This window comes from Sphingomonas sp. FG14 (assembly GCF_057809675.1).
Map to the genome: position 1 here is coordinate 1 of NZ_JBMDKK010000004.1, position 57671 is coordinate 57671.

Genomic DNA, 57671 nt, shown 5'->3' on the forward strand with positions numbered 1-57671 from the left:
CGTCGCGAGCGAAGCTTGCGATCGCTGTATTGCTGCTCGGACGGCGTGCGTGGTCGTGGCGCTCCCGTGACGAACCTGTCCCATATGGCTTCCTTCCATTCCAATGAAAGGATCGCACCATCAAACCGTGGGATCAAACACCTAGCCTCTTCCGCGGGCACTGGCGCTAGTCGGTGCCCAAGCCGTTCAACGGCCGACTTTGGGACTAACCCGCCGTTGTCATGCCGCAGGGGTAGCGTCAGCTCTTGTCAGAAGCCGACGGTCAGCACTTATCGGCGCGGCGTGGCTTTCCCACAAAAGTTGGGCTGGGACGGGAACAACCGTTTGCGGCTTGCGGTACGGGACAAGCCAATCCTCCGACCTGATTGTGAGCCGCCAGCCGCTTAACGCGGCTGTCCCACCTTCAGCGTTAGCGACTCGTCACGACCCCGTCGTTGAGCCTCTAAGGTTCTGTCAAACCAATGAGGCAGCGTTAACCCGCCACTGCTAACTGCCCAAAATGGCCAGAAAATCCCGGGCAAAGCCGCCCAGCCCATTTCGTCGGTTCAACTCGTCGGCGGAGATCATCCGGCTGGTGGTGCTCATGTATGTGCGCTTCCCGCTGTCCCTGCGGAACGTGGAGGACCTGCTCTTCGAGCGCGGGATCGATGTCTGCCATGAGACGGTGCGATTCTGGTGGAACAGGTTCGGCCCGTTGTTCGCCGGCGACATCCGACGCCAGCGGGTGAGCCGAATGCGCGGGTTCAGGCACTGGCGCTGGCACCTCGACGAAATGTACGTCAAAATTAACGGAGAGCAGATCTATCTCTGGCGCGCTATCGATCACGAGGGTGAGGTGCTGGAAAGCTTCGTCACGAAAACCCGCGATAAAGCTGCTGCTCTGACGTTCATGAAGAAGACGCTGAAGCGCCACGGTCGCCCTGAGGCGATTACGACCGACGGCAACCGCTCATACGGCGCAGCGATGAACGAGTTGGGAAATCGCCAGAAGCAGGAGGTCGGACGCTGGGCCAACAACAGGGTTGAGAACAGTCACCTTCCCCTGCGCAGGAGGGAACGAGCTATGGCCAGGTTCCGAAGAATGAAGTCCTTGCAGAAGTTCGCATCGGTCCACGCCAACGTGCACAACCACTTCCAGCTGGAGCGCCATCTCGTCGACCGGAAGACCTACAAGGAACGCCGCTCAGCCGCCTTGGCTGAGTGGCAAATTCTCGTGTCCTAGGCCGCCAGCTTCATAGCCCGGATACCACAAAGTGGAGACCGGTTCGCGTTAGACTGACAGCACCCGCGCGGCTGCCACCCCGGCAGGACGCCTGTCAGAAGCTATAGCCGAGGCTCATGCCGATCGTACGCGGTCTGGCGATCGTGACCCACGGGAAGCCCTGTCGCGTATAGGCGGAGAGCTCCGCGCGCCGATCGGTCAGGTTCCGCACGAACAGGCCGAGCTCGACGTCGCCTTTGCGCACACCGATCCGCGCATCCAGCATCGTGTAGCCGTCGAGCAGGAAGTCCGCCGTGGAGGTCGACCCCGCCAGCGCGCCGTGGCGATCGCCGACAAAACGGGCGACGCCGTTCACAAGGCCTTCCCAGTCGCCCGCCAATGGCTGCGTGTAGGTGACCGACAGGCTGCCGCTCCAGCTTGGCGTGTAGGGCAGCCTGTCGCCGCGCGCCGCAACGCCCGCGCGGGCCTCGCGGATCGTGGCGTCCGCATAGGCGAGCGTCGTCGCGATATCGAGCCCGGCCGCTGGTTTCAGGATGAGCGAGCCTTCGAAACCCATGTTCCGGGCCCGCCCGCCATTCGCATATCCCGACAGGCCCTGTGCGGAAGCCGTCACCTGGATGTTGCGCCAGTCCAGATAATAGCCGATCAGCTCGGCCGATCCCCATCCGCCCGGAAAATTCGACTTGAACCCGATTTCGTAATTGCGCGTCTCATCGGCTTCGAAGGACCGGGGCAGTCCGTTCACGACCAGATTGGGGCCGCCCGGCCGGAATCCCGTCGCATAACGCGCGTACATCGTCGCGAAGGGCGAGAATTCATAGGTCAGCGTGGCCAGATAGGTCTCGAAGCTCTCCTTCGACGCGACACGGCCCGTATCCGCCGGCGTCGGAAGCGCCTGGAGCACCGACGTCAGCAGGAGATTATAGGCAGCCGCCGCGCTGCCGCCGAACCGCTGCCGGAAGCCCTGCTTGATCGTGCCGACACGGACGCCAAGCGTGAGATCGAGCTTGTCCGTCAGCGAATATGTGCCGTTCGCGAAGGCCGAATATTCCTTCAGGTCCGTCGGCAGGTCGAAGAACAGCGTCGGCGCGAGGCTCGGGATCGGCGAGAGATCGGGCGTCACGCCGTTCACATTGGTGAGCAGCCTGTTCTTTTCATCATTGTGGAAAACGCCGACCATCCACTCGAACCGCCCGCCGTTCGGCGAGGTCAGGCGGAATTCCTGCGTGGTCCGCTGGTTCGTCGCGGGAAAATCGAGCGACAATATCACCGGCGTCGGAAAAGCCGGCCCGCCGAAGAGCGGCAGCGTTTGGGAGACGGTGCGTGCCAGCGAACCCCGCGTGCCGTTGAGCACCTGGAAGCTCTTGACGCGCTGATAGGAGGTCAGCGACGTGAAGGTCGCCCAGTCGAATTCGTAATCGACCGTCAGCAATCCGGCGGATGTCCTTCGCTTGTAGCTCGGCACGACATATTCATTGTAGCGGAATTGCCCGTTTCGCGGCGCTGGATCGAGCCCGACATTATAGGCGACGACATCCCGGCCATCGATGTTCACATGTTGCTGGAAGGCGGCCGCCAGGATGGTCAGGCGATCGCTGGGCTTGAGCAGGAGCGACGCGCTCACGCCATAGCGCTTGCTGCTGTTGACGTTGCTCTCGCCGGTCAGGTCGTTGTCGATATAGCCGCCCTGCCTTTCCCAATATCCCGAGACGCGCAGGCCCGCCTGGCCGGGCGCCAGAGCGCCGCTGACGGATGCGCGGATGGAACCGCCCATTTCCCCGAATTTCGTATCGGAAATCTCCGCGCGCGCGCTGCCTTCAAGTCCATCGAGGCTTGGCTTGCGCAGGGTGTAGGAAATGAGCCCGCCAAGCGTGTTCGCGCCGAAGATCGTGCCCTGAGGCCCGCGAAGGACCTCGACGCGTTCAAGATCGATGGGATCGAGATCGAGCGAATCCTGTGCGCCGTTCGAATAGGCCGAACTGATTCCGAAGGGCGCGCCATCGACGACGATGCCCGTCGTCGGACCGCCGATATCCGCCCCCTGGGTAAGCCCCCGGATGACCGGCACGCCGCCGCCGAGATTGTTGTTGATCTGGAGGCCCGGAACCAGCGCCGCGAAATCCTTGAAGCTGGTGAAACCGGCGGCCATGAGCTTGTCTGCGTTCAGGCTGGTGACCGCGGCGGGAACGTCGATGAGCGCTTCGCTGCGCTTGGTCGCCGTCACGACGATGTCCTCGGGCGCGTCCGCGCTGTCGCCTTCGGATTGACTGGTTTGAGCGACCGCCGATCCCATCCAGGACCCGGCGAGTAACAAACCTAGAACGAACCTTGCCCGCTGCTGATGGCCGCGCATCTTTCCCCCCTTTTTCGAAATCAGATTGCCTGCTCGCAGCCATAGGGGTAGATGTCCAACTTATTGGGGTCATTATCTGTATGAATTTATCTCATATAACTTTGGCTCAGCTCCGCGCCCTGGTGACGCTTGAAGAGACGCAGAGCTTTACGGTTGCGGCGCAACGGCTTGGCCGCACCCAGTCCGCGATCAGCCACGCGGTGCGACAGATCGAGGAAGCGTTCGGCGAAGTCCTTTTCGATCGCCTGAAAGAGGGAACGGTCCCGAACTCGACCGGAAAGCTCGCCATAGCCGAAGCCCGGCTGGCATTTGCCCATCTCGAGCGCCTGGAGTTCGCGATCCGCGGGGAAAGCGCGCTTGAGACCGGCCGCCTGAGGCTCGCCTGCTTCCCCAGCGCGACGCGCTGGATCCTTCCTGACGTGATCGGCGCATATTCGCAGCGCCACCCCGGCATCGAACTGGAGATTTTCGAGCGGGCCGACGAAGCATGCGTGACGGCGGTCCGCGAACGACGCGTCGACCTCGGGATGATCAATGCGCCCTATGGGGATCTGATGACCATTCCCCTGTTCGACGATGAACTTTGCCTCGTGGCGACACATGCCTCTCTGCCGGACAACCCCGAAGCGGGCCTGAGATCCTTCGCCGGGACTCCCTTCATCTACCCTCGCGGCGCATGCGAACCGCTGATCGATGCGGCGTTTCAGGCGGCGGGCATCACACCCTCGATCGCCGCATCGATGACGACCAACGGCCCCACCCTGATTCTTTCGCTGCTGCGCGCGCGGCGCAGCTTCACGATCCTGCCGGCGCTGGCACTCCACGACGAATCGACCAACGACCTTTATATCGACCCCATAAGACCGCGCCTCTTGCGCCGCGTGGCGCTTGCGGCCGGATCCGAGCACACGCTTTCTCCGGCGGCGCGCGCTTTCGCGGACCTGCTGCGCGACCACCAACGCCAGGCGGGCGGCCCCACGACCTTCACGGCGCCCTCCGTTGCCGGCGCAGACGGGATACGACATGGTTGATGAAATCCTTGCCGGCGTAACGCGCTCCACGCTCGAACCCGAGGCGCTCTGCAGGTTCGCTTATGCCTGCCCGAGCATCGAGATCCAGGGCGCGGGGGCAGGCCCCCGGCTTTGCATCATGGCCGGTGTGCACATCAACGAGGCGTCGAGCATCGCCGCAGCGATGCGACTGCCCGATCTGATCGATCCGCAGTTGTTGCACGGTCGGATCTCGATCATTCCGGTCGTCAGCACCCATCACCTCTATACCAAGGCGATGGTCACCCCGCCCTCGAGCGGCGTCGATCTGCATTGGTCATATCCTGGCGCGCCGGACGGCGAGTTCAACGATGCCCTCGCGCACTGGCTGGTCTGCGAATGGGCGCAGGGCGCCGACGTGTTCCTGGACCTGCACGGGGGCGATCTCGATGAGAGGATGGCGCGCTATGTCGTCACCCAAAGGACGGGCGCCGATGCCTTTGACGACTCCGTCTCACAACTGGCCCGATGCTTCGATGCGGATCTGAACGTCGCATTGGCCCCGCCCGAAACCTGGTCCGCGGGACGGATCTGCACCGCGCTTGCGCGCAACGGGCGCCGCGGCATGGTGGTCGAAGCCGGCGATCATGGGCATCTCGACCGCGACAGCGTCGACTGGATCACCAATGGCGTGATGAAGGTCATGCGCCATTTGAACATGCTGCCGGGCAATGCGGATCTGCGTGGGAAACAAACGGTTCTCGGGCGTTACGAATGGGTGGTCGCGCCCGTGGCGGGGGGCGTGCGGCTCGAGATCGAGCCGGCGGACCGCGTGACACGGGGCGATCGGATCGGGATCATCACGGACCTGTTCGGCGGAACCGTCGCGGAGGTGCGCGCGGCGGCCTCGGGCCATATCATGATGCTCAAGACGCCGCTGTTCGCACAGGCTGGAGAATGGATCGGCGCGATCGCAAGCGAGGTGTGAGCTTCCCCATCACGCGAACACCTGCTGGGACCGTTTCGCCCAACGTTCGACGCGGCCGACCACCGGGCCGAGCAAGCCGGAGTCGAGGTTTCCGCCGCTCAGGACGATCGCGACCCTTTTTCCGCGCAAACGATCGCGATCGTTGAAGACCGCCGCGAGCGCGGCGGCCCCGGCGCCTTCGACAAGATTATGCGTCGCGACCAGATACAGGGCGCAGGCGTCGAGAATCTCTTCATCGGTCACGCGGACGACGCGCGCCGCGCGCTTCACGAGCAGATCGACGACCCCTTCATCGGGTGTCCGGCACGCAAGGCCATCGGCAACGGTGTCGGCCGTATCGGTGGAAACGCGCGCGCCTTGCTCGAAGGACAACGCATAGGCAGGGGCGCCATCGGCCACCACGCCGATCACCTCCGTCGTCAGGCCGAGCAGGTCGCGCACCAGCAATGTGGCGCTGATGCCGGAGCCCATGCCGATCGGGACATAGACGGCATCCACCTCCGCAATCGCCTCGAACATTTCCAGGGGATAGGTCGCAATGCCGCGCAGCAATTGCGGGGTGAACGAGCGGATCATGTGAACGCCCGTCGATTGCTCCAGCGAGATCGCGTGCTCGCGCGCCTGCTGATAGTCCTGCCCCTTCACCACGACGCGCGCGCCCCAGGCGGCCATCGCAACATTCTTGTCGGGCGAATTTCCTTCCGGAACGACGATGGTCGAAGCGCGCCCGTACTTGCCCGCCGCACGTGCAACGCTTTGCCCGTGATTGCCGCGGGTCGGCGCGATGACGCCGATATCGTCCCCGAAATTCCTGACGAACCAGTCCATATAGGCCAGACCGCCGCGCAGCTTGAAGCAGCCGATGGGGCTGTGATTCTCATGCTTCACCCAGAGCTCGCAGCCGCAAATGGCTTCGAGGATCGGCCAGCGATATTGGGGCGTCGCCGGCATGTCCGCATAAACGATGGCGCTGGCGTCGCGAATGTCGTCAAGGCCGATCACAGCGCGGCCTCCACCGCGGCGATCGCGTGCAGGCTGGTCGTATCGAACACGGGCACGGGCGACATGCCCTCCTTGATCAGCAAGCCCAGTTCGGTGCAGCCAAGAATCACGCCTTCCGCCCCGTCGGCCGCAAGCGACGCCACCAGATCCCGCGCATAAGCCACGGCCGCGTCCGAAACGACGCCCCGGCAGAGTTCTTCATAGATTATCCCGTGCAGCCTCGCCTGATCCTCTTCACCGGGCACCAGCACGTCGACGCCATGACGATCGGCAAGTCGCGACCGATAAAAAGGCTCGGACATCGTGAAAGCGGTTCCAAGCAAGGCGACCCGCCTGAGGCCCTGGCGTTCGATCTCGGCGGCGGTCGCGTCCGCGATATGCAGGACAGGCGGCGACACACCCTGCGAGATTTCGTCGAAGACGATGTGCATCGTGTTCGTGCAGATCAGGATCAGATCGGCGCCCGCGCCTTCCAGCGCCAATGCCGCGGTGTTGAGCTGGCGGCCGGCCTCCTCCCATCGGCCGGAACGCTGCAAGGGTTCGATCTCGGCGAAGTTCACGGAGCAGATCAGAAGTTTCGCGGAGTTGAGGCCGCCCAGCCTTCGCTTCACCTCCTCATTGATGAATTTGTAATAGAGCGCGGTGGACTCCCAGCTCATTCCACCGATCAATCCTATTGTCTTCATGATCATCCTCGAATTTTCCGGTTCGCATGAATTGTCGGATCCATGGCGATCCGATGGTCTCGAACAGGAGGCGTCACGCACGCGTCGATCAGGAACAGGCCCTCGCAGAACAGTCCGATGAGGTCGAATTAATAGCTTTCATTGGCTGAATGAGGCGCTTTGCTCATTGGCGTCACCGCAGCGATGCACGGCGTGATGCGATCCTGATGGCTGCGAAATAGATGATGTAGGTCGCCGCGATCCCCATGCCGGCGACCGCGATCTCGAAGGGGGCGGCCTGCAGGATCAGCCATCCCATCGCGCCCATGCCCAGCAAGGCCGCGATCGGCAGGGCCCGAAAACAGATGCTGCCCTCCACGGAGATCCCCCTGCGATGGAGCCGCCAGGCCGCGGCGCAGGCGACGGCGTACAGGCAGGCATTTGCGAGTGCCGACAATGTCGCGAGTTGTTCGAACGTTCCCGATATCGCCAGCGCGAACGCGCACCCGCCATGCAGGATGATGGCGCGACGCGGCGCATGATGCTTCGGATCGAGTTTTCCGAGACTGCCCGGCAGCAGGCCGTCGCGTGCGAAGGCGAACAGGATGCGGGGGCCGCCGAGCAGGTTGCTGCCGACCCAGAACAGCATGGAGAGAATTGCCGCGACCAGGATGAATTGCCGCAGAAACGGATGGATGGTGCCGACCGCATCGGCCAGCGGCGCCGCCGATTCCGGAAGCGCAGGCCCCAGCAGCCCTTGGGCGACGATCTGCAGCGATATGTAAAGCAGCAGGACCGACGCCATGGCCAGCATCAATGCCTTTGGAATGGACCGTTGCGGATTGGCGACCTCTCCGCTCGCCGAAAGGGGCGTCTCCATGCCGCTGAACGCGAAGAGCGCCAGGATGACCGCGCCGCCGAAGTCGGTACGGCCCGAGCCGGAGGGCGCGAACAGCAGATCCGGATCGACATAGGCGGCGCCGACCACCACGACCACGAGAAGCGCCGAGATCTTTATGATCGTCGCCGCGACGATGAACCGCCCCGCAGCTGCCACTCCCTGGATATTCAACAAGCCCAGTCCGATGATCACCGCGCCGATGATCACTGGGCGCAGTGCCGGGCCGAGAGCGGCCGGGGCCATGGCGAGCACGCTTTCCGAAAGGGCGGCGGCGATGCCGCCACAGGCCAGCACCGACGCGATCCAGACGCCGTAGAAGCCCGCGACGAAGCCGGTCGACGGACCGAAGGCGGTATCGACGAAACCGGCGATGCCCCCGGACGTGGGCACGCGGCTTCCAGCCTCTGCGCAGCAGATCACGACCGCACCCATGGCGAACGCGCACGCCAGATACGCGATCGGCGCCAGATTCCCCGTGGCGAACGCCATCGCCGCCGGCGCCTTGAAAATACCGGCGCCGACGACGCAATTCACGATGATGGCGGCGAATGCGAAAGTACCGATACTGCGATCGAGGCCGTGATCGCGCTGCACGACTTTCCCGACACCGCCCTGACCGCTCATACCGCCCCCGCCCCTTTTTGTGACCCGTTGTTTTCAGCGGAACATTCGGCCGTGCCTCCTGTGCGCGACCAAGGCTTTCCCGAGAAAAAGCGCCATCTGTGACAGCGGCATTTCACGCCGGGACTGGCCGAGTCACGCAAACTCTCGTCATGCTGATATGAAATTTATCAATGCAGTTGCGGATTATTGGCAGATTCCCTCATACATCTTTCCCTTGCCGAACACCGGCTTCTCTTGGCCGAATATTTCAGGGTGGACTGATATGAAGGATCGCACGAAGCTCTTGTGGCTGCCCGCAACGGCCTGGATGCTGATGCAGGCGGGAATGGCGCACGCCCATGACGCTACGCCCCCGGTGGTCGCCGGTAACGCCGAGACGCTCGCGACCCCGCCGAAGACGGCGAAAGTCTGGGGCATCACCTCGGCGAGTGGACGCCATGGCACCATGTCGCGCTGGACCACGGAGGACGGCACCCAATGGTCCCGCAAGAGCTTCCTGGTGCGCGGTCTGAAGACCGAGATGGCGCAGGAGACGCGGTTCGCCGCCGACGGATCGATCCGGATGCTGCGCATCCGGGGTATGACCCCCTATGGCACGGCCGACGAAGACTTCACCATGTCCGCGACGGGTTATGCGTTCAAGACGGCCGTGGACCACGGATCCGGAAAAGCGGAGGGCAATTTCCACTATCATCCGCTGAACGAAACGATCGACAGCTATGTCGCATTGACCGATGCGTTGATGAAGGCGCCTGGAAACCGCCTCCGGATCGTGCCGTCGGGCGAGGCCAGGCTATCCCGGCTGACGACGCTTCAGATCTCCCGGGGCGGCGAGACCAGGCAATTGACGGCCCATGCCGTTGACGGCCTCGGCGTATCTCCGCTGGTCATATGGACGGAGGGCGAGAGCTTTTTCGGAACGATCGGCCTGTACCAGATATTGCCGGACGGCTGGGAAGGTGTTGGCCAGCAGCTCGGCATCGCGCAGGCCGAAGCGCTGGCGTCGCGGAACGCAGCGCTGGTCGACCGCCTCGCCCCTCGCGCGGACCAGCCGCTCGCCTTCACCAATATACGCATTTTCGATGCCGATGGCGGCGTGTTTCGCGACGGCATGACCGTAACGGTCGAGAAGGGCAAGATCGTCCGGGTCGGTCCCGCAGGGGAGATCACGCCCCCAGGCGCCGCTCTCGTGATCGACGGCCGCGGCAAGACGTTGATGCCGGGCTTGTGGGACGTCCATCAGCATCTGTTCAACGACGAAGCCGGCCTCCTCCTCCTCTCCCAGGGCATCGTGAACGTGCGCGATGCCGGCAACCAGATCGACGAACTGCTGGAACGCCGGCAACGCATCCGGGACGGCAAGCTGCTGGGGCCGCGCATCGTGGCGTCGATGCTGATCGACGGCAAGAATCCTCTTGCCGCGCAGGTCGGCAAGACCGTCGCGACCGTGGCCGAGGCCCAGGAAGCGGTGCGATATGCCAAGGCCCGCGGGTTCGAAGGCATCAAACTCTATGGCAGCCTGGACAAATCGCTCGTCAAGCCGATGGTGGAGGAAGCCCATAAGCTGGGGATCCGGGTGCATGGCCATATCCCGCACGGCATGCGTCCGAGCGAAGCGGTGGCGGCAGGCTATGACGAGCTGAACCATATCAATTTCGTGATGATGGAAGCGATGCCCGACAGCGTCGTCGACCGCTCGAACACCAATGCGCGCTTTTACGGCCCCGCGCGCTACGGCCCCGATGTGCGTTTTGACGCGCCGCCGATGAAGGCGTTCCTCGATACGCTCAGCCAGCGGCGGATCGCCGTCGATCCGGATATTTCGCTCTACGAAACCAGCTTCGTGCCTGATCAGGGGGAGCTGGCAATATCCTACGCGCCTTTCCGGCAAATGATGCCGACGGCAATGCGGCGAACGCTCAGCAGCATCAGTTTCGCGCCGACCGCGGAAGTCGATCGCAAGGCCATGCGCAAGGGCTATCAGAGCCTGTTCGCGCTGACGGCGGAACTGTTCCGCCGCAACATTCCCGTCATGGCGGGAACCGACGGCAACGGCCTGGAGCTCGTCCGCGAGATCGAGCTTTACCACGCCGCCGGCGTATCGCCGGAACGCGCGATCCAGGCCGCCACCATCGTGCCCGCGAAAGCGTTCGGGCTCGGCGAGACGACAGGATCGATCAAGCCGGGCAAGGATGCCGATCTCTTCCTGATCTCGGGCGATCCGCGCGCCGATCTGGGGGCGCTCCGCAATGTCGAATATGTGCTCCGCGATGGCCGCCTCATGCGCGCGGACGCGCTTCGCCAGGCCGCCGGCTTCCATGACGCCGGCCAGCGCTGAGCAAGAGTCCGATGAAAACAGGCAGGATCATCGCGGCGCCATTATTTCTCGCCGCGATCTGGGGGCAGCCGGTTCTCGGCCAGGCCGGTTCCGAACGCATGTCCCCGGTTCCGCCGCGCGCGGGCGAAGGAGAGGGCCCTTATGAAAGGCTGGTGATCAGGGGGGCGACGCTGATCGACGGCAGCGGGGCGCCGCCGCGCGGGCCGGTCGACATCACGGTCGCAGGGAACCGCATCACGAGCGTGGCCGGCGCGGCGGCGCCTGGATCCGCGATCGACGGTGGTGCCTCCGGCAAGCTGCGCGAGATCGATGCGCGGGGCATGTATGTCATGCCCGGTTTCGTCGATACGCATGGCCATAATGGCGACGCGGTGAAGGCCCCGGACCCGTCCTATGGGTACAAGCTCTGGCTCGCGCACGGCGTGACGAGCGTCAGAGGCGTGCCATTCTATTTCGGTGGCGAAAATGCCTCGCTCGGCGACAAGCGGCGCAGCGCGGAAAACACAATCGTCGCTCCCCGGCTTTTCGCCTATGCCGCCTTTGGCGACATATGGACCGAAGGCGTCGTGGATACGCCGGACCGGGCGCGCGCATGGGTCAGATGGGCGGCTAGGCAAGGCTATGACGGCGTAAAATTCTACAATGATGCGCCCCCCGCCGCGATCGCTGCGGCCGTCGACGAGGCTCGAACACACAAGCTGGGAACGGTCGCGCACCTTGGTCAGATCGGCAATGCCGAAGTCAATGCCGGCGTCGCCGGGCGGATCGGCATAGGGACGATCACGCATTTCTATGGGCATTTCGAGTCGCTGCTCAAGGAAACGAGCCTGCCCGATTATCCCGCCGACTATAATCTGTCCGACGAGCAAAGCCGATTCAGCGAAGTCGCGAACCTGACCCGGCAAATCGTGGAACCGGAGAGCCAGCGATGGCAGGATTATCTCGCGCGCCAGCGCGATCTGGGTGTCACGTTCGAGCCCACGCTGAACATATATTCGGCGTCGCGGGATCTGATGAGGGCGCGCAATGCCGATTGGCACCAGAAATACACGCTTCCGTCACTCTATCGATTCTTTCAGCCGAGCCGGACGAACCACGGATCCTATTGGCATAACTGGACGACGGCGCGCGAGATCGCATGGCGCCGGTTCTACACGCCCTATATGCGGCTCATGAACGACTATAAGAATAGCGGTGGGCGCATCACGGTCGGATCCGACCCGGGGTTCATCTACCAGACCTGGGGCTTCTCCTATGTCCAGGAGTTCGAGATGCTCCAGGAGGCGGGGTTCACGCCCCTGGAGGTGATCAAAGCCGCCACCATCAATGGCGCGAAGACGATCTACGATCCGAAAGGCGCGGAGCCGCCCTTCGGCCTCGTCAGGGCCGGCATGCTTGCCGACCTGGTCATCGCGCCGGAGAATCCGCTCGAAAACTTCAAGACGCTGTTGGGCACCGGGTTCGTCAGGCTCAATGACGACGGGGAGCAAGTCACAACCGGCGGCGTGCGCTGGACCGTGAAGGACGGGATTGTCTATGATGCGCGAGCGCTCCTCGCCGATGTGGCGAAGATGGTCGCGGAAGACCCGAGCCAGCTCAAATAGGGTCTACGCGCGGGGCCACGCCGACATGTCGGACCGCCAGTCCCATCCGCTGGAGAATATTGCCTTTATACCCTAGGATGCTCGCCTCATCGGCTGGGGGGCCTCGATATCCATGAGCGGTGCCGGGACAAGCGATCTCAACAACGCGGATCTCGCTCCGACAGACACATCCCAGCGCACATGGCGCTGGTATCATTTCGCGGCGCTGTGGATCGGCATGGTCGTGTCGATCCCCGCCTATATGCTGAGCGCGGGGCTGATCGATCAGGGCATGACGCCGCTTCAGGCGATCGCCACCATCCTGCTGGGCAATATGATCGTGCTGGTGCCGATGTTGCTGATCGGCCACGCCGGCACGCGCTATGGCATCCCCTATGCCGTCTTGGTCCGCAGCGCTTTCGGCACGACCGGAGCGCGCGTACCGGCCATCGCCCGCGCGCTCGTCGCGTGCGGCTGGTACGGCATCCAGACCTGGGTGGGCGGCACGACATTGCTGGCGCTGGTCACGGTGCTTACGGGCTGGCGCGACCATGGGCCGCCATTGCCGGTGCTGGGCATCTCCCTTCCCCATCTGCTGGGCTTCGCGGCCTTCTGGCTCATCCAACTGACATTCGTCTCGAAAGGTATCGAGATGGTCCGCAAGCTGGAAACCTGGACCGCGCCGTTCAAGATCGCGATCTGTTTCGCGCTGCTGATATGGGCAATGCAGAATGGCGGTGGATTGACAGCGCTGATCGAGTCCCCCGCACAGGAGAACGCCCCCGCCTTTTCCACCATCTTCTGGCCGGGCCTGACCGCGATGGTCGGCTTCTGGGCTACGCTGGCGCTCAACATTCCCGATTTCACGCGGTTCGCGCACAGCCAGAAAGATCAGATCCTCGGCCAGTCGATCGGCCTGCCGATCCCGATGGCGCTGCTCGCCTTCATCGCGATTCTCGCCACTGCGGCGACGCGCATCGCGTTCGGGCGGGCGATCTGGGATCCGGTTGAACTCGCGAGCAACATGCCGAATCTCGGCGTGCTGATCGGCCTTCTCATCATCTCCGTGGACACGATTTCCTGCAACATCGCGGCGAATCTGGTCGGTCCCGCCTATGATTTCGCGGCCCTTTCTCCACGCCGGATCAGCTATCGCAAGGGCGCGCTGATCACCGCCGTGATCGCCGCCATCATCTTGCCCTGGAAACTCATCGAGAGCAGCGACGGCTATATCTTCACCTGGCTCGTCGGCTATTCGGCACTACTGGGGCCGATCGCGGGCATCATGATCACAGACTATTGGCTGATACGGCGCGCGAAGCTGTCCGTGGACGATCTGTTCGATGCGAACGGCATCTACAGCTATCGCGGCGGATGGAATCCCGTCGCCCTGGTTGCGCTTCTGATCGCGATGGCACCGACGCTACCGGGCTTTCTCGCCGTCGCCTTCCCACACAACTTCGGCGGCATGCCAAGCGTCCTCACCATGCTTTACCCCTATGCATGGTTCGTCGGAGCCACAGTGGCGGCGATCATCTATTATGCCGGCATGCACAGAACGCACAGGGACGGCAGGCGAGAGGATCGCTGAAAGCCTTACCGGCCCTTGCCCTCCCGCCGCGTTCACCATGGGTGCAGGGGAAATCGAAGCGCTGATCGAACAATATGTGTCGCATCGGCGCTCAAGCGAAGCGGACAGAACCGTTCGGCCGCCCCTGCCCATCGACGAAAAGCCTCGACGAAGAGCGGCTAGCATCGAACGACGGCACTTTTCGAGAAAGCACGCGCGCCGACAGGCTGTTGACCTCCCTCCAAATATAATCATACTATATGACAGAAAAAACGTTGTTAAAGCGGACAAGGTTAGGCGACCCATCCGCTCGGCAGGAGAGACTGCGTATGTCGGTGAAGAGTCTGGAGCAGCGTCTGAGCGAATTTCGGGAGCTTGGCTACACGATTTTCGAAGGCGCTTACGATGCCGGGCAGATGCAGGCCTGGAAAGATTGCTACGACGATATGGTCCGCCGCAACACACCGCTGGATGCGCCGGAACCGCGCCTTCGCGTCACCAGCGCGCTGGAGCAGGAACCCTGGCTGATGCTGCCGGCGGTCAACAACCAGGCGATCCTCGATTTCGCCGAGCGGGTGATGGGCCCCTTCATCCAGCTCGACAACCTGACCTTCATGGCGTTTCCGTCCGAACCCAAGGAACAGGCCGAAGGCACGGTCAGCTTCTGGCACCGGGACCGTTGGGGCTGGATGCCCGAAGGTCCGCAATATATCCGGCCGACCGCCTGCAACGCGATCTGCTACCTGCAGGACCTGACCGACGAATATGGCCCTCTGCGGGTGGTGGAAGGGTCGCATCGGCGCGCGGTGACGATCGAGTCCGAAGCGCATCGCACCCTGCCACATCCGGAGGAAACGGTGCTGCGTGTGAAAGCGGGCGACGTGGTGTTCACCCATTGCTCGCTGCTGCACAGCGGCACCCCGAACACATCGGGCAAACCGCGCTATTTCTTCAGCACCTATTATAATCGGGTGGGGCTGCCGACGCGCGACAATCACAAGGGGCCGAGCGTGCAGCGGATCGTCGAGATGGCGCGCGCGCGCAACGATCGGCGGCTGATGCGGCTGTTCGGCGTGGACGACGCGATAGAGCCCCGCGCGAACGCGCTGTTCCTGCGGCTCGACGAGGAAATGTGGGGCAAATGGATCGCGGAGGACCGGGCCGCGCTGCGATGAGTGCCAGTCTCCACACGGCCGATCTCGAGGATATTCCGCTCCTCTGGTCCCAACCTGCGGGCGAGGGGCCGTGGCCGCTGGTGCTCTGGCTCCACGCCTTCAGTTGGTCGAAGGAAGATGTCGCGCCGCAACTGATCGACCTCGCCTTGCGCGGTTTCGCCGCGCTGAGCTGGGATCTGCCTGAGCATGGCAAGCGCGGCACGGAGACGCGCGAAGACCTCAAGCTTCGCGTACGTGCCGATCTACGCCGCCATTTCTGGCCGATCCTGGCGCGAGGCGCCAACGAAACGCCCCGGATCATCGACTGGGCGCTGGCACATCTCGACATCCAGCCGCGGATCAGCATCGGCGGCATCTCGATGGGTGGCGACATGGCGGCCGCTGCTGCGGGGATCGATTCTCGGATCGACCGCGTCGGCGTGGCGCTGGCGACGGCAGACTGGCTGCGGCCAGGTTCCGACGAACCACAGGGGACGGCGAGCGAGGCGGGATGGGAATGCTATCGCCGGCTCGATCCGCTGAGCAACGCACGGCGTTATGCGCACCGCCCCGCGTTCCTGTTCGCCTGCGGGGCGGACGACCGGCAGGTTCCGCCCGAAGGCGCCGACGCGTTCGTTCGGTCGCTGGGCGAACTCTACGCCGATTGCCCGGAACGGCTGGCGATAATGCGAGAACCGGGAACCGGACATCGGTTCACACCCGATATGTGGAGCCATATCCAACAATGGTTCGAACGCGGCAGCGTCCGCTGACGATCTTTCGGGGAATGCCGACCGTGCTCGCGCTTCGGTGTGCGTCACAATCGGCGGCTTGACGGAAAAATCCATTGGGCATATTAAATGTTTTATGTGAGGCGAAACAATATGGCATAATCACCCCTCACAGTGCGAGCTACGCAGTCTTAGACAACGACAAGTCGGCCGAAACAGTCGGCCGAATCGGGGGAGGAGGAAAGATGTCGCGCAAAGCATTGTTCGTTTCCGTGTCCGCTATCGCCATGACCACGCTGGCCAGTGCGGCGAGCGCCCAGGCGCAGACGCCCGCGCAGCAAGGTGCTTCCAGCGAAGCATCGGCAGATGCCCAGGAAAATCAGGACATCATCGTCACGGGCGTCTTCAACGCGACCTCGATCGAACGCGCGCCGATTTCGATCACCGCCGTCACCGAAGATGTGCTCAAGCGCCAGGCCCCGATCAGTTCGGCCGATGCGCTGAAAAGCGTGCCCGGTGTCTTCGTCAATTCGTCGCTCGGCGAAATCCGCAACATCGTCTTCTCGCGCGGCGTCTCCGCCCGATCGCTGGAAGCAGCAGGCGGCTATTTCTACGTTTCGCTGCAGGAAGACGGCCTTCCCGTCGAGCCGATGACGACGACCAATTTCGGCCCCGACTATTTCAGCCGCCTCGATATCATGACGAGCCGGGTCGAGGCGCTGCGCGGCGGCACCGCTGTCGTCACCGGCGCCAATGCACCGGGCGGCATCTTCAACTATATCTCCAAGACCGGAAAGTCGGCGCCCGGCACCCAGTTCCAGCTCAAGCTCGGCCTCGAAGGCGACGGCAAGTCGCCGCTTTACCGCATCGACGCCTATACCGGCGGCCGGATCGGCGAAAGCGACCTTTATTACACGCTCGCCGGCTTCTACCGCGAAAGCGACGGTGCCCGATATCCGGGCTACAAGCTCAACAAGGGCGGCCAACTGCGCGGCAGCCTGTTGTGGGATTATGACGGCGGCTCGCTCACGGTACGCGCCAAATATCTCAACGACCATAATGGCTGGTTCGAAACGCTGCCGGCGCGCGATTTCAAGGATCCCAAGATCCTGGCGCCCTATACCAATTTGTCGTCGGTCCTGCCGCCGCCCTCTCCGCACGCCTATACCGAGTTCGGGACGGGCAAACAGCGGACCTGGGATGGATCGAACCTTGTGAACGAGAAGGCTCTCGCCTTCGACGTCGATTGGCGCCACGAGCTGAGCGATAATATCACGATCCAGAACAAGTTCCGTTTCTCGCGCAACAAGGCGCATTGGAACACCGTGGCCGTCAATTTCGCCACGCCGTTGACCGACGCCGATAGCGGCATCCGCACGATCCAGAGCACCGCTGGCATCGACGGCACCTACACATATCGCATGCCGGACGGATCGGTGGCCGCGGTGGTCTCTCAGGTCGGCGGAACGCGGACCATCGTCACCAACAACCTGCCGAGCCAGAATATCCTGACCGGGGGCGTCATGGCCGGCCTGGCCTATCAACCCGATATGCGGTCCGAGAGCTTCCAGGATCAGCTGACCCTGACTGGCGATTTCGGGCGGCATCACCTGGCGATCGGCGCCTATTTCAACAAGTCGAAACTGGATGTGCGCTTCTCGGGCGCCGGCGGCGGCGTGATGACGCTCACGCCGCGCCCGGTGATGCTCAGCACGACGCTGACGCGGCCCGACGGCACCATCTACCAGGTGACCGACAGCTCGGGCTGGGCCGGCATCGGCCAGGGCCTCGCCATCCGCGAAAACGGCACCGACGTGACCGACATCTCGATCTATGGCGGTGACACCTGGGAAGTGACCGACCGGCTCACCATCGACGCCGGTGTCCGCTACGAGAACCTGAACTATGATTCCTATTTCTATCTGCCGGTGGCCTTTACCGGCAACAAGCTGACCACGGGCGGTCGCGACGGCAATCCGCTGACCCTGTACGACAACGCCACCACCGGCCGTGGCGCGCGGATGCCGTTCACGCGCAAATATGATTATTTCGCCTATTCCGGCTCGGTCGCTTATCAGTTCAGCGACAGCTTCCAGGCCTATATCCGCTACACAAGCGGCCAGAAGGCCCCCGATTTCGGCATCCTGTCCGGCATCACCACCGCTGCCGCGATCCAGACGATCTTCCCGTCGGCTGAGAAGATCCAGCAAATCGAGATGGGGCTGAAATATCGCAATGACGGCATCTTCATCCAGGCCTTCCCCTTCTGGAGCAAGAATTCGGACATCGCCGACAACCAGACCTTCACCTACAAGGCGGGAACGCCCAATGCGGGCGTGAACTATTCACCGCCGCCGGTGTTCGGGCAGGTCGAAACCTATGGCATAGAGATTTCGGGCGCCTTCGACGTCACGCGCCAGTTGAATCTCCATGCGGACCTGACACTCCAAAATCCCAAATCGAGCGGCTTCAGCACCTATACGCAGGGCCCTAAGGGCGACGGGACGGACGATATCGTCAGCACGGTGCCCAAGGGCACGGCGGACAACAATCCGAAAATCATCGCACGCGCGACGGCAACATATCGCCCCGTCGAGACGCTCTCGCTGTTCGCGACCTATTCCTATCTGGGCAAGCGCGCCGCCAATCGTCGCGACGCCTGGTACCTGCCCGGCTTCAGCACCGTCGATGCCGGGCTCGCCTGGGACGTCACCGACAATTTCAGCCTGCAAGCCAATGTCACCAACGTGTTCAACACAGTCGGCATCATGGGCTGGGCGAAGAGCGGCAGCCTGCTGACCGCGCTTGACCGGCAGACGCTGACGCCGCAGCAGGTGGCGGCCGATCCGAACCAGCTCTTCTCGGTCCTGCCCAATCAGCCCCGGGCCTTTTACATGACGGTTTCGTTGAAGCTCTGATAGGTCTTCGCGAACGGGCAATGAATGACGGCGACGGGAAGGCGGGCGACGAATGGATGATGTGAGCCCGCCCGTACCGCAGACGCGGGGCCTGTTTTCGGGCTGGGCCCTCGTCGCCATCCTGATGCTCTTCTATTTCCTGTCGTTCGTCGATCGCGCGCTCATCTCGTTGATGGTCGAGCCGATCCAGCACGACCTGAAATTCACCGACATGCAGATGGGCCTGCTGCTGGGGCCGGCCTTCGGCATCTTCTACGCGGCGGCTGGCATTCCCCTGGGCCGGTTGATGGACCGCTATTCCAAGCGCTGGCTCTGCATGGCGGTCGTGTCCTTCTGGGGATTGTCGACCGCCATTTCAGGCATGGCAAGCAGCTTCGCACTGTTCTTCGCCAGCCGCCTCGGCCTCGGCGCGGGCGAGGCGGGACTGTCGCCCGCCGCCTATTCGCTGATCGCTGAACAGGTGCCGCGCAAAAGGCTGGCGACCGCCTATTCCTTCTACACGGTCGGCGCCTTCGCGGGCGGCGGGCTGGCGATCGTCGGAGGAGGATGGGTCGTCCACGCGCTCGCGGCATCGGGCAGCGTCACCATCCCCCTGCTCGGCCAGTTTCGTCCCTGGCAGCTCACGTTCCTGCTGGTCGGCGGACTGACCATATTGGCCGCGCCCCTGGCATTGCTGCTGCGCGAGAATGTGCGCACAAACGTGACGGAGGCCCGCCCGGACGGCGAGCCTCAGGGTTCGTCGGGCCTTTGGGTGCTGATCCGGACCGATCCCCTCTTCTATCTCGGCTACCCCTTCGCGTTCGGATCGGTGAACGTGATCGTGACCGCGTTCCACGTCTGGACGCCTGCCTATATGGGGCGCACCTATGGCTGGCCGATCGAGACGGTGGGCCTTGCCTATGGCACCACGCAGGGGATCGCCGGCGTGATCGGCCTGCTCGGCATGGGCTGGCTGGTGGAGCGGCTGTACAATCGCGGCATGGTGGATGCGCATGCGAAGGTCCCGGCGATCGCCCTCTGCCTTTCGATCCCGGCGATGATCGCCGGCATCCTCTCGCACAGTCCAACGGCATTCCTGCTCGCCTCGATCGTCTTCTGGGGCGCGACCTATACCTATGCGGGCTATGCGCCGGCCGCGCTGCAACTGGGGACACCGGCATCGTTCCGCGCCAGTGTCGGCGCGGTCTATGTCACCTTCCTGTCGGTGATGGGGCTGTTCATCGGGCCGACCATGGTGAGCTGGTTCACCGAGGTCGTGCTTCAGGACAAGGCGAAGATCGGCCTGTCATTGGTGTTCGTGATGGTCGTGTGGACACCGATCGCGCTCACCGCGCTGATGGTGGTCGCCAGGAAGCTGCGCGCACGACATGCGATGTCGCCAAGCGCTGACCATGCTGCGGTTTAGGAAGAACAGGGCTTCGACAAGCTCAGCCCGAACGGCGTGTTGAGTGCCGATCAGGACTTCGATTGGCGGCGCGGCCCGGTGGGCTTCTCCCCGGTAACGCGCGCGACCGTGCCTTTCGAATAGTCGATCAGCTTACGCATCGCGTTGCGGGCTTCCGTCGCGTTGCGGTCGACGATCGCGTCCAGGATGGCCTTGTGCATCGCCAGCGAATGCTCGACGCCGTCGGGATTGTCGGCTCCGATCCGAAAGCTGATGATCAGCGCGGATTCCACCACCCTGCCGAGCGATGCGAACATGTCGTTGCCGCACGCTTCGATGATCGCGCGGTGAAAGGCCAGATCGGATTCGATGCTGTCATGGCTGCGCCCGGCGGCGGCCATGGCGTCGAACGCCTCGCCCATCTTGCGGAAATCATGCAGCTTCGCGCGCGACGCCGCGAGAAAGGCGGCGGTCGGCTCGACCATGTGCCTGAGTTCGTACAACTGATCGAGCACAGCCTCGCGATCGTCGGAACGCAGCCGCCATTCGAGGATGTCAGGGTCAAGAAAGTTCCAGTTCTCGCGCGGCAGCACGAACGTGCCCGCCTTGGGCCTGGCATCGACCAGTCCCTTCGCCGCCAGCACCCGCAGCGCTTCCCGCAGCACCGTGCGGCTGACCCCGAGCCGGGCGCAGCATTCCTCCTGCCCGGGCAGCGTCGATCCGGGCGCGAACTCGCCGGATACGATGGCGGCGCCGAGGTCCTGGATCACCCGACCGTGCAGTCCTTTGCCCTCGACGGCTTTCATTGGCTCTTCGCTCGCATGTTGACATATGAATCGACGGTTTCGCGGCACACTAATATGCGCGCCGGGAAACGTCCATGTCGGCCCGGAAGCGAACCGTCACCCGACCAGGGCATCATGGCCCAGTCCGGTGATCCGGGTTACGCCTGTCAGGCTGAGCGCGACCCGCAACTCGGCTTCGAACAGCGACAGCATGTGTCGCACCGCAGCCCCGCCGCCGGCGCCGAGCGCATAGGCCCAGGCGCGGCCGAGCAGGACGCAGTCGGCGCCCAGGCACAGCATCCGCGCGACATCCAGCCCGGAGCGAACACCGCCATCGGCGAAGATTCGTAGCCTTCCCTCCACCGCACGGGCGATCGCGGGAAGCGCTTCGGCGGTCGACGGGACGCCGTCGAGCTGACGGCCACCATGATTTGAGACCACGATGCCATCGGCGCCGATCGCGGCAGCGGCCAGCGCGTCCTCCGCGTCGAGGATGCCCTTGACCACAAGCGGACCGGTCCAGGCGCCGCGAATATATTCGAGATCGCGCCAGGTGATGCCGGGATCGAAATTGCTTCGCATCCAGGCCATGAAATCGTCGAGGCCGCTTTTCCTGCCCAGCAATGGCGCGACATTGCCCAGGCTGTGCGGCCGCCCCATCAGCCCGACATCGATCGCCCAATCGGGCCGCAGCATCGCCTGGCCGAAGCGCCGCGCCGCGCCGCGCAGGCCCGGCGTGCCCGCCAGCCCCGAGCGATAGTCGCGATAACGCGATCCCGGCAGCGGCATGTCGACCGTGAAAACCAGCGCCGAGCAACCACGCTCCCGTGCTTCCGCCAGCAAGGCGTCCACGAAACCGCGATCGCGCATCATGTAGAGCTGGAACCAGAACGGCGTGCTTGCCGCGTTCGCGACTTCGCCCAGCGAACAGGCGGAGACGGTGGACAGGCAAAAGGGGATTTCGGCACTCTCGGCAGCCGCCAGGGCCTGACGCTCGCCGCGCCGAGCAAGCAGCCCAGCCAGCCCGATAGGGCCGAGCGCGATCGGCATCGCCTGTCGCCGGCCGAAGATCTCCACGCCAAGATCCACGTCGGACACGTCACGCAATACGCGTTGCCGCAGCGCGATCCGGCGAAGATCCGCACGATTCCGCCGCATCGTGACCTCGTCATACGACCCGCCATCGACATATTCGAACAGGAAACGCGGCAACCTGCGTTGCGCCAGATCGCGATAATCAGACGCTGATGCCGCTATTTTCATGCCCTTGATCCGCCCTTAAATCTTCAATTACGCGCTTGACATGCGCTATGTAATCATACTTATTGTCCGAAACAACGATGAATTAGTAGAATGAGAAGCGGATGCTGACCCCACCTTCCATCTATCCCGACGTCGGCGCGCGCGCCGCGTCCAATCATTATGATTTCAAAGGGCGGGTCGCGGTCGTCACCGGCGGCGCGCAGGGCATCGGTTTCGGCGTCGCGGAGCGTATCGTCGCGGGGGGTGGCCTGGTCGCGCTTTGGGATTGGGATGAAGAGGTGCTCGGCAGCGCCGGTGAACGCATCGGCGGCGATGCCGTCGCAATGCGCCAGCGTATCGACGTGAGCGATCTCGCCGCCGTCGAAGCCGCCACGCGCGACGTGATCGATCGCTTCGGCCGGCTCGACATCCTTATCAACAACGCGGCACTGGTCGGGCCCAACGTCCCGACCTGGGAATACCCGCCCGAGGCGTTTCGCGACGTCGTCAATGTCGGGCTGACCGGGGCATTTTATTGCTGCCGCGCGGTCGTGCCGCACATGATCGAAAAGGGTTATGGACGGATCGTCAATGTCAGCTCGATCGCCGGCAAGGAAGGCAATCCGAACGCGGTGGCCTATAGCTCTGCGAAGGCAGGCCTGCTGGCGCTCACCAAGTCGCTCGGCAAGGAACTGGCCGGGCACGACATCTCGGTGAACGCGGTCACTCCGGCCTTTGCCAAGACCGCGCTTTCGATGACGCAATCGCCGCAGCATATCGAATATATCCTCTCGAAGATTCCGCGCGGGCGCATGCTCGAGATCGCGGAGGCGACGTCGATGATCTGCTGGCTGGCGACCGAGGAGAATTCCTTCACCACGGCGGCGGTGTTCGATCTTTCGGGCGGCCGCGCGACATATTGAGCCATCGGCGACATCATCAAAGGGGTAGCCATGCGTATTGTCAGGTTCGGTCTCGCCGGGTCGGAGCGCTTTGGATTGGTGGACGATGCGGACATCCTCCACGACGCTTCGTCGATCGTCGGAGATGAAACCGATTTCGAACGCGTGCTCGATCGGCTCGGCCGGGCGAACATTGCAGATCTGCCCAAGGTGCCGGACGGAGAGCGGTTCGGCTGCCCGGTCGCGCGGGTCGGCAAGGTCGTCTGCGCGGGGCTCAACTATTCGGATCATGCGGCCGAAACCAACATGCCGGTTCCGTCCGAGCCGGTTCTCTTCATGAAGGCGAACACGTCAGTCTGCGGCCCCAATGACGATATCCGCATCCCGCCCGATGCCGACAAGGTCGATTGGGAAGTCGAACTCGGCGTCGTCATCGGCAAGCGGACGACACGCGTGAGCGAGGCGGACGCGCTCGACCATGTCGCGGGCTATGTGGTCGTTCACGACGTATCCGAGCGTGCATTCCAGCTCGAAGGCACGGGTCAATGGCTGAAGGGCAAAAGCCTGGACAGTTTCTGTCCGGTCGGACCGTGGCTCGTCACCCGTGACGAAGTCGGCGATCCGCAGGATCTTGCCATGTATCTGGAGGTCAACGGCAAGCGGATGCAGGACGGCTCAACCCGGACGATGGTGTTCGGCGTCGCCTTCCTGGTTTCCTATATCAGCCGTTTCATGACGCTGGAGCCGGGCGACATCATCGCGACGGGCACGCCGCCGGGCGTGGGCATGGGTCAGCGCCCGCCGGTCTATTTGAAGCCGGGCGATCGTGTTTCGCTGGGGATCCAGGGGCTCGGCGTGCAGCGACAGACGGTGCGCCTGATCGACTGAAATCACGGCTCGGGACACGAGTGCCCGTCGGCCCATGTTCAAATCCAAAGGCGCGCTGCCCGGGCAGGCGCCGCCCGACGCTCACAAGGAACGACGATGAAGATCACCGTAACCGATGCGACCTTTCCGGCGCTGGCGCATGAACGCGCGATCGCCCAGGAATTCGGCGCCGAGTTCGTGGAAGCGAAATGCCGCAGCGCCGACGACGTCACCGCCGCCGCGGACGGCACCGACATATTGATCGTCCAGTTCGCGCAGGTGACGGCGGAGGCGATCGCGAAACTGGCGCCGGGTTCGCTCATCGTCCGCTACGGCATCGGGCTCGACAATATCGATCTGGCGGCGGCGCAGGCGCGTGGGGTGAAGGTCGCCTACGTGCCCGATTATGCGACCGGAGAGGTCGCGGATCATACCGCGTCACTCATCCTGGCCACGCTCAGATGCCTGTTGCCGCTCGATCGATCCGTGCGCGACGGCAAATGGGATGCGGTCGGCGTCGCCGGCGCACTGCAAAGCTTCACCGATACGACGATCGGCTTCATCGGCTTCGGCCGGATCGGCCAGGGCGTGCTGGCGCGGCTGAAGCCCTTCGGCTTCCGGAGCATCGTCGCCGACCCCTATGCCGATCCTTCAACGCTTGCGGACCTGGGCGCGGAGGCCGTCAACCTCGATACGCTCTTCGCCCGTGCCGACGCGATCACGCTGCATTGTCCGCTCACGCCCGAAACGCGGCATGTCGTGAATGCTGAAAGGCTGGCGGCCAAGCCGGGCCGCGCCACGCTGGTCAACACCGCACGCGGCGGCCTTGTCGATCCCGATGCACTTGTCGGCGCCTTGGAATCAGGGCTGCTGCGCGGCGCCGCGCTCGACGTGTTCGAGGCCGAACCACTGCCGCTCGATTCACCGCTGCGCACGTGCCCCAACCTCATCCTCACACCGCACGCCGCCTGGTATTCGACCAGTGCGATCGAGCGGCTGCAGGCGCTCGCCGCAGATGAGGTCAGGCGGCACCTGACGGGCGCACCGATGCGTCGCCCCGCCATCACCGGCTGATCGCCGATGGGCGCGGCGGCGCATCGTCACGCACCTCAACTTTCGCGCAAATGCGTGGCCAAGGTGTCGATATCGGTGTTGGTGCCGCAAACGAGGATACCGACGCGCTTGCCCTCCAGTTCGGCACGCAGCGGCCCGAGCAATGCCGCCGTCGCGGCGGCGGCGGCGGGCTCGACCGCGAGCTTCATCTCCTCGAACAACAGCCGCATCGCCGCCCGCATCTCACCATCGCTCACCTTCACCAGTGCATCGACATTGTCGCGGCAGAGACCGAGGGTGAAGGTGGCCGAATAAGGCGCGTTGAGGCTGTCCGCGATGGTGCTCGGCGACACCGTCGACGCGACGGCGCCCGCCGCGAAGCTGCGATGCATCGCGTCCGATCCTTCCGGTTCGACCCCATAGACGCGCGTGCCGGGCGAGAAGATCTTGGTCGCGGCGGACATGCCGCCGCACAGCCCGCCCCCACCGATCGCGATGATCACCGCGTCGAGCCCGGGCGCCTGGCGGCAGAATTCCAGGCCGAGCGTGGCGGATCCCAGTGCCGTCCGGCGCCCTTCGAAGGGATGGACGAAATAGCGCCCTTCCTTGTCCTGGATCTCGTTCGCGATCTCGAAGGCCTGGATCACATTGTCCGCGACGATCAGTTCCGCGCCATGCTTGCGGCATTGCGCCATCCGGAACGGATTGGCGCCGCGCATCATCACCACCTTGGCGGGCGTGCCCGCCAGCCGGGCGGCATAGGAGGTCGCGACCGCGTGATTGCCCGAACTGACCGCCGTCACGCCGCGCGCCAGCTCCTCGAGCGAAAGCTGCATGATGTTGTTGAGCGCGCCGCGCAGCTTGAACGATCCGGCGAGCTGGAACAGTTCCAGCTTCAGTATCACCTGGGTGCGGTCACCCAGGATCGCCTCGAGATCGGGGCCGCGCCAGCGATGCACCGGGGTTTCCGCGATATGCCCGTCGAGCCGCGCCCGCGTCTCTTCTATCTCCGATGCAGTCAACCCCGGCTCGGCAATGGCGGTCTCGGTCATCGAAATCCTCTCCTGATCATCATGCACCGGGGCTGATCCCGGCGAAGCAAATGGGCGGGCGTGTTCGAAGATCATCGATCGTGGCCGCGCCGCACAACTGCATCGTGCGGGCGAGTTCGTCGAGCAGAAGCGTGATGCAGCGCGAAACGCCCGCCTCTCCTCCCGCCGCCAGGCCGTAAAGATAGGGCCGGCCGATCGAGCAGGCATCGGCGCCCAGCGCCAGTGCGCGGACGATATCTCCGCCCCGGCGAATGCCGCCATCGACCACCAGCGTCAGATCCCCGCCCACCGCCTGACGGATCGGACGCACGCTGTCGACCGGCGCGATCGTATTATCGAGCTGCCGTCCGCCATGGTTGGACAGGATCAGGCCCTGAACACCGTGCCTGGACGCCTCCATCGCGTCCTCCACCGCCAGCACGCCTTTCAGCAGGATCGGGCCATCCCAGAGCGACCGCAGCCAATCGACGTCTTTCCAGCCGATGGCGGGGTCCAGCTCGCGATTGGCATAGGCCAGGAACGCCTCGGTGCTGCCCGCCGGCACGCGCGATCCGACATTGACCAGCCGGAAATCGCGATCCCTGGCGAGACCCGAAACCCAATGTGGTCGCATCGCGAAATCGAGAACCGAGCGCGCGCGCAGCCGTGGCGGCACCGTGAAGCCGTTGCGCCTGTCGCGCAGCCGGTTGCCCGATGTCGTGGTGTCGACGGTCAGGCACAATGCGTGATAGCCGGCCGCCCGGCAGCGCGCCAACAGCTCCTCGCTCAGCCCGCGATCGCGGAACATGTAGAGCTGGAACAGTTTCGGCGCATCGGGCACCGCCGCGTCCTCGATCGACGTCGTCGCGAAGGTGGAGAGGCCGTAGAAGAGCCCGGCCCGCGCCGCCGCGCGCGCGACCGCGATCTCCTTGCCCGCATGGAACAGCCGCGTCATGCCCGTCGGCGACAGCATCAGCGGCGCCGATACGCGCCGCCCCAAAAGGCTGGCCGACATATCGGGCCGCGCCACGCCCATCAGCGTGCGGGGGACGAGCGGACAGGCGTCGAAGGCGGCGGAATTGCGCGCGATCGAAATCTCGCTGTCGGCGCCGCCCTCCAGATAATCCCAGATCGGCCTTGGCAGCCGTGCACTCGCGGCCTGCCGCAGGTCCGCGACCGACCAGAGGCGATCAAGCCGCGTCATGATGGCGGCTTACATGTTTGCGCAGGATCGTCAGCGAAATCGCCAGCATCGTCATCAGCAATGCGATGACGACGAAAAAGCCGCCGCCCTCGACGCCGATCAGCGCGCCCCCGGCGATGGCGCTGATCATCGCGCCCGTTCGCCCGAAGCCCACGGCGACACCGATCGCCATCGCCCTGGTCTCGACCGCATAAAGCTGCGCCGCGACCGCGAAAAGGATGGACTGGATGCCCGCGCTGAACACGCCGAGCAAGGCGAGCAGCGCCAGGGTCGGCGCGAATGCGCCGGGATGCGGTGGCCAGGCGACAAGCAGCGCACTGGTCGCTCCGCCGCCAAGCGCCATCGCCACCAGCACGATCTTCGACCCGAAAGGGCGGATCAGCGCCGCGCCGAGCAACGCGCCGACGATGCCGCCGCAATTGAAGATCGCCGCGACCAGGCTCGCCCCGCGCAGGTCGAACCCTTCGCCCGCGAGCAGGCTGGGCAGCCAGTTGAGCGAAAGATAGACCGCCATCATCGACCAGAAATAGGCGGCCCATATCGCCAGCGTATCGCGCCGCACATTCCCGGCCAGCAGAAGCGCGGCGGCGTTGCCTAAGCCCGGCGAGGCCGCCGCATCGGCGCCGTCCGATACCGGCGCGGCGCGGCGCTCCAGAAACAGCGCGATGCCGAGCAGCATCGAGACCAGCCCGCAGCCGACGAAGAGCGGCCGCCATCCGAACGCGGGCAGGATCCACGACGCCAGGAAGCCCCCCACCATGCCGCCGAGCGGGATGCACAGGATCGTCGAGGTGACGGCAAGCGGACGCCAGCGGGGCACGACCGTCTCCGACATGATCGCCGCCGCGTTGGGAATGGCGCCGCCCATGCCCAACCCGGCGATGAAACGGAAAACGAGCATCTCGTTCACCCCGTCGGCGATCGCGCAAAGACCGGTGAACAGGCCGAACAGGACGACGCTGATCGCCATCGCGGCGGGCCGGCCGATGCGATCGCCGGCATGGCCCAGCAGGATCGTCCCCACCGACATGCCGATCAGGCCGACCATGAAGACGATGCCGAAACTGCCCTTCTCCACGCCCCATTCGCCCGCGATCGCGGGCAAGGCGAAGCTCAGCGCCTGGCTGTCCAGCCCGTCGAGCAGGATGGCAAGCGCGGTCAGCACACCCAGCTTGCGATATGCCAGCCGGGCGAAGATCATCGGCATTGATGGCTCGAAAACGCTGTCTGGTCTTGGCGCATGATTCCTCCCGCTGGACAAGTTTTATATTTTATATAATCTCTCGAAAGGCAAGAGGAGAGAAGACGCATGCATTCCAGGGTTCGGATCGGACGCGGGCTGGCCGGCCTCGTGATATCGGCGCTGCTGAGCGGAACCGCCCATGCCGGCATGACATCCGACGCCGTGTTGAAGCGCATGCGCGCGGCGCTTGGCGAAACGCAGGAGGGCTGGACGCTCGAGGGCAGCGGCGAGGCGTTCAGGATGCCCGCGCGCTTTTCGATCCAGCGCGACGGCGGCGACCGGCTGAGCATCGCCATCTCGACCGCCGTCTACCAGATCGATCGCGAGGTCGATGCCGGTGGCGGCACCGAGCGCAACGGCTGGGCCGGCATGCAGCCCGCCGCACCGGCGCGCACCCGCGAACTCGCGCCGGCGGCGCTCGCGCGCACCCGTGCGGCATCGCTGTTCCTGCCGTTCACCGGCCGGATCGAGCCGGTCGCGAACGCACCGCTCGACGCCAGCGACATCGACGGCCGCAGCGCCTATCGCATCGCGATCAGTGACGGATCCAGCCTGTTCGTCGACGCCAAGACCTTCCTGCCCTTCCGCCGCGACTATCCGACGCATTGGGACGAAGGCGGCGCGCTCAGCACGTCGCGGTTCGACGACTACCGCAAGGTCGGCGCCGCGCGCCTGCCCTTCCGCATCCAGGATGCCGCGCCCGACAACAGCAAGCAGACCGTATCGATCACGGTCTCCGCCTATCGGCCGCTGGCGAAGCGGCTGCCCCCCGTCGCCCACGCCCCGTCAACCACACCGCCCGAAATCAGCCTCTCCATCGCGCCGTCACGGCTGTTCAAGGAACATGACTATCTCGCCGACAACGCCGCCTGGGAAATCAATCCGGCCTGGGCGATCTCCTATCCCACGACCGAGACCTTCACCCTCGATCTGATGCTCGACGAACGCGACGGGCGCTGGCTGGAACCGGTTTCGGCCAGGGTCTTCCTCGAAGCGAAGGGCAAGGCGTTCCGTACGATCGACTTCGGCGCCGCCGAACTCGGATCGGTCCGCCGCACCTTGCTTTCCCGCTATTCGGGGCAGGCGCCGGTATCGGTGTTCCGCCATCACTTCACCACGCCCGTGCCGATGGCGGTCGACGCCGTCCGCTATGAAATGGTCGCCCGCGACGCCCAGGGCCGCACCGCGACGGTCTCGCGCAGCTTTCCGGTCACCGTCTACGACCAGAAAACGCCGCTGATCTTTCCCTTGAAGGGGAATTTCATGGCGATCTCCGCGCATGACTATGACGATCCGTCGCACAAGGACGATTTCAGCCAATGGGGCGCCTATGACATCGTCGCGCTCGGCGAGCGGTTCGAACTGCTCAACCGGCCCGTGGCGGTGCCGCGCAACGAAGATGTCCATACCTTCGAAAAGGAGGTCATCGCACCCGCCGGCGGCACCATCGTCGCGATGCGCGACGGGGTGCCCGACGATACGCCCGGCGATCTGCTGATGCAGGGAATGCCCGATCCCGTCCACGCCCTGCCGGGCAACTGGATCATGCTCGATCATGGCAATGGCGAAGTCAGCTTCTTCTGCCATCTTCGGCAGGGCGCGTTGCGCGTGAAGCCGGGGCAGAAGGTCAGCCAGGGAGAGGTCATCGCGCTGCTCGGCGGATCGCAGACGACAGGCTATCCGCATCTCCATTATCAGTTGCAGACCAGCGCCAATCTGATGCGGACCGACGGAATCCCGGCCCGTTTCGACAATATCGAACTCGCCTTTCCCGCGCCTGGCCTCAAGCTGAAGACCCCGAAATACGGCTATTATCTGCGCACCACCACGCCCGCGGAGGTGAAATGACGACGCTGCGCCGACGCGAGTTGCTGGCCGCGCTCGCCGCCCTGCCGATGGCGACGAGAGCATCCGCAGCATCCGCCACCGATGACGCGGTCGCCGCGCGGGACCGGATGCAGCCGCAGCTCAATTTCCTCGCTGCGCCCGGCCTGGTGGAATCGCTGCCCGACCGGCCGTTCTCGGGGGTGCCGATTCTCGTCAAGGATCTGCTCGACGTCGCCGGAATGCCGACGCGCTACGGCTCGCGCGCCTATGGCGAGCGCGGTGCCGCCACCGGCCAGTCGCCCTATGTCGAGGCGCTCCGCAACGCGGGCTTTGCCATCGTCGGGAAAAGCACCACGTCCGAATTCGGTTTCCTGCCGACCGCCGAGGCACTCGGCCCCGGCTCCACCGCCAATCCCTGGGACGTCACTCGCTCGACAGGCGGATCGTCCGGCGGGGCGGCGGCGGCGGTCGCCGCCGGCGTGGTGCCGATCGCGCATGCCGGCGATGGCGGCGGATCGATCCGCATCCCGGCGGCCTGTTGCGGCCTGTTCGGGCTCAAGCCCTCACGCGGGCGGCTTGTCCGCCCCGCCCCAGCGCCGCCGCGCGCGATCGAACTGGGCGTGCAGCATGTGCTCACCCGCACCGTGCGGGAGAGCGCCATGATCTTCGCGCTGACCGAAGCCGCGGGGGCGAGCGCGCCGATCGGCTTCGTATCCGGCGCCAGCAACAGGCCGCTGCGCATCGGTTTCGTGGAGGAGAGCATGGAAGGCATCGTGCCTTCGGACGATGTGCGCGCGGCCTTTGACGATGCATTGCGGCTGCTCGGCAGGATCGGCCTAAAACCGGTCAAGACAAGGTGGCCGGTGAAGCGCGGCGTGATGCACCATTTTCTCGCCTATTGGGCGGAAGGCGCGATGATGCAGAAAAAGGCGACGCCCAGGCCCGAATTGCTCGAACCCTTCACCCTGGCGCTCGCGGACCATGCCGAGCGCATGGGGCCGGAAAAAAGGGCGCGCGCGGCGGAAGGACTGGTCGCCGCCTCGGCTGCCTTCAACGGCTGGTTCGACATGTTCGACATCATCGTCACGCCGGTGCTGCGCACGGTGGCACCGAAGCTCGGCCATCTCGCTCCCACCGTGCCGTTCGACACGCTGTACGATCGGCTTTTCGAATTCGCCGGCTATACGCCGATCCACAATGCGGCGGGGGCGCCCGCGATGAGCGTGCCGATCGGATGGTCGCCCGAAGGACTGCCGATCGGCATCCAGTTCGCCGCCGCCCCCGGCCGCGACGATCTGCTGTTCGATCTCGCCTATCGCCTGGAAGCGGCGCACCCCTGGGCCGATCGGAAACCGCCCGTCCACGCCGAAGCCCGAGGATAAACGATCAGGCGGCCAGCAGGTCCGCCGCGTGCCGTTCGTACCAGGACAGGGATTTCTGGAGCAGCGAGAGCATGATCTCCTTCGCGCGCTCGGGCTCGTGCGCGCGCAGCGCGTTGACCAGATCGACATGCTGGGGCTGCACCGCGAGGAAATCCTCGCGGTCGGCCGGCGCTGAGTTGAACACGCTGATGTGCAGCGGCCCGATGCGCAGCCAGAGCCGCTCGATCATCTCGACGATGTAGGAGGAGTCGCAGGCGTCGTAGATCTGGAAGTGGAAGTCGTAATTCGCCTTCAGTTTGTCGCGCGCTTCGGTATCGGCCGGGCGCGTGAACATCTCCTGCAACCCCGCATTGAGCGCCGCGACCTGATCGTCGGCGATGTTCTTCGCCGCCTGTTCGACGGCATAGCATTCGATCAGGATCCGCGCCTCGTAGATCTTGCGCACTTCGGTGAGCGTATAGACGGGGACGCGAACCGAACGGTTGGGCAGGAATTCCAGCGCGCCCTGCGATGCGAGCTGCTGCACGCCCTCGCGCACGGGCATGAAGCCGAGCTGCATCATTTCCGCCAGTTCGCGGACCGTGATTGCCTCGCCCGGCGAGAACCGCCCGGACAGCAACGCGGCCCGCAACTCGCCATAGGCCAGTTCGCGCAGCGTGTAGCCCTTCACCCGCCCCACCTTGGGGGCTCCCCATCCGTCGACCATCGGTTCCTTCGATACTCCTCCGGCAGACCCTAGAGCGATTTCAAGGCAGGTGAAATCATCTGCGGACACAAGCGCCTTGCGGGCCGCGCGATTCAAAAAAATCGCGCAGCCCGCTCTAGGCCCTTGCCGGGCGGATTTCTAGAATGCCGTGCGCACGCCGGCAAAGACATACCGTCCGACCACATCATAAAAGATGGGATTGGTCGCCAGCGGGCTCAGGAAGTTCAGCGGCACCGGCGGGGGCTTGCGATCGAAGACGTTGTTCATGCCTGCGAACAGTTCCATCGATTTGTCGTCGCCGAGCTTGATGCCATAGCGGCCGCCGATATTGAAATACCAGCGCGAGGAAACGCTGTTGTCGTTGATGTCTTCGGCGGTGAAGCTGTTGTCGTAATTGGCGGGGCCGACATAACGGGTCTGCAGAAAACCCGAAAACGCCCCGCGATCGTAGTTCAGGCTCGCGGTGCCCCGCCAGTGCGGCACGCTCAGCGAGATATCGGCATTGGGATTGACCTCTCCCGCGCGCTCGAAGACGACGGCGCCATTGGGGGAAAATTCCTTGTCCATCACATGCGTCGCCAGGACGCGCGCGGTCACCCGGCCGCCCAGCGACAGCCAGGAGGATTCGGGCACGCGATAGCTGAGTTCGAAATCGAGTCCCTTCGTCCGCAGGCTGGCGACGTTGATCAGTTGCGCGCTGATCCGGGTGATCGTTCCAGTGGCGTCACGGGTGATCGTCGAGCAGACATCCGAATAACCCTGGGCGCAAAGGTTCACCGCTTCCTGCGCGGCGAGCGAGTTGATCGCGTCCTTGATCTTGATGTCGTAATAATCGACCGAGAGCTTCAATCCGTGCGCCCAACCCGGCTGGAATATCGCGCCGAAGGTCTTGCTGTCGGCCCGTTCGACGCCAAGATTGGTGTTGCCGCCAGTGATGATCGGCGTGAAGGTGTTGGCGCCCTTCACAGGATCGAGCACGTTCGCGAACGACAGCCGCGTGGTCGCGAACAATTCGCCGATATTGGGCGCACGGATGTCGCGAGAGATCGTGCCGCGGAAACGGAGATCGCGAACCGGGCTCCAGTTCGCGCCGGCCTTCCACGTCACCACCGAACCCGTCGTCGAATAGTCGGTCACCCGCACCGCGCCGTTGACTTCGAGCAGTTCGAGGCCCGGCTGGCCGGAAACCAGCGGCGCGGCGAGTTCGGCGAACCCTTCGGCGACGCGATAGCCGCCATTGACGGGCTGCGCGTTGACGATGAGGAAGCCGTTGTTGAGCGACGTCTCGTCCGCCGACGAACGCACCTTCTCGCGGCGATATTCGGCGCCGGCGGCGAAGGCCACGGGCCCGGCGCCCAGATCGAACAATTCGCCGGTGACCGATCCTGAAACCACCTGCTGGGTCAGGCGAGACTGAAGCAGTCCGGTTGCGTTCACATAATCGATCGCCGCCTGGCTGGGGGAACCATAGCCGAACGGATTGAGCGGCTGGCACCCCGGCGCTCCGCCGGTCAGCGTCGCACGGCACACCGGCGCGCCGGTCACCGGATCTTTGACGACATCGACGGCATTGGCGAAATTGGCGGTGATCAGATTGTTGAGCTGGCGGGAATCGAACTTGCTCTGGCCATATTCATAATAGGCTTCCCACGACCATTTGGCGCCCAGATCGCCGCGCGCGCCGAAAATGCCGCGAAAGGTGTCGGTGGTCGTGTCCGCCGTCACGAAGCCGAGATCGGTGTTGAGGCGGAACAGGTTGAAGCCGGTGATGCCGTTCGCGGTCAGCAGCGTCCGGAACGCGGCCGGGATGAAGGGATTGTCGGCGGAGATGCGCGCCGGAAAGGCGAAGCTCTGCACGGTCTCGGCAACCGATCGGGTGCGGCCCCAGCCCGCCTCGAAGAACAGCGAGATATCGTCGGTGACCTCGTAATTGCCTTCGGCGAAGACATTGGTTCGCGAATAGGGCACCGAGATATCGGCATATTGGCCCATATTCGCGCCATCGCCGCCGATCTGCGAATTGCCGTCGTTGAAACTGCCGAAATTGTTGGTGGCCAACGTGCCGCCGGGGCCGAAGCGGATGCCGTGGATCGCCGGATGCCCGCCGAGCACGAGCCCGCCCTCATTGGCGAAGAACAGGTTGACGTCCTGCGCGATCAGTTGCGCGGGGATGCCGTCGGCCGGCCCGGTATCCTTGGGATTGCCGATCAGGCCCCAGCGCTTGCGGCCCCAGCTCCGGTCGCTTTGCGCGCCGATGCCCTTGTCGCGCTGATATTCGGCGGCGAGCATCAGATAGCCGCGGCCATTGGCGAGCTGCGAACCGATGACGCCGCCGACGCGCAGATTCTGCGCATCGCCCCGCTGGCTGATCCCCTGCTGCACTTCCAGCCGCGCGCCGTCGAGCTTCCTGTCGGTGATCAGGTTCACCACGCCGGCGACGGCGTCCGATCCCCATGACGCCGATGCGCCGCCCGTCACCACTTCGACGCGGCCGAGCGCGATCGAGGGAACGACGTTCAGATTGACGGTGCCGTCGCTCGCCGTCGGCACATGCCGACGGCCATTGACGAGGACGAGCGTGCGATTCGCGCCGATGCCGCGCAGGTCCAGCGTGTTGTTGCCGTTTTCGCGCGAGCTGAGCGATGTGGTCGCCGGCGTCGTCGTCGGCGTGAAGGACGGGATCTCGTTCAGGAAATCGGCGACATTGACGGTGCCGCGCGCCTGGAGATCCTCCAGCCCGATCGCGGTCACCGGGGTCGGTGCCTCGAATCCCGTCTTCACGCGCGTGGCGGTGACGGTGATCTCCGCCGGTTCGGCGTCCTCCGCATCCTGCGCGGCGGCCTGCCCGGCGGATATCAGCGATCCGGCGAGCAGCGCGAAGGCGCAGGCGGAATTTCGTGCGGTGCGGATGGTCCGGCGGCGGATCGCGATAACGCTTTGCTCAATCTTCATGGTCCCCCCTCTGGCCGGGAAGGCTGCCCCTTCCCGTTCCTATTTCGAGATTGCGATGGCAAAATATATCTTTTATAAAATATTTTTTGTCAACGTAGTGCCAAATGAGCCCGACGCGATATCCATTGCTGCTGTTCCTGCTCGGCATCGCGCTTGCCACGGCCGGCCGGGCCGCGCCCGCCGGGCAGCCGACCGGCAGCGTCGCGGGCATTCCCCGTGCGGCGCTGGAAAGCTTCGCGGAAACAGAGGTCCGGGGGCGGCTGGCCGGTGCCGGCGCGCCGGGCGCGATGATCGTCGTGGTCGATCGGCAGGGAAACCGCTACGAACGCGCCTTCGGCACCGTCGACGCGAGCGGCGCGACGCCGCTCGATACGCGGCGACACCTGTTCCGCATCGCGTCTGAAACCAAGGTCTTCACGGCGCTCGCGATCCTCCAGCTTGCCGAAGCCGGACGATTGTCGCTCGACGACGATATCGAAAAGCATCTCGGCGGCATCCGCCTGCGGCCCGCGGGCGGCGCGCCGATCACGATCCGCCACTTGCTTCAGCACCGTGCCGGCATCGGCAACATCCCGATGGTCGGCAGCGGCCTGCGCGACAGCCGCGACCATCCCGCGCTCGAAACCTATCTTCGGGAGAATGCGCCGAGACGCCTGCGCCCGCCCGGCAACGATCTCGCCTATACCAACGGCGCCTATACCCTGCTGGGCCGCATCGTCGAGACGGCGTCGGGCCAAGGCTATGAAGACTATATCATCTCACGGATATTCAGGCCGCTGGGCATGGCGCATGCGGGCTTTCCCAGTTCGGTGCCGCCGGACATGCCGATCGCCAGGGGCGTGCTTGTCACCGGCGACAAGAACATAGCCTTTCCCGCGGCGGACACCCGCACCCGTCCTTCCGGCGACGCGATCATGACCGCCGACGACATGGCCGGTTTTCTGGTGATGATGCTGAACGGCGGCCGGCACGACGAATGGCAGGTGATCGGCGACAGCGCGATCGCGGCATTCTATCGCGATTGCTGGTCGGCCGATCCCATGTTTGGCGGCCGCTGCCTGGGGCCGACCCGCATCCTGCGCGCCGGTTCCCCCATCTATCTCCACGGCGGCGACTACATCACCTCGCAGAGCAGTTGGTATATCCTGCCGGAACAGGGCGTCGCGCTCTGGGTCGGCAACACATCCAGCCGGCCGATCGACAACAATGTGTTCGAAGCCTTTCTGAAGCGCTTCCATCCGGCACTGGCGACACCGCACATGCCGCGACCGACTGACGCGGTGGAACGCGACCTTGGCGGCATCTACCGGATCAACAGCCAGAGCATGAGCGCTTCGGGGCGCTTCTTCGAACTGTTCTTGCCGTCGAGCGAATATGTGGTGGAGATGCAGGGCGACGGCATCGCCGTGAACGGGCGCCGCTATGTGCGGATCGCGCCCGATCTGTTCCAGGCTCCGGGCGCGCCCATGGTCGACGGCGACATGCTGCGTTTCCGCCGCGATGCGGGCGGGCGGGTGTCCGGGCTCCACTTCAACGCGCATTCGGCGACGAAGATCGCCGCCGCCGGATCGGCGCATATCGCGCGTTTCGATTTCGCCTTCCTGCTTGCCCTGCTGGCGATCCTGTCCTTCGCCGCCACGATCCGCGCGATCGCCTTGCGCAGGCAAGGTATGCGAAACGCCCTGCCCGCCGCCATCGCCATGGGCGGCCTGCTGATCGTCGCGGGCGCCGGCGCAGCGCTCAGCCTGCCGATGGCCGGGCCTTTCGTGATGTTCGGCTTTCCGCCGCTGTTCCGCGCCGCGCAGGCGCTGTGGGCACTTGGCGGCGTCGCGACGATCATCGGCGGCATCGCGCTCGCACGAGGTGCGCACCGAATCGACCGGGCCATCGCGATCGCGGCGGCGATCGCCACCGCGCTCTTCATCCTCCTGCTCCTCAGATGGGATTTTCTATGACCCCTGACATGCCTGTTTCCATAGGCGGCGGCGGTGCCGTGGCTGGCTATCCGGTCGGGATATTGTGCCTGCGCAGCACCCACCCGCTGCTGCCCGGCAATGTCCAGCACGCGCAAAGCTTCGACATGCCGGTTCTCTATCATGTCATCGATCTGGACGATCCGTGGCCATTGATGCGCGGCGAGCCGCAAATCGCCGCGATGCTGTCCGAAGGGGTCGAGGCGCTCGCCCGCCAGGGCGTCCGCGCGGTCGCGGGCGCGTGCGGATCCTTCGCTTATTATCAGAAACGGGTGTCGGAGACCGCGCCCGTGCCGGTTTTCCTGTCGATCCTCACCCAATTGCCCTTCCTGTTGCAGGCCCTGCCGCGCGACGCCCGCATCGCGGTGATCCCGGCGGTGGGCGAATCGATGAATGCCCGCATCTACGAACAATGCGGCATCGGCGATCCCTCACGGCTCCATGTCGCGCCGATGCGCGGTCGCCGGGTGTTCGACGCGCTGCTCGACGACGGCGTCATGGCCGATGTCGAGGCGCTGCGCCGGGAGACGGTTCAATGCGCCGTCGCGGCGGCGCGCGAACCGGGCGTGCGCGCGATCCTGATCCAGTGTTCGGAACTGCCGCCCTTCGCCGCCGATATCCAGGCCGCGACCGGGCTGCCCGTTTTCGACATGACCGCGCTCGTCCGCTGGCTCGGCCTGATCACGGACTGCCGGCCCTATTCCGGCTTCACCCGACATGTTTCCCATCCTTGAACGCAGGAGAACACACATGATTCCAGGTTATTCGCGCCCATCGGCCAAACGGAAGGTCGTGCTGACCTGCGCGGTCAGCGGCAATGCGCCGGTCAATCCACGCTACCCCTTTCAATATCCGATCACCCCCGCGCAGATCGCGGATACGGTGGCCGAGGCGGCCGCCGCCGGCGCGACGGTCGCGCATATCCATGTCCGCGATCCAGAGACCGGCCATGGCAGCCGCGATCCCGCGCTGTTCCGCGAAACCGTCGACCGCATCCGCCAGAACGGGACGGAGATCCTGATCAACCTCACCGCCGGCGCGGGCGCGCTGTTCCTGCCCGATCCCGAGGACGAGGCGCATGGCCTTCCCGAAAGCGACATGCTGTCCGCCGAGGGACGCACCGAGCATCTACGCGACTGCCTGCCCGATATCGCCTCGATCGACGTGACTACGGGCAACCAGGTGGAAGGCGATTTCGACTATGTCTATCTGAACACCCCGCGCACGCTGCGTCGCATGGCGGAGCTGTTCCGGCTTTACGGGGTCAAGCCGGAGATGGAGGTGTTCCAGGCGGGCGACGTGCTGTTCGCCAATCAGATGTATGCCGAAGGGCTGATCAACGATCCGCCGCTCTATCAGTTCGTGCTCGGCGTGAAATGGGCCTCGCCCGCGGAAACCTCGACGATGATGTATCTGCGCGATCTGCTGCCCAGCGGCGCGCATTGGGCCGGGTTCGGGCTGGCCCACCGACAGATGCCGATGGTGGCGCAGGCAGTGCTGCTCGGCGGCAATGTCCGCGTCGGCCTGGAAGACAATCTCTATCTCGATCGCGGCGTCTTCGCGACCAACGGCCAGTTGGTCGAACGCGCCCGCCGGATCATTGAGGATCTGGGTGAAGCGGTGGCGACCCCCGAGGAGGCCCGCACGATCCTGGGGCTGAACGGCGCGAAAACCACCGCCGCCTGATATGGTGCATCGCGGGGCGCGTCAGCGGCGCGCCCCGCGAGACCAGAGGATCAACATGGCGCCGGCTGTGGCCCACCCCGCCATCAGCAGCCATTCGACCGGCATGCCCGTGGCCCTCAACAGCGGCATGACAGCCGCCACCGATCCCATCGTCACCACCAGCAACAGCGCGATCACGATCGGCAGCGCGTTGCCCGGCACCCTGAATTCGGGCTCTGGCCCACCGGCTGCGCGTTCCTTCAGCAGCACGATCAGCAACAGGACAAAAGTGACCGCCAGACACATTGCGCACAGGTTGAGGATCGGCATGATCGCGCCCGGCCCGAGCAATACGGCGAGCGCCGCGACCGTCGCGAAGATCGCCACCGCCAGCGCCGGCGCGCCGCGCGCGTTCAATCGTGCGAAGACCGGCGGCAGGAACCCGTCGCGCGCCAACGCCACGACCAGCCGGGCGCCGATGATGAAGATGACGTTCCAGGTCTTGAGTAGCGACGCGATGGCGATCACGATCACCACATCGGCAAGCCAGGGCGCGGACGGGATCAGCGCACCGAACGCATGCGCGGTCGGCAGTCCCGCCGCGACGGTCTCCCGCCAGGGCGTGGAAGACGCCACCGCGAAGATGACGAGAATGTAGAAGAGCGTCGCCGCCGCGACCGCCGCGACCATCGTTCCCGCCACCGCGCGCAGGCTGACCCCATGCGCGCGTTCCTCGGCAACCTGCGCCGCCCCCTGGAACCCGTTGAGGAACAGGATGCCCAGCGAAAACACCCAGAACAGGCCGGACCAGGCGGGCGCGCCGTCCTGCCCTGTCCGGAACAGCGGCCGCGCATTCGAAAGGTCGCCAAGGGACAGGCCCAGGCCGACAAGGATCAGCGCGAACGCCAGGAAACCGTAGGTCATGACCTTCTGGAAGATGACGGTGGCGCCGCTGCCGCGCCCGTTCAGCCATGCCAGCAGCACGATGCCACCCATGCTCACCACCAGCCCGCCGACGCGGACCGGCTGGCCAAGCACATGATACAGGCTGGCGCCCTCGATCGACGGCGTCAGCGCGGACAGCAGCCAGACCAGCGCCGTCCCCTCGAACGCCGCGAGGCCGATGAAGTTGAGCAGCAGGAACCAGCCGACCAGGAACCCCGCGATCGGCCCCAATGATGCGCGCACATAGACGAATTCCGCGCCCGTATGCGGCATGCGCGCCGTAAGTTCGGCATAGCAGGCGCAGATAAGCGCCATGGCGAGGCCGCCGGCGGCGAAGGCAAGCGCCGCTCCACCCGGCCCGGCCGCGCCCAGCCATTCGCCCAATACCACCACCCAGCCTGATCCGACGATCCCGCCGAACGCCAGCGCGAAATAGCCCAGCCGCCCGATATGGCGACGGAACTGCGCCGTGCCGCTTCCGGATTGCGCGGGCGGCACGGTCTCACTCAGCTTTCCCACTCCACATTTCCATCGACGGACAATAGCTGCCCGGTGACGTGACGTGCAGCCGGAGAAATCAGATAAAGGACGGCCCCGACGATTTCCTCGATCGCGATCTTGGTCCGCATCGACACGAACGAAAGCAGCTCCGCCTCGATCTCATCGATGCGGCGGCCAATGTTTTTCGCACGCGCGGCGACGATCGAGCGAAACCGCTCATTGTCGATCGCTCCCGGCAGGATCGCATTCACCCGGATGCCGTGTGCGCCAAGTTCGCGGGCCAGATTGCGGGTCAGACCCTCAAGCGCGTATTTCGCGGCGATATAGGGCGTGCGCAATGGCAACCCGACCTTGGTCGAGCAGCTTGAGAAATTGACGATGCAGCCGCCCCGCGCCTTCATGCCCGGCACGACCTGCCTGATCGCGTAGAAGGCGGCACCGGCGGACCCCGCCATGATCCTGTTCCACTCCACGACCGTCGTTTCCTCGATGGGCTTGGGTTCTCCACCGATGCCCACGGTATTGATCAGGACATCAACCGTATCGCCGACCCCCTCGATTTCCCGGAAAAACGCCCCGACCGCCTGTGGATCGATGGCATCGACCTTGCTACAGACGATATCAGGGCGCGTCGCGGCCAGAGCGTCGAGATCGGTTTCAACGATATCGGCGACGTAAACCTTCAACCCCTGATCCGCCAGCGCGATCGCGATGCCACGCCCCACGCTCGCCGCGCCGCCCATGACGACCGCGATCTTCCAATCCGAATTCTGTTTCACCACGCCTCACTTTTTTAATATTTTATAAAATAATTGGCGCTTGGCAAGCCCGTTCTTCGATCGGCACGATCCAGCCAGTGCACTGGGGGCGGGAAGCGACCCGCTATTCGATCCGAACCGATCGACGGATTTCGATCAGGCGAATATCTGGCGAGCCGTCATCAACCCCAGACTTCGCCGAACACGCGGCTGAAGTTGCCGCCGATAACCTTGGCGATCACCGCGTCCTTGACGCCGGCCTGCGCCAGATCCCAGGCGATCACTTCCAGCCGGCGCGGAGTGTTCAGGCCCGGCGTGCTGAACGGCATGCCGCTGTCTTCGAGCGGAGCCGAGATATTGTTGCCGGCACGCCCGGCGATGAAGCGCTTGAGTTCGGCGCGATAGCCGTCGTCGTAGAGGATCGGCGTGATCGAAGTGTCGCTGCCGATGCCGACATGATCCTCGCCCGCCACCTTCAAGGCGTGGACGATGTGGCGCGTCACCAGCGCGCGGCTCGGCCCCAGCGTATCGACGCCCAGGAACGGCATGATGTAGATGCCGAGCACGCCGCCCTTCGCGGCGACCGCCCTGAACACCTCATCAGGCTGGCTGCGCGGATGATCGTACACTGCGCGGCAACCGGTGTGAGACAGGATGATCGGCTTGCTCGATTCGCGCGCGGCATCGAGCGCGGTCTGCGCATGCGAATGGGAAAGATCGACGATCGAGCGCCGCGCGGTGATCCGCCGGATCGCCTCGCGCCCGACCGCCTCGAGCCCCGGCGCCGGATCGCGCGAGAGCGATCCCGACCCGATGCTGCTTTCCTGATTATAGGTGAGCTGCATGATCAGGACATTGGCGTCGGCGAACTCGTCGATCAGGTTCAGATTGTCCTGCATCCATTCCAATCCCTGGAAGCCGAGCATGATGCCGAGCTTGCCGCCCGCCTTGGCGCGCTCGATGTCGGCATGGGTCTTGACCAGCATCAGCGTGTCCGGATGGCGGGCGATATCCTCCTTGATATTGGCGATACGCTCGCGCGTGCGATCAAGCGTCGGGCCGCCGACCGACATGTTGACGGCGGTTAACCCGCTCGCGCGTACGTTGCGCAATTGCTCCGCCGACAAGTCCTTGCCGCCGACGGGATAATTGACGTTGAAGGTATTGGGGCTGGCGAGACAGTCGATAGCGACAGAATTCCTGTAGAGCGCCTTGATGCGCGGCGGGATGGGCCCGGGATTGTCGGCAGGCGCATCCGCAGCCCAGGCGGCGCCGGGAAACAACCCCGCGCCGCCCGCGAGAGCCAGTCCGCCCAGCGCGAAACGGCGACGGTCCAGCCTGGGTGAAGAATGGTCGGTCATCATGGCCCCCGCAATTGTTCGTCGAATTTTCCGATTCGAAAACTGTCACGGCCAGGGCAAACGGTCAATCGAGCAGCGCGCTGTAGACCAGGGTTCGGATCTGCGGCCAAAGCGAGGCGTTGCCGGGATTGCCCATGTCCTGCGCCAGCGCCACCACGACCAGATCCTTTTCGGGATCGACCCAGAAATGGGTGTTGGCGGCACCGGCCCAGTAGAATGTCCCGGCCGAACTCATGAAGCCCGCTGCCGCTGAATCCTCGACGACGGCGAAGCCCAGGCCCCAGCCAAGCCCCCTGGCGAACCCCTCCCTCTGCTTGTCGTCGAGATGATTGCGGGTCATGAAGCCGATCGTCTGGGGCCCAAGCAATCGCCGACCCTCGAAGCTTCCCCGGTTGAGCAGCATCTGGCCGAACCGCCAGTAATCGCCGGCGGTGGTCACCATGCCGTAGCTTCCGCCCTTTCGGGGATGGTTGACGGCATAGCTATTGACCGACCAGGGCTGACGCAGGAACACGGCGTCGGCGGGCGGAGCATGCGCGTCGTCATTGCGCGTCAGTTTCCCATCCTTGCTCCAATAAAGCGTCGCCAGCCGATCGGCGCGGTCCGGCCCCACCCACCATCCGCTGTCGACCATGCGGAGCGGCTGGAGGATTTCGCGCTCGACAAAGCTGTCGAAGGGCATGCCGGAGAAGATCTCGACCAACCGCGCCTCGATGTCGGGCGCAACGCTGTAATTGTAGATACGGCCCGGCTGATAAAGCAGCGGGATGCCGGCCAGCCGCGAGGTCATCTCGGCCATGGTCACGTCCAGATCGAAGACCTTCCGTTTCACATATTCCTGATCGACCGCATTGGGATTGAAGCCATGGCCGAACCCTGCGGTGTGACGCAGAAGATCATGGATCGTCGGTTCGCGTTCCGCCGGCACCGTATCGCCCAGCGGCGATGTCGGCGTTCTCAGCACGCGAAGATTGGCGAGTTCGGGAATATATCTGGAAACGGGTTCGTCGAGCTGGAAATGCCCCCGCTCGTACAGCATCATCAGCGCCGTGGCCGCGATCGGCTTGGTCATCGAATAGGCGCGGAAGATCGTGTCGGGTGCCATGGCGCGCGACTTTTCGATGTCCGCATGGCCGATCGATTTGAGATGGACGATCTTGCCGTGCCGCGCGATCAGTATGACGATGCCCGAGATCTCGCCCTTCGCGACCTTTGCCTCATAGAAACGGTCGATCCGTTCGAGCCGCTCGGCCGAGAAGCCCGACCCGGCCTGCGAACCGGCGACGGGCGCGGCGGCGGAAAGCGGGACCGCAGCGCCGACCATCAATAGAGCCGCGAGAATCGAACCTCTCAAGCGCGTGAGCAAAACTTTCCCCCTTGCCGCATATGGTGCGACCGGGAGCTTATCAGCGACGATCCGTCAGGCCAGCTCTTTTGGCGGCTGGCATGATTCCCGGCCGTCAACTGGTGCCGACGCCCCGCCAATCGGCCATGACGCGCATCAGCACGTCGAGCGGCATCGCGCCCTTGAGCAGGCCTTCGTCGTGGAAGGCGCGCAGGTCGAAGCGCGGGCCCAGCCGGGCCTTGGCCTCGGTGCGCGCGGCGGTCCAGGCGCGCCAGCCGAGCATATAGCTGCAGGCCTGGGCCGGCTGGACGCAATAGCGCTGCACTTCGCGCACCGCCTCGGACTCGCTGTTGCCGAGCGTCGCGGTCATGTAGGCGATGCTCTGCTCGCGGGTCCAGCGCCGCGCATGGATCCCCGAATCGAGGACGAGCCGCGCCGCGCGGAACATCATCGAGGCGACATAGCCCAGCCGACCAAGCGGATCAGCGTCATAGGCGCCCATTTCGTCGGACAATTGCTCGGCATAGAGCGCCCATCCTTCGGAGAAGCTGGAGAAGAGCGGCATGCGGCGCAGGGTCGGCAGACCCTCCGCCTCGTTCGAGAGCGCATTCTGGAGATGATGGCCCGGCACCGCCTCGTGATAGACCAGGGTCGGCAGGTCGAAGCGCGGCCATTCCGCCATGTTGCGCAGGTTGATCGAGAACAGCCCGGGCCGTTGCCCGTCCAGGCTGGGCGGCTGATAGGTGGCGCCCGACGATCCCGCCTCGATCGCGACGGGCATGCGCTGGATGGTGACGCCCGCCTTGGGCAGATGCCCGAACGCGCTGGGCAGGCGCGCGAGCATCGCGTCGGTCATCCGCTGGAGATCGGCGATCAGCGCGGCGCGGCCGGCATCGCTGTCGGGATAGAGCTGGGCCGGATCGCGGCGCAGCGTTGCGATGCGTTGCGCGACGCTGCCCTGCGTCAGCCCCCGCGCCTTCAGGATCGCGTCGGCCTCGGCGGTCAGTTCGGCGACACGCTCCAGCCCGATCCGGTGGATCTCGTCACCCGCCAGGTCGGTGGTCGTCGCCGCGCGGATGGCGTAGCGATAATAGGCCTCACCTTGGGGCAGCCGCCAGACTCCGGCATCCGCCGTCGCCTTCGTCAGCGCACCGGAAAGCAGGTCCACCTGGCGCTGGAGCGCGGGATAGATTTCGCGCGCGACGATGCGTTCGGCGCGCACCTGCCAGTCGCCGGCAAGGCCCGCCGCCGACGCCCGCCGCACCAGCGCAGAGACCATGTCGCTCCGTTCGGGTGGCACACGCGTCAACTCGCTCAACTGAAGCAGGGTCGTCCGCAGCACGAAATCGGGCGGCACCACGCCTCTGGCGAAATCCGCGCGCGCGCGGTCGCTTTCCTGATCGAGCTGGACCGCGAAGGCGGAGAGACGCGAGAGATAAGCCTCCGCATCCGCCACCGTCTTTACCGGATGCTGGTTCTCCAGAAAGGACGGTACCGAGCGATAGGCGCCGCTCAATTGCGAGACGATATAGGGAATGGCGACACCGACATTGGGATCGCCATAACCGAAACCATAGCTTTGCAAGGTCGTATCGGCGAGGAACAGAGCGGACTGATGATTGACCCAGTCGGCGGGTGAAAGCGTCGCCGGATCGAAGCGGACGAGCCCCGCCTTCATCTCCGCGAACAATCGCCGCATCGCATCGGCGCCGGCCTGCGACCGATCGTCGAGCTTGCCGCGCGCGGCGGCGTTCGAACCGGTATCGAGCCCCGTGATCGTCATCAGTTGCGGCGAGGAGAGCAGCGCCTGGCGCATCGCCTCCTCAAGCAGGGCGGTGATGCCGTTGCCGGCGGCGGGCAGGATACGCGGCCATCCGGCAAGCAGGGCGACAGCGGGCAGCGACAGCAACGAACGGCGATTCAACATGGGCTGCGGTTTCCGCCTTCCCGCGCCGGAATGCAATCCGCCTGCGGCACGGCAAAGGTCGCTTGCGGCGGATCGCATCGTCGGGGCATGGTCTTCGCCATCGCCCATCCCAGCCGCGGAGCCCACCCCATATGATCCCATGTTCCGCGACCGTCCGGAAAACCCGATTCCTGTTCCGCATCGGCCTGGCGCTGGCCGTCGCGACGATGCCCGGCATGGCGCTCGCGCAATCGTCACCGAATACGCAGGCCGAGCGGCAGAAGGTCACTCCGTTCGACGCGGCCGCGTTCGACGCCAGGGTGGAGGCGATGATGCGCGACTGGAACCAGCCCGGGCTGGCCGTCGCGATCGTCCGTGACGGACGCATCGTCCACGAACGCGGCTATGGCGTGCGCAAGGCGGGCGGGAAGGACAAGGTCGACGCGCAGACGTTGTTCGGCATCGCGTCGCTCACCAAGAGCTTCGCGTCGGCGACCGTCGCGAAGCTGGTCGGCGAAGGCAAGCTCGCCTGGGACGCGCCCGTCACCCAATATCTGCCCTGGTTCCGGATGCCGCGCGACCGCGACACCGATGAAGTAACGCTGCGCGACCTGCTGAGCATGCGCAGCGGCATCGGCAGTTCGGAATATAGCTTCCGCCGCGCGAGCCTCGACCGGCGCGACCATGTTCGCCGCATCCGCTACCTGCCCCAGGTCCATCCGCTGCGTTCGGAATTCCTCTATACGACCGACAGCTATTCGGCGCTCGGCCAGGTCGTCGCCAGCGTCACCGGCAACATCTGGGAACGCTATGCCGCCGCCAGTTTCTGGACGCCGCTGGGCATGACGCGCACCAATGCCGACAGCCTGGCCGCACGCGCCGACGCCAATGCCGCCTCTCCGCACCTGCGCGCAGCGCAAGCCTGGCGGCCGATCGAATGGCGTTACGAGGACGAAACCGCGACACCGGCGGGCGGCGTCAACTCGAGCGCGCACGACATGGCGTTGTGGCTGCAATTCCAGCTCGCCGACGGCGGCAAGGGTGCACAGGCGCTGGTGCCGCAGGCCGCGCTTCACGAAACCCATATACCGCAGACGCCGGTACGCGGCGCCTATTCGGGTGACGACTGGGTCACGGTCGCCGGGCATGGCGAGGATCGCATCCGCTTCCGCAGCTATGCCATGGGCTGGTACGTCCATGATTATCGCGGCCACACGGTGATCTCGCATTCCGGCGGCATCGACGGTTTCCGCAGCCGCATGGCGTTCCTGCCCGACGACGGCATCGCCGTGATCGCGCTCGCCAATTCCGAGGAGACGCTGATGCCGCTCGCGGTGGTGCAGGCCGCGATCGACGATGCGCTGGGCCTGGGCGACCGGCAATGGAGCAGCCGCTTCCGCGCACAGGCGGCCGGCCAGCGCACCAAGGCGGAGACCGCGCAAAAGGCGATCGACGCCGCGCGCGCGACGGGCACCACCCCCTCGCTGCCGCTCACCGCCTATACCGGCCGCTTCGCGGACAATGGCGCGTTCGGCACCGCCACCGTCACGCTGGAGAACGGCCATCTCGTGATCGCCGCCGGCCGCGACCGCTACGACCTGGAACATTGGAACTACGACATGTTCAAGGCGCGGCCGCGCTGGCCCTATGAGATGGACTCGCGCAATTTCTTCGTCGATTTCCGTCGCGATCCGCAGGGCCAGATGGACCGGTTCGATTTCTCGACTGGCTATGCGTTCAAGCGGGTGCCATAGCTTGAGTTGATGGACGGTTTGACTCCGCCGCCAGCCAGGCGCAGCCTCGGCACCGGAGCAAGGATGACCCGAACCGATTCCCCCCATGCCGATATCGTGTTCGATGCGGTGCGTTCGGCGAGCAGCGCGGCGGTTTCGCCGGTGGCGGCATCATGGTGCCGATCGGCGCTGCATCATGGGCTCGATCCGACGGACCGCCGCGCACGCGAGCTGATCGATGCTTCGTCGCTGCGGACGCTGCGCGATGCGCACCGTCCCTTGCTGGATGTCGCCAATCCCGTGCTCGACCAGATGTTCCGATCGGTCGGACGCTCGGGCTGCGGCGTCATCCTGAGCGATGCGCACGGCGTGATCCTGGAGCGCCGGATCGGCGCCGGCGACGATGCCGAATTCTCGCGCGCCGGGCTCGCCATGGGCGCGCGCTGGGCGGAGGCGGAAGAAGGCACCAACGGCATCGGCACCTGCCTGTTCGAGGATCGGCCGGTGGTGATCCACCGCGACCAGCATTTCGCGAGCCGCAATATCGGGATCAGCTGCATGGACGCCCCAGTCCATGATCCGCACGGGCGGCTGGTCGCCGCGCTCGACATCTCCACCTGCCGCGACGATCATGGTTCGGCGATGGCGGAGATCATCATCGCATTCGTCCGCGACGCTGCCCGGCGAATCGAGCGCGACTATTTCTGCAGCCATTTCGAAGATGCCCGGATCATCTTCCTGGCAGACGATCCCGCGCACGGCACCGCCTTGCTCGCCGCCGACCGCGACGATCTGGTGGTCGGTGCAAGCCGGGCGGCGCGGCTGAAGCTGGGTCTGGACGATGCGATGCTCGCCGATCCGCGCCCGATCGATCAATTGCTGGGGCGCGAGCGGACGCCGTCGTTCGAGGATGGCGACCGTGCCGTCCTGCGCCGCGCGCTTGCCCAGGCCGGCGGCAACGCCAGCAAGGCTGCGCAGCTGCTCGGGATCGGCCGCGCGACGCTTTATCGGCGCATGTCGCGTGCGGGGCTGCGTCCATAGGCGCAATGGCCAGCTTGTCTCGATAATGAGACAGATGGAACCGGCGGTTTCGGCAGCGCGCTTCCGTCGCAAGTGCGATCGGCTCTAGTCTTTCGGCAAACGCCGGCAAGCGGCACTGTCTTGGGAAGAGGATCGGACGATATGGATATGCCCGTTCAAGATCGCGCATCGGCGCTGAAGGCGCCTTTCGCCGCGCGCTACGACAATTATATCGGCGGCCAGTGGGTCGCGCCGAAAGCCGGACGCTATTTCGAGAATATCTCGCCCGTCACCGGCAGGCCCGTCGGCGAGGTCGCACGATCGGATGCCGCCGATATCGAGGCCGCGCTCGATGCGGCGCACGCCGCCAAGGACGCATGGGGCCGCTCTTCCGCTGCAGAGCGCGCGCTGATCCTCAACCGCATCGCCGATCGGATGGAGGAAAATCTCGCAGCGCTCGCGCTTGCCGAGACCTGGGACAATGGCAAGCCGATCCGCGAGACCACCGCGGCCGACATTCCGCTGGCGATCGACCATTTCCGCTATTTCGCGGGCGCGATCCGCGGCCAGGAAGGATCGATCGGCGAGATCGACCAGGACACGATCGCCTATCATTTCCACGAGCCGCTGGGCGTGGTCGCACAGATCATCCCCTGGAACTTCCCGATCCTGATGGCGGCATGGAAGCTCGCCCCGGCGCTCGCCGCCGGCAATTGCGTGGTGCTGAAACCCGCCGAGCAGACCCCCGCATCGATCATGGTGTGGATCGAACTGATCGGCGATCTGTTGCCCCCCGGCGTGCTCAACATCGTCAACGGCTTCGGCCTGGAAGCGGGCAAGCCGCTCGCTTCGTCGAACCGGATCGCCAAGGTCGCCTTCACCGGCGAAACCTCGACCGGCCGGCTGATCATGCAATATGCCAGCGCCAACCTGATCCCGGTCACACTGGAGCTGGGCGGCAAGAGCCCCAACATCTTCTTCGAGGATGTCGCTCGCGAGGACGACGATTTCCTCGACAAGGCGATCGAGGGCTTCGTGATGTTCGCGCTCAACCAGGGCGAGGTCTGCACCTGTCCCAGTCGCGCTCTCGTCCATGAACGCATCTACGACCGTTTCATGGAACGCGCGCTCAAGCGCGTCGAGGCGATCATCCAGGGCAATCCGCTCGATCCCGCGACGATGATCGGCGCGCAGGCCTCCTCCGAACAGTGCGAGAAGATCCTGAGCTATATCGACATCGGCAAGCAGGAAGGCGCCGAATTGCTGACCGGCGGCGCCGCCGCCGATCTGGGCGGCGATTTGTCGGGCGGCTATTATGTGCAGCCGACCGTGTTCAAGGGCCATAACGGCATGAGGATCTTCCAAGAGGAGATTTTCGGGCCGGTGCTGTCGGTCGCGACCTTCCGGGACGAGGCGGAGGCGCTCGAGATCGCCAACGACACGCTTTACGGCCTGGGCGCCGGGGTGTGGAGCCGCGACGCCAATACCTGCTACCGCTTCGGCCGCGCGATCCGCGCGGGCCGCGTCTGGACCAACTGCTACCACGCCTATCCCGCGCACGCGGCGTTCGGCGGCTACAAGCAATCGGGGATCGGGCGCGAGACGCACAAGATGATGCTCGACCATTATCAGCAGACCAAGAACATGCTGGTCAGCTACAGCCCCAAGAAGCTCGGTTTCTTCTGACCGGCCTGGGCGGCCCCGGCGATCAAGATCAGGCCGTCGCGGCGCTGACCTTGATTGCCGGGTCGGCCAGTTTGACTGGGTCGACGGGCGCGGCCGAACGGATCAACCCCTTGGCCTGTCTGAGTTCGCTTGCCGCATTGACCGCGGTCGCGCCGACCAGTGACCCGCCGTCGAGATGGAAGACGGTGAAACGCCCCTCGGCGGGGTCGCCGCGCAGCACATCGCGTTCGGCCAGCGGACGGCCGACGGTCTGTACGGACAGATCATATTGATCGGTCCAGAACCCCGACAGCTCTGCGTAATCCTCTCCGCCCGAAACGATTGCGCGACCGACATGCTCGCCATGTGCCGCCGCATGATACCAGTTTTCCTGCCGCTCATGACGACCGGTGCGGGCGTTGTAATGACAGGCGACCTCGCCCGCCGCCCGTATGGCCGGATCGCTGGTACGGCCCTGGCCGTCGACGACGATCCCGCCGGGCGAGACCTCCAGCCCGGCTTCGACGGCAAGGCCGCTCGCCGGGATCACGCCGACGCCCACGATGACGATCTCCGCATCGATCATACTGCCATCGGAAAGCGTGAGCCGGTGATATGTGCCGTTGTGCGCCGCCGCGTGCAGGCCGGCGCCGCAGCATATCTTCACGCCTGCGGCGCGATGCCGTTCCGCCAGCACGTCCGCCATGGTCACCCCGCAGGCGCGCGCCATGATGCGCGCTTCCGGTTCGATCACCGTGACCGTGAGACCATGGAACACCGCCGAGGCGGCCGCTTCCAGGCCGATCACACCGCCGCCGACCACCGCGACGCGGCCACCTCGCAGGAATGCGTCGCGAAGCCGCAGCGCGTCGTCGCGGTCGCGCAGATAGAATATGCCGGGCGCGCCATGCGGCAGATCGGGCAAGACGCGCAGCCGCGATCCCGTCGCCAACACCAGTATGTCGTAGCCGAGCGGATCCCCGTCGCCGGCGAAAACCAGGTGGCTTGCCTCGCGATCGATGCCGACGACCGCACGGCCAAGCATGAGGCGGATTCCCGCCTGCGCATAATCGGACTCGTCGCGATAGAAGATCGCATCTTCCGCGCCCGGCGATTTCAGCACCTGCTTGGACAAAGGCGGGCGATCATAGGGGCGGAAAGACTCCGCACCGATCAGGACGATCTCACCGACGAAGCCCGCGGCGCGCGCGGCGAAGGCGCAGCGATCCCCGGCAAGCCCGGCGCCGACGATGACGAGTCGGTTTCCGATCGACTCACGCATGAAAGGCGACTCCCCCCATGCCCGACCCCCATTGGATCACCGGTTCATAATAGACGATCTCGCCCCGCGCCTGGTCGGGCAAGGCACCGGCCATGAACAGCCAGGACGCGATCTCCAGGCCGCCATTGCCGGTTTCGGCGAGGAGTTCGGCATTGCTGGTTCCCGCCAACCCACGTGCGCGTCCTTCGACCAAATCGCGCAGGATTCGCCAATCATAATCCTCAGCCACCCTGCCCTGTCCCGGCACGCGCAACCAGTGCGAAAGGCCGCCGCCGCCGATGACGACGACACGTTCGTCCGCCGGCCTCGCATCCTCGACATAGCTTCGCAGCGCTTCGCCCAGAGCGAAGCAGCGCGCCGGCGTCGGCGGCACGGGCATGGCGCTGTTGATGAAGATCGGCACGACCGGCCAGTCGCCTTGCGGATCGACGATCAGCTTGGTCAGCATCAATCCGTGATCGGGGCGCACCTCCTCGACCTGGATCAGGTCGAAGCCGGCCCCGGCGGCATGGCGGGCCATCCCTTCAGCGAAGATCCGATGCCCGGCAAAGGATGTTTGCGGAATGCCCATGTCCCCCCAGGGCGTGAAGCTATCGGCGATGCCGATCGCCAGGGTCACTTGCTGGCGCAGCGTGAAATTGTTGAGATGGTCTCCAGACGCCACCACCAGCACATCGGGGGCCAGCGCGCGCACCGCCGCGCGGATCGCCATCATGCCCGCGAACACCCGCTCGGCCTGATCCTCGACCCCATCGGGCGGGAACAGGACATGCGATGTGGCGAAACCGCCGACGATCCGTCCCATCAATTGTCCTCCGCGTTGGAGCCGGCAAGCAACCGGCCGATAAAGGAGGCCAGCGGTCCAGATGCGGGCGGCGGCCCCTTCGCATCGATGAGCATCCATTTCATTTGCAGATTGGGATGCACGCCCAGCCGCGTCATCGCCGCGATCGAACCATCGGCCAGCAGCGCCTGTTCGCCGATATTGATATCGTAGCGGGCATAGGTCGCGGCCGGATCGGCGCGATGGCGTTCGCGCGCCGCCGGGTCGCCGTTCAGATCCTGGATCATGCGATTGATGCGATAGCTGCCGGCCATCATCGCGCTCCGAACAGATCGTCGCGCAGGAACGCGGCTGTGACGGCCAGGAATTCGCCAGGCGCCTCGATCATCGCCCAATGGCCGACATGCGGCAGGACGAAGCCCCAGCTATTCTCGAGCAATTCGAGATAGCCATAGGTCCGCGCCAGGATCGCGACCTTGTCCTCCTTGCCGCCGACGACGAGCGTCGGCGTCTTGACCGCGGCGATCGCGTCGCGCTCATAGGTGAGCTTGGAGGAGACGATCGCCTTCAACGCCTTGCGCGCGCGCTCGTCCTGCATGAGTTCGTGACGATAGAGAACGGCCTGCTCGTCGATCGCATGGCCGGACGCGGTCAGCGCCTCAACGATCCGCCGCATCGCTTCGATCGTATAATCATAGCCGACCAGATGCTTCATATAGGATGGGTCTGGATTGGCGATGGCAAGCCCGGCACTGCCCATCAGCACCAGCTTGGCCACGCGTTCGGGTTGCTCCATGGCCACGCCAAGGGCGGTCGCGCCCCCCATCGAATTGCCGACCAGATGCGCCTGCGCGACACCGAGCGCATCGAGGAAGGCGATCAGATGGCGTGTTCGCCCGGCCTGGTCATAGGTATAGTCGGCCGGGTCGGGCTTGGCGGTGCGGCCGAAACCGGGCATGTCGGGCACCAGCACGCGGAAATGCCGTGCATAGGCGTCGATGCAGGAACGCCAATTGCCCCAGCCGTCCGCGCCCGCCCCGCCGCCATGGACCAGCACCAGCGCCGGACCGTCGCCGCCTTCGAGATAATGGGTCTCGAGCCCGTCGGCTTCGAGCATGCGCGCGGCGAAGCCCGGATGGACGATCGGGGCCAAGCTCATCGCAGGTCTCCAGGAGACTGGACGCCACGATTATGCGCGTGGCACAGCTCGCGCCACTTGACGATGGGCATGTCGCCTTCGATCAGCATTTCCCGCAGCCAGGCGCCGTCGTCCTTGTAAAAGGTCTGGAGCGCCAGCCGCGCCTCGATATCCTGATTGTTGAAGCCATCGAGCGAGATCGGTTTCCAGCGGTTCCAGAATTCCTGACGATGGGCGTGCGCCTCCGCCTCGGTCGCGCAACGCTTGCCGATCATGATCAGGTAATAATGATTGTCCTCGTCGATCGGGACATACCATTCGAACTGGTGCCTGCCCGCATCGGGGAAATCGTCGACGCGCAGCACCCCCGGCAGCCACAGCGACGCGGCGGTCGTACGTGTCGCGCTTCCATCGGTCTTTGGGCTGCGCACGCCCTTGACCACCACTTCACCGCCGATCTCGCCGTCCCACAGGATATTATGGTGCGCGAATGGATCATAAATGCCCTTGGGCGCACCTTCGCTATCGTGAACGGAGATCTGGCCCGATTGGGCGGTATGCCCGATCGGCAGCGACCGCTGGGTGTCCGCAACCAGCGGCGAACTGCGGTGGATATAGACGTGCAGGCCGTCAAAGCCGTTCTCGCAACCGACGCGCCAATTGGACGGGACGACATAGGAATCGCCCTCCAGCACCATATCGTCGTCGAGCAGCATCGGCGGTACGTCCTCCGCCAGCGGATGGGGTACGGCCCCCTCGTCGCCGACGAAGATGAACACGATGCCCTTGGCTTCCTCGACCGAATAGGTGCGCAGTTTCTGCCGCCCGATCGCCTTGCTGTCGGGCGAGGCCAGGATGTCGGTCAACATGCCGTCGTCCCAGCGATAGGTGAAGCCATGATACCAGCAGGTGATCGTGCCCTTGGTGTAGCATTCGATCTTCTGCGAAAAGGGTACGCCGCGGTGCAGACAGCGATCGCGAATGGCATGGATCGTACCGTCAATCCGTTTGAGCAGGATCTTTTCGCCGCAGACCGTGACCTGCACGACCTGCGCCTCCGGCACGTCGCGCGACAGACGGACCGGATACCAGTGGTTTCGAAACCCAAGCTTCGCCTCAAGATAATCGCGCCAGCGCGGTACCTTCTTCAACAGCGCCTCATCGACGAACGTCGACCTCTCCATTCCGATACCCCTGCCATGAAATGAATGCATTTAATGGATGCAGTATGCACAAAATGAAAAGGCTGTCAAAACCTGTTCGTGCATCCATTAAGAGGTTACGCTGATCGGAAGAGCCATATATACGAGCTTTCCCAAGGGCCTTCCGACGAGACGAGGGAGCGAGAAGAGTGGCAAAGGCAGCAACGCAGGTCGTACAAGGACGACGCTTGCGCGATCAGGTGTACGACCTGATCAAGGAAGATCTGAAGGCGGGCAGCTTCGAGCCACACCAGCGCTTCTACGAGTTCGAGCTTGCCGAAAAATACGGCGTTTCGCGTACGCCGGTGCGCGAAGCGCTGTTCCAGCTGATCCGCGACGGCCTGCTCGTCAGCGAGGAACGCGGCTATACCCTGCCCGTCGATACCCCGAAGCGTTTCGCCGACCGGATCGAGGTCCATATCCTGCTCGATCCCCGGGTCGCCTTCTACGCCGCCACCAAGAACGATCCGGAAGCGGTGAAGGCGCTCCGCAAGGCCTATGACAAGGCGAAGCGCGCGCACGATACCGGCAAATATGCCGTCTATGTCGACGCCATCCACCAGTTCCGCGTCGGCACGCGCGAGATGTGCGAGAACGAGCCGCTGCGCCGCTGCGCGCTGATGATCGAGGACCAGTTCCTCCCTGCCCGCAACGAGCTCTTTAAAAAAGACAGCTATCGGGAAATGGACCTCGACCATAACGATCGCATCCTCAGGGCAATCGAGGCCGGCGACGGCCCCGCCGCCGAAGAGGCGACCCGCAACTATATGCTCGAGGTCAGCAAGCTGGTGATCAGCACGCCCGAGGATTTCGGCAGCAGCGAGCCGGTTCAGGTCAAGCGCCGGCCACGCAGGCCACGCACGACCGAATGAGGCGAAGCACGCCGGGCACCGCGATGCCCGGCGCACATCGTCATTCGACCCGCATCCGCGATTCGAGGCCCTGGGCGAAATCGACGTTGCGATCGAGGATCATGCCGGCCGATCGCACGCGATACAGGTCGGCGCCGGTCGCGGCCATGGGCTCGATACCCTGCTCCAGATCGCGCGCCATCTTCAGCAGCAGGCGGCGGAAGCGGACGATCGCCGCGTCGCCCGATCCCAGGGTTTCGCGTGACCGATCGACGATCGCCCCCATGCTTTCCTGGATCGCCGCGTCCTGCGCCCCGATCCCGCGAATGCCGGTGGTGCTGCGCAGTCGCTGATGTTCGCGATCGATCAGATAATCGTTGCGGTTGTTGGCGACGGGCATGAAATCGATCTCGTCGACCAGTTCGGCATGGATCTCATGCGGATCCTGCTCTCCTTCCGCGAAGTCGCGTTCGGGATGCCAGGTCATCGTGAAGGTCCATGTGTTGTAGTCGTCGATCGGCGTCCAGGCATGGCCGACCACGGGCTCTCCGTCCCAGCGTGCGATCATGGTGTGGAACGGCAGCAGGAACTGGGTGACGCGCCAATAATAGTCGCTTTCGCTCGCGAGCCGCCGCGCGCCGACCATGAAGCCGTAATCGGTATCGCGCACGAAGAAGCGCGGCGCCGTATCCCTGGCCATCAGCGGGAGATTGGGATTGATCGGCTGCTGGCGCTGGCGAAAGGGCACTTTGGTGTCCGGATCGAGCAGGCTGTGGAGAATGCCGACATGCGATGAATCGATCCCGCCTTCGACCGCCTGCGCATAATTGTTCTGCTGTAGCCGCTTCGAAATGAAACGCCGATGCGCCGGCACAATGCCCCATTCGAACTGCGGAATCTCCGGCGGCAGCCTGTCCGGATCGCCCATATAGGCCCAGATCACGCCGCCCCAGTCGCGCATCGGATAGGATTTGATCCGCACCTCCGCAAGTAGCGGCGTGTTGGCGGGTTCAGCCGGCATCTCCATGACATTGCCGTCCACGTCGAACTTCCAGCCATGATAGGCGCAGCGAAGCCCGCATTGCTCGTTGCGGCCATAGTAGAGATCCGCACGACGATGCGGACAGTAGCGATCGACCAGCCCCGGCCGGCCAAGCGTATCGCGGAAGGCGATCAGATCCTCGCCGAGCAGGCGGACGCGCCGGGGCGGCGCATCGGCCTTCAGTTCGGACGAGAGCATGAAGGGAAGCCAGAATCGGCGAAAGGCGTTTCCCATCGGCGTTCCCGGCCCGACACGGGTCAGCAACTCATTCTCTTCCGCACTCAACATCGCTCTCTCCCTCACAAACCCCATGATCCGATCCGACAAGGCCGAGCGCCAGGAACATGCTGCCCCGCTGCCCGCGCGCCGCGGCCAGCCCCTGCGCGACCAACAGTCGCGACAATACGGATAGAAGCGACCGGATCACCATAACGTATACCGCATACATTAAATAAGAGGTTCTCCGCAAGTGGGCGGGATCGTCCCGCCGTCGCGTCTTGCGCGTTCGCCAAAGTGAATGTACGTATACTGCATCCATTAAACGCAAGGCGAGAAATATGGCGAAGATCGTTCTGGGTATCGGCTCATCCCACAGTCCGGCGCTGCTGATGGAGCCTCCGGCCTGGCGCGCGCGCGCCGAGACCGACGACCGCAATTTCTTCGTGCTGCATGATCACAGCGGCGCCCGGGTGGCGTTCGATGACCTGCTCGAACGCGCCGATCCCAGCCTGGCCGAGGAAATTGCCGATGACAGGATGGACGCCCGCCACGCGGCGAACCAGCGCGCCATTGCCGAAACCGCGCACCTGCTCGCCGACGCTGATCCCGATCTCGTCATCATCATCGGCGACGATCACAAGGAGGTGTTCAAGGACGACAATATG

45 protein-coding genes (1 of these 45 running past the window's edge) are annotated in these 57671 nt (G+C 64.7%); 23 read left to right on the forward strand and 22 right to left on the reverse strand.

Annotated features, from left to right (window positions below; genetic code table 11):
* Window positions 1-499: 499 nt before the first annotated feature.
* Window positions 500-1222 carry an IS6 family transposase gene (locus tag ACODTA_RS15185; protein WP_489066795.1) on the forward strand — a complete coding sequence of 241 codons (723 nt, stop codon included), beginning with the start codon at window positions 500-502 and terminating at the stop codon, window positions 1220-1222.
* Between the two features lie 94 nt (window positions 1223-1316).
* Here the strand turns inward: ACODTA_RS15185 and ACODTA_RS15190 are convergent, their stop codons facing one another.
* On the reverse strand, window positions 1317-3446 hold the full coding sequence (locus tag ACODTA_RS15190) for a TonB-dependent receptor (RefSeq protein WP_489066796.1): 2130 nt from the start codon (window positions 3444-3446) through the stop codon (window positions 1317-1319).
* Window positions 3447-3550: 104 nt separating this feature from the next.
* On the opposite strand from ACODTA_RS15190, the gene ACODTA_RS15195 reads away from it, so the two are divergent.
* Together ACODTA_RS15195 and ACODTA_RS15200 are read left to right on the forward strand one after the other, a co-directional pair.
* Complete coding sequence (locus tag ACODTA_RS15195) at window positions 3551-4606, forward strand: LysR family transcriptional regulator (protein ID WP_489066797.1); 1056 nt, start codon at window positions 3551-3553, stop codon at window positions 4604-4606.
* The gene (locus tag ACODTA_RS15200) at window positions 4599-5552 is read left to right on the forward strand and encodes a succinylglutamate desuccinylase/aspartoacylase family protein (protein ID WP_489066798.1); all 954 of its coding nucleotides are present in this window, start codon (window positions 4599-4601) and stop codon (window positions 5550-5552) included. Before ACODTA_RS15195 ends, ACODTA_RS15200 begins: the two co-directional genes overlap by 8 nt.
* Before the next feature lie 9 nt (window positions 5553-5561).
* Here ACODTA_RS15200 and ACODTA_RS15205 read toward each other — a convergent pair whose 3' ends face one another.
* The 3 genes from ACODTA_RS15205 to ACODTA_RS15215 all read right to left on the reverse strand — a co-directional run bounded on the left by ACODTA_RS15205 (window position 5562) and on the right by ACODTA_RS15215 (window position 8744).
* Complete coding sequence (locus tag ACODTA_RS15205) at window positions 5562-6554, reverse strand: threonine dehydratase (RefSeq protein WP_489066799.1); 993 nt, start codon at window positions 6552-6554, stop codon at window positions 5562-5564.
* Window positions 6551-7213 carry an aspartate/glutamate racemase family protein gene (locus tag ACODTA_RS15210; protein WP_489066800.1) on the reverse strand — a complete coding sequence of 221 codons (663 nt, stop codon included), beginning with the start codon at window positions 7211-7213 and terminating at the stop codon, window positions 6551-6553. The genes ACODTA_RS15205 and ACODTA_RS15210 overlap by 4 nt, the downstream gene beginning before the upstream one ends.
* A 199-nt stretch (window positions 7214-7412) precedes the next feature.
* Window positions 7413-8744 (reverse strand): APC family permease, encoded by a 1332-nt coding sequence (locus ACODTA_RS15215; protein ID WP_489066801.1) that lies wholly within the window; start codon window positions 8742-8744, stop codon window positions 7413-7415.
* Between the two features lie 262 nt (window positions 8745-9006).
* Here ACODTA_RS15215 and ACODTA_RS15220 point away from each other — a divergent pair, with 262 nt between their 5' ends.
* The 7 genes from ACODTA_RS15220 (at window position 9007) to ACODTA_RS15250 (ending at window position 20443) form a co-directional block, all read left to right on the forward strand.
* Entirely contained in the window at window positions 9007-11082 is a 2076-nt protein-coding gene (locus tag ACODTA_RS15220; RefSeq protein ID WP_489066802.1) for an amidohydrolase family protein, read from the forward strand.
* 11 nt (window positions 11083-11093) lie between these two features.
* On the forward strand, window positions 11094-12686 hold the full coding sequence (locus ACODTA_RS15225) for an amidohydrolase family protein (RefSeq protein ID WP_489066803.1): 1593 nt from the start codon (window positions 11094-11096) through the stop codon (window positions 12684-12686).
* 112 nt (window positions 12687-12798) lie between these two features.
* A complete protein-coding gene (locus ACODTA_RS15230) occupies window positions 12799-14256 on the forward strand; it encodes an NCS1 family nucleobase:cation symporter-1 (protein WP_489066804.1) in 1458 nt (485 codons plus the stop codon).
* Window positions 14257-14564: 308 nt separating this feature from the next.
* Window positions 14565-15410: a phytanoyl-CoA dioxygenase family protein gene (locus ACODTA_RS15235; protein WP_489066805.1), complete on the forward strand. Its 846-nt coding sequence runs from the start codon at window positions 14565-14567 to the stop codon at window positions 15408-15410.
* A complete protein-coding gene (locus ACODTA_RS15240; RefSeq protein ID WP_489066806.1) occupies window positions 15407-16162 on the forward strand; it encodes an alpha/beta hydrolase family protein in 756 nt (251 codons plus the stop codon). Before ACODTA_RS15235 ends, ACODTA_RS15240 begins: the two co-directional genes overlap by 4 nt.
* Before the next feature lie 203 nt (window positions 16163-16365).
* Entirely contained in the window at window positions 16366-19038 is a 2673-nt protein-coding gene (locus ACODTA_RS15245) for a TonB-dependent receptor (RefSeq protein WP_489066807.1), read from the forward strand.
* Window positions 19039-19090: 52 nt separating this feature from the next.
* Window positions 19091-20443, forward strand: coding sequence for an MFS transporter (locus ACODTA_RS15250; RefSeq protein ID WP_489066808.1), 1353 nt, complete (start codon window positions 19091-19093; stop codon window positions 20441-20443).
* 50 nt (window positions 20444-20493) lie between these two features.
* On the opposite strand, the gene ACODTA_RS15255 is transcribed toward ACODTA_RS15250, so the two are convergent.
* A complete protein-coding gene (locus ACODTA_RS15255; RefSeq protein WP_489066809.1) occupies window positions 20494-21192 on the reverse strand; it encodes a FadR/GntR family transcriptional regulator in 699 nt (232 codons plus the stop codon).
* Window positions 21193-21324: 132 nt separating this feature from the next.
* A complete protein-coding gene (locus ACODTA_RS15260) occupies window positions 21325-22470 on the reverse strand; it encodes an L-lactate dehydrogenase (protein WP_489066810.1) in 1146 nt (381 codons plus the stop codon).
* A 101-nt stretch (window positions 22471-22571) separates the two neighbouring features.
* Here ACODTA_RS15260 and ACODTA_RS15265 point away from each other — a divergent pair, with 101 nt between their 5' ends.
* From ACODTA_RS15265 to ACODTA_RS15275, 3 genes are all read left to right on the forward strand, one after another.
* On the forward strand, window positions 22572-23372 hold the full coding sequence (locus ACODTA_RS15265) for an SDR family NAD(P)-dependent oxidoreductase (RefSeq protein ID WP_489066811.1): 801 nt from the start codon (window positions 22572-22574) through the stop codon (window positions 23370-23372).
* Window positions 23373-23402: 30 nt separating this feature from the next.
* Complete coding sequence (locus ACODTA_RS15270; protein ID WP_489066813.1) at window positions 23403-24239, forward strand: fumarylacetoacetate hydrolase family protein; 837 nt, start codon at window positions 23403-23405, stop codon at window positions 24237-24239.
* Between the two features lie 96 nt (window positions 24240-24335).
* Window positions 24336-25292: a C-terminal binding protein gene (locus ACODTA_RS15275; RefSeq protein ID WP_489066815.1), complete on the forward strand. Its 957-nt coding sequence runs from the start codon at window positions 24336-24338 to the stop codon at window positions 25290-25292.
* Between the two features lie 35 nt (window positions 25293-25327).
* On the opposite strand, the gene ACODTA_RS15280 is transcribed toward ACODTA_RS15275, so the two are convergent.
* Genes ACODTA_RS15280 through ACODTA_RS15290 form a run of 3 tightly spaced genes read right to left on the reverse strand, consistent with a single transcriptional unit; the run spans window position 25328 to window position 28713 of the window.
* The gene (locus tag ACODTA_RS15280; RefSeq protein WP_489066816.1) at window positions 25328-26323 is read right to left on the reverse strand and encodes a threonine/serine dehydratase family protein; all 996 of its coding nucleotides are present in this window, start codon (window positions 26321-26323) and stop codon (window positions 25328-25330) included.
* 19 nt (window positions 26324-26342) lie between these two features.
* A complete protein-coding gene (locus ACODTA_RS15285; protein WP_489066817.1) occupies window positions 26343-27506 on the reverse strand; it encodes an alpha-hydroxy acid oxidase in 1164 nt (387 codons plus the stop codon).
* Entirely contained in the window at window positions 27493-28713 is a 1221-nt protein-coding gene (locus ACODTA_RS15290; protein WP_489066818.1) for an MFS transporter, read from the reverse strand. The genes ACODTA_RS15285 and ACODTA_RS15290 overlap by 14 nt, the downstream gene beginning before the upstream one ends.
* Before the next feature lie 102 nt (window positions 28714-28815).
* Here ACODTA_RS15290 and ACODTA_RS15295 point away from each other — a divergent pair, with 102 nt between their 5' ends.
* Both ACODTA_RS15295 and ACODTA_RS15300 read left to right on the forward strand, forming a co-directional pair.
* The gene (locus ACODTA_RS15295) at window positions 28816-30597 is read left to right on the forward strand and encodes a M23 family metallopeptidase (protein ID WP_489066819.1); all 1782 of its coding nucleotides are present in this window, start codon (window positions 28816-28818) and stop codon (window positions 30595-30597) included.
* The gene (locus ACODTA_RS15300) at window positions 30594-31958 is read left to right on the forward strand and encodes an amidase family protein (protein WP_489066820.1); all 1365 of its coding nucleotides are present in this window, start codon (window positions 30594-30596) and stop codon (window positions 31956-31958) included. Before ACODTA_RS15295 ends, ACODTA_RS15300 begins: the two co-directional genes overlap by 4 nt.
* A 4-nt stretch (window positions 31959-31962) precedes the next feature.
* Here the strand turns inward: ACODTA_RS15300 and ACODTA_RS15305 are convergent, their stop codons facing one another.
* Together ACODTA_RS15305 and ACODTA_RS15310 are read right to left on the reverse strand one after the other, a co-directional pair.
* Window positions 31963-32664: a GntR family transcriptional regulator gene (locus ACODTA_RS15305; protein WP_489066821.1), complete on the reverse strand. Its 702-nt coding sequence runs from the start codon at window positions 32662-32664 to the stop codon at window positions 31963-31965.
* A 138-nt stretch (window positions 32665-32802) separates the two neighbouring features.
* Window positions 32803-35616 carry a TonB-dependent receptor domain-containing protein gene (locus ACODTA_RS15310; protein WP_489066822.1) on the reverse strand — a complete coding sequence of 938 codons (2814 nt, stop codon included), beginning with the start codon at window positions 35614-35616 and terminating at the stop codon, window positions 32803-32805.
* Window positions 35617-35720: 104 nt separating this feature from the next.
* Between ACODTA_RS15310 and ACODTA_RS15315 the strand changes: the two genes are divergently transcribed.
* The 3 genes from ACODTA_RS15315 to ACODTA_RS15325 are packed head-to-tail and all read left to right on the forward strand — an operon-like array spanning window position 35721 to window position 39275.
* Window positions 35721-37571: a serine hydrolase domain-containing protein gene (locus ACODTA_RS15315; protein ID WP_489066823.1), complete on the forward strand. Its 1851-nt coding sequence runs from the start codon at window positions 35721-35723 to the stop codon at window positions 37569-37571.
* An 8-nt stretch (window positions 37572-37579) separates the two neighbouring features.
* Window positions 37580-38323, forward strand: coding sequence for an aspartate/glutamate racemase family protein (locus ACODTA_RS15320; RefSeq protein ID WP_489066824.1), 744 nt, complete (start codon window positions 37580-37582; stop codon window positions 38321-38323).
* A 16-nt stretch (window positions 38324-38339) separates the two neighbouring features.
* The gene (locus ACODTA_RS15325) at window positions 38340-39275 is read left to right on the forward strand and encodes a beta-keto acid cleavage family enzyme (RefSeq protein ID WP_489066825.1); all 936 of its coding nucleotides are present in this window, start codon (window positions 38340-38342) and stop codon (window positions 39273-39275) included.
* Window positions 39276-39296: 21 nt separating this feature from the next.
* Here the strand turns inward: ACODTA_RS15325 and ACODTA_RS15330 are convergent, their stop codons facing one another.
* The 5 genes from ACODTA_RS15330 to ACODTA_RS15350 all read right to left on the reverse strand — a co-directional run bounded on the left by ACODTA_RS15330 (window position 39297) and on the right by ACODTA_RS15350 (window position 46091).
* The gene (locus tag ACODTA_RS15330) at window positions 39297-40718 is read right to left on the reverse strand and encodes an APC family permease (RefSeq protein WP_489066826.1); all 1422 of its coding nucleotides are present in this window, start codon (window positions 40716-40718) and stop codon (window positions 39297-39299) included.
* The gene (locus ACODTA_RS15335) at window positions 40706-41482 is read right to left on the reverse strand and encodes an SDR family oxidoreductase (RefSeq protein WP_489066827.1); all 777 of its coding nucleotides are present in this window, start codon (window positions 41480-41482) and stop codon (window positions 40706-40708) included. Before ACODTA_RS15335 ends, ACODTA_RS15330 begins: the two co-directional genes overlap by 13 nt.
* A gap of 158 nt (window positions 41483-41640) precedes the next feature.
* Window positions 41641-42819: a dipeptidase gene (locus ACODTA_RS15340; RefSeq protein ID WP_489066828.1), complete on the reverse strand. Its 1179-nt coding sequence runs from the start codon at window positions 42817-42819 to the stop codon at window positions 41641-41643.
* 64 nt (window positions 42820-42883) lie between these two features.
* On the reverse strand, window positions 42884-44143 hold the full coding sequence (locus tag ACODTA_RS15345) for a serine hydrolase domain-containing protein (RefSeq protein ID WP_489066830.1): 1260 nt from the start codon (window positions 44141-44143) through the stop codon (window positions 42884-42886).
* Between the two features lie 136 nt (window positions 44144-44279).
* On the reverse strand, window positions 44280-46091 hold the full coding sequence (locus tag ACODTA_RS15350; protein ID WP_489066831.1) for a DUF885 domain-containing protein: 1812 nt from the start codon (window positions 46089-46091) through the stop codon (window positions 44280-44282).
* A gap of 131 nt (window positions 46092-46222) precedes the next feature.
* Here ACODTA_RS15350 and ACODTA_RS15355 point away from each other — a divergent pair, with 131 nt between their 5' ends.
* The 3 genes from ACODTA_RS15355 (at window position 46223) to adh (ending at window position 50509) form a co-directional block, all read left to right on the forward strand.
* Window positions 46223-47824, forward strand: a complete 1602-nt coding sequence (locus tag ACODTA_RS15355) for a serine hydrolase (protein WP_489066832.1) — start codon at window positions 46223-46225, stop codon at window positions 47822-47824.
* Window positions 47825-47887: 63 nt separating this feature from the next.
* Window positions 47888-48844 carry a GAF domain-containing protein gene (locus tag ACODTA_RS15360; RefSeq protein ID WP_489066833.1) on the forward strand — a complete coding sequence of 319 codons (957 nt, stop codon included), beginning with the start codon at window positions 47888-47890 and terminating at the stop codon, window positions 48842-48844.
* Between the two features lie 147 nt (window positions 48845-48991).
* Window positions 48992-50509, forward strand: a complete 1518-nt coding sequence (gene adh / locus ACODTA_RS15365) for an aldehyde dehydrogenase (RefSeq protein WP_489067117.1) — start codon at window positions 48992-48994, stop codon at window positions 50507-50509.
* Window positions 50510-50537: 28 nt separating this feature from the next.
* Here adh and ACODTA_RS15370 read toward each other — a convergent pair whose 3' ends face one another.
* The 5 genes from ACODTA_RS15370 to ACODTA_RS15390 are packed head-to-tail and all read right to left on the reverse strand — an operon-like array spanning window position 50538 to window position 54876.
* Window positions 50538-51770, reverse strand: coding sequence for an NAD(P)/FAD-dependent oxidoreductase (locus tag ACODTA_RS15370; protein ID WP_489066834.1), 1233 nt, complete (start codon window positions 51768-51770; stop codon window positions 50538-50540).
* Window positions 51763-52575: a DODA-type extradiol aromatic ring-opening family dioxygenase gene (locus ACODTA_RS15375; RefSeq protein ID WP_489066835.1), complete on the reverse strand. Its 813-nt coding sequence runs from the start codon at window positions 52573-52575 to the stop codon at window positions 51763-51765. Before ACODTA_RS15375 ends, ACODTA_RS15370 begins: the two co-directional genes overlap by 8 nt.
* Window positions 52575-52868 (reverse strand): hypothetical protein, encoded by a 294-nt coding sequence (locus ACODTA_RS15380; protein ID WP_489066836.1) that lies wholly within the window; start codon window positions 52866-52868, stop codon window positions 52575-52577. Before ACODTA_RS15380 ends, ACODTA_RS15375 begins: the two co-directional genes overlap by 1 nt.
* Window positions 52868-53713, reverse strand: coding sequence for an alpha/beta fold hydrolase (locus ACODTA_RS15385; protein WP_489066837.1), 846 nt, complete (start codon window positions 53711-53713; stop codon window positions 52868-52870). Before ACODTA_RS15385 ends, ACODTA_RS15380 begins: the two co-directional genes overlap by 1 nt.
* Complete coding sequence (locus ACODTA_RS15390) at window positions 53710-54876, reverse strand: Rieske 2Fe-2S domain-containing protein (protein ID WP_489066839.1); 1167 nt, start codon at window positions 54874-54876, stop codon at window positions 53710-53712. Before ACODTA_RS15390 ends, ACODTA_RS15385 begins: the two co-directional genes overlap by 4 nt.
* A 167-nt stretch (window positions 54877-55043) precedes the next feature.
* On the opposite strand from ACODTA_RS15390, the gene ACODTA_RS15395 reads away from it, so the two are divergent.
* Entirely contained in the window at window positions 55044-55766 is a 723-nt protein-coding gene (locus tag ACODTA_RS15395) for a GntR family transcriptional regulator (RefSeq protein WP_489066840.1), read from the forward strand.
* A gap of 40 nt (window positions 55767-55806) precedes the next feature.
* Here ACODTA_RS15395 and ACODTA_RS15400 read toward each other — a convergent pair whose 3' ends face one another.
* The gene (locus tag ACODTA_RS15400) at window positions 55807-57075 is read right to left on the reverse strand and encodes a Rieske 2Fe-2S domain-containing protein (protein ID WP_489066841.1); all 1269 of its coding nucleotides are present in this window, start codon (window positions 57073-57075) and stop codon (window positions 55807-55809) included.
* Window positions 57076-57344: 269 nt separating this feature from the next.
* Here ACODTA_RS15400 and ACODTA_RS15405 point away from each other — a divergent pair, with 269 nt between their 5' ends.
* Window positions 57345-57671, forward strand: partial view of a DODA-type extradiol aromatic ring-opening family dioxygenase gene (locus tag ACODTA_RS15405; protein WP_489066842.1) — the 5' end (the start) only. The gene runs 660 nt beyond the window's last position; the window shows 327 of its 987 coding nt (coding positions 1-327); it begins with the start codon at window positions 57345-57347; the stop codon falls past the right edge of the window.

Excerpts from the sequence above, each read along its gene's own strand:
- ACODTA_RS15185 (WP_489066795.1), top strand. The coding sequence starts at position 500 with ATGGCCAGAAAATCCCGGGCAAAGCCGCCCAGCCCATTTCGTCGGTTC.
- ACODTA_RS15200 (WP_489066798.1), top strand. The coding sequence starts at position 4,599 with ATGGTTGATGAAATCCTTGCCGGCGTAACGCGCTCCACGCTCGAACCC.
- ACODTA_RS15210 (WP_489066800.1), bottom strand. The coding sequence starts at position 7,213 with ATGAGCTGGGAGTCCACCGCGCTCTATTACAAATTCATCAATGAGGAG.
- ACODTA_RS15215 (WP_489066801.1), bottom strand. The coding sequence starts at position 8,744 with ATGAGCGGTCAGGGCGGTGTCGGGAAAGTCGTGCAGCGCGATCACGGC.
- ACODTA_RS15220 (WP_489066802.1), top strand. The coding sequence starts at position 9,007 with ATGAAGGATCGCACGAAGCTCTTGTGGCTGCCCGCAACGGCCTGGATG.
- ACODTA_RS15225 (WP_489066803.1), top strand. The coding sequence starts at position 11,094 with ATGAAAACAGGCAGGATCATCGCGGCGCCATTATTTCTCGCCGCGATC.
- ACODTA_RS15230 (WP_489066804.1), top strand. The coding sequence starts at position 12,799 with ATGAGCGGTGCCGGGACAAGCGATCTCAACAACGCGGATCTCGCTCCG.
- ACODTA_RS15235 (WP_489066805.1), top strand. The coding sequence starts at position 14,565 with ATGTCGGTGAAGAGTCTGGAGCAGCGTCTGAGCGAATTTCGGGAGCTT.
- ACODTA_RS15240 (WP_489066806.1), top strand. The coding sequence starts at position 15,407 with ATGAGTGCCAGTCTCCACACGGCCGATCTCGAGGATATTCCGCTCCTC.
- ACODTA_RS15245 (WP_489066807.1), top strand. The coding sequence starts at position 16,366 with ATGTCGCGCAAAGCATTGTTCGTTTCCGTGTCCGCTATCGCCATGACC.
- ACODTA_RS15250 (WP_489066808.1), top strand. The coding sequence starts at position 19,091 with ATGGATGATGTGAGCCCGCCCGTACCGCAGACGCGGGGCCTGTTTTCG.
- ACODTA_RS15260 (WP_489066810.1), bottom strand. The coding sequence starts at position 22,470 with ATGAAAATAGCGGCATCAGCGTCTGATTATCGCGATCTGGCGCAACGC.
- ACODTA_RS15265 (WP_489066811.1), top strand. The coding sequence starts at position 22,572 with ATGCTGACCCCACCTTCCATCTATCCCGACGTCGGCGCGCGCGCCGCG.
- ACODTA_RS15270 (WP_489066813.1), top strand. The coding sequence starts at position 23,403 with ATGCGTATTGTCAGGTTCGGTCTCGCCGGGTCGGAGCGCTTTGGATTG.
- ACODTA_RS15275 (WP_489066815.1), top strand. The coding sequence starts at position 24,336 with ATGAAGATCACCGTAACCGATGCGACCTTTCCGGCGCTGGCGCATGAA.
- ACODTA_RS15280 (WP_489066816.1), bottom strand. The coding sequence starts at position 26,323 with ATGACCGAGACCGCCATTGCCGAGCCGGGGTTGACTGCATCGGAGATA.
- ACODTA_RS15285 (WP_489066817.1), bottom strand. The coding sequence starts at position 27,506 with ATGACGCGGCTTGATCGCCTCTGGTCGGTCGCGGACCTGCGGCAGGCC.
- ACODTA_RS15290 (WP_489066818.1), bottom strand. The coding sequence starts at position 28,713 with ATGCCGATGATCTTCGCCCGGCTGGCATATCGCAAGCTGGGTGTGCTG.
- ACODTA_RS15295 (WP_489066819.1), top strand. The coding sequence starts at position 28,816 with ATGCATTCCAGGGTTCGGATCGGACGCGGGCTGGCCGGCCTCGTGATA.
- ACODTA_RS15300 (WP_489066820.1), top strand. The coding sequence starts at position 30,594 with ATGACGACGCTGCGCCGACGCGAGTTGCTGGCCGCGCTCGCCGCCCTG.
- ACODTA_RS15305 (WP_489066821.1), bottom strand. The coding sequence starts at position 32,664 with ATGGTCGACGGATGGGGAGCCCCCAAGGTGGGGCGGGTGAAGGGCTAC.
- ACODTA_RS15310 (WP_489066822.1), bottom strand. The coding sequence starts at position 35,616 with ATGAAGATTGAGCAAAGCGTTATCGCGATCCGCCGCCGGACCATCCGC.
- ACODTA_RS15315 (WP_489066823.1), top strand. The coding sequence starts at position 35,721 with ATGAGCCCGACGCGATATCCATTGCTGCTGTTCCTGCTCGGCATCGCG.
- ACODTA_RS15320 (WP_489066824.1), top strand. The coding sequence starts at position 37,580 with ATGCCTGTTTCCATAGGCGGCGGCGGTGCCGTGGCTGGCTATCCGGTC.
- ACODTA_RS15325 (WP_489066825.1), top strand. The coding sequence starts at position 38,340 with ATGATTCCAGGTTATTCGCGCCCATCGGCCAAACGGAAGGTCGTGCTG.
- ACODTA_RS15340 (WP_489066828.1), bottom strand. The coding sequence starts at position 42,819 with ATGACCGACCATTCTTCACCCAGGCTGGACCGTCGCCGTTTCGCGCTG.
- ACODTA_RS15345 (WP_489066830.1), bottom strand. The coding sequence starts at position 44,143 with ATGGTCGGCGCTGCGGTCCCGCTTTCCGCCGCCGCGCCCGTCGCCGGT.
- ACODTA_RS15350 (WP_489066831.1), bottom strand. The coding sequence starts at position 46,091 with ATGTTGAATCGCCGTTCGTTGCTGTCGCTGCCCGCTGTCGCCCTGCTT.
- ACODTA_RS15355 (WP_489066832.1), top strand. The coding sequence starts at position 46,223 with ATGATCCCATGTTCCGCGACCGTCCGGAAAACCCGATTCCTGTTCCGC.
- ACODTA_RS15360 (WP_489066833.1), top strand. The coding sequence starts at position 47,888 with ATGACCCGAACCGATTCCCCCCATGCCGATATCGTGTTCGATGCGGTG.
- adh (WP_489067117.1), top strand. The coding sequence starts at position 48,992 with ATGCCCGTTCAAGATCGCGCATCGGCGCTGAAGGCGCCTTTCGCCGCG.
- ACODTA_RS15370 (WP_489066834.1), bottom strand. The coding sequence starts at position 51,770 with ATGCGTGAGTCGATCGGAAACCGACTCGTCATCGTCGGCGCCGGGCTT.
- ACODTA_RS15375 (WP_489066835.1), bottom strand. The coding sequence starts at position 52,575 with ATGGGACGGATCGTCGGCGGTTTCGCCACATCGCATGTCCTGTTCCCG.
- ACODTA_RS15380 (WP_489066836.1), bottom strand. The coding sequence starts at position 52,868 with ATGGCCGGCAGCTATCGCATCAATCGCATGATCCAGGATCTGAACGGC.
- ACODTA_RS15385 (WP_489066837.1), bottom strand. The coding sequence starts at position 53,713 with ATGAGCTTGGCCCCGATCGTCCATCCGGGCTTCGCCGCGCGCATGCTC.
- ACODTA_RS15390 (WP_489066839.1), bottom strand. The coding sequence starts at position 54,876 with ATGGAGAGGTCGACGTTCGTCGATGAGGCGCTGTTGAAGAAGGTACCG.
- ACODTA_RS15400 (WP_489066841.1), bottom strand. The coding sequence starts at position 57,075 with ATGTTGAGTGCGGAAGAGAATGAGTTGCTGACCCGTGTCGGGCCGGGA.